Source organism: Pseudomonas sp. CC11G (assembly GCF_056174845.1).
In genome coordinates this window covers 112935-170605 of the sequence record NZ_JBWBZC010000003.1, presented here as the reverse complement: position 1 = coordinate 170605, position 57671 = coordinate 112935, and the positions used below count along the sequence as shown (strand labels likewise).

Here is a 57671-nt window from a genome sequence, read left to right as displayed (position 1 = left end):
GCCGCGCCAGCGTTGGCATCGGCGTCGCCGACCGGGCGCTGGTATTGAATTTCTTCGTGCGGCAGGTTGCCGTTCCAGTCCATCGTGGCCTGGGCGTCGAAGGCGTTACGCCAGACGTCTTTGGCATCGGCGTTCATCGCTTTGAAGGTGGCGGTCTGGCGTTCTTCAGGGCGCTTGAGCACCTCGTTGAACGGTTTGCCGCCCGCGAGGAAGAAGTGCAGGGCGCTCATGCCCAGGCACAGCGTCAGGCTGCCGTGGCCGGCGTTGCGCTGAAAGGTGCGCTCGGCGATGTCGCCCCAGGCGGAGCTCAAGTGCTGCAGCAGGTCGAGGCTCATGCCTTCGGGAATCAGCAGGCGCGAGGTGCTGCGGTTTTCCGGGTCGAGCATCAAGTGTTCTTTGATGGCATCTACCAGCGGCTGCGGGTCGATACCCAGCAAGCTGCTCAGCTCGTTGTCCTGAAACAGCGATTTGTAGCGCGGCGGGCCATCGACTTGCGACGGAATGGCGAACAGGCTGCCGGGCTCGTCGGCCGCTTGCAGGTGCACCAGCGAGCTCCACGCGGCCAGCACTTCGGACAACCGGGCGATGCCGCTCTGGCGCATCTGGTTGGTACGCGCGCATCCGAGCAGCAAGGCGATCAGATAAGTTTGCTCAACGCTCAGGCCCTTGGTGTGCAGGGCCATGTCGTCGCGTACGACGATGGTTTGCAGCGCGCTGTTCTGAGCGATTTGATAAAGCTTGTGCAGTTCGAGCCACAGGCCTTCGGGCACCGGGCAATACAACTGGCTCGCACGAATCAGTGGCCCGCACAGGCAATGGCAGGCACGTTGAATGGCGATGGTGAGCAGCTGCATCTGGCTGCGCTCACGGCTGTTGCGTGGCGCTTCCTGGGAGACGATCAGTTTGTAACCGGCGGCCAGATGGTTTTCCAGCGCCTGGCACAGGTTGGCCACTTTGCGCGGACGCTCATCGAGCACGATGGCTTGATTGAGGAAGTGCCGCTCGAGGTGCTTGCTGACGAAATAGACTTCCGCACGCAGCAGTTCAAGCAGCTGCAAACGGTTTTCGGCAGGGGTAATCAGTTGGTTGAGCTCGACCAGGCATTGGTAGAGCTGACGGGCTGTTTCGCCCAGATTGGCCTTCGGCAGACCGGCGATCCACCGTTTCAGGTCGCGAGGGCTGGAGTCACAGAACGAAAGTTTCTGCTGGTTTGGCGTGGGTACACGTAGCAGCAGGTGGGGATTCTGTTTATCCATGTAACTCGTAATCCATCTGGCTGGACACTCCTGCGCTCGGGGGCGTGGCGAGTCGATCTGAATGTCGGGTTTTCCGAACTCTAGCAGCATCTTGCCATACCCGCAGCCAATCGAGGGTATGGCAAAGATGGCAATTTGCCTTTGTCGGCTGAGGTTTCTCCTCCTTGAGACCCTGGCGCCGACACAGACGTTCAACAGCGCTGCAAATCACCCCGCCACAGCGCAGCGTTTAGCGAACGCCGTTCAGCGTGCGTCGGCCAGTCGCTCACCCATGCGTGTGGCGCTGCCGGCCACCATATGTTCAGCCCACTTCACCTGGTTCGGGCCAAACAGCACGATGGCGGTGGAGCCCAATTTGAAGCGGCCCAGCTCGGCGCCTTTGGCCAGCTCGATCGGGCCACGGGCGGCGGCGTCGTAGCGGGTGGTTTTCAGCAAGCGCGCAGGCGGCGCGACCTGGCCGGCCCATACGGTTTCGATGGCGGCGACGATCATGGCGCCCACCAACACCACGGCCATCGGGCCGCGCTCGGTGTCGAACAGGCACACCAGGCGCTCGTTGCGCGCGAACAATTCCGGCACGTTTTCAGCGGTGGTCTGGTTGACCGAGAACAGACGGCCCGGCACGTACACCATCTCTTTCAAGGTGCCGGCCAGCGGCATGTGCACGCGGTGGTAGTCCTTGGGCGACAGGTAGATGGTGGCGAACTCACCGCCCATAAACGGCGCTGCACGCTCGCTGTCGCCACCCAGCAATTCCACGGCGCTGAAGCTGTGGCCTTTGGCCTGGAACAGGCGGCCGTGCTCGATGGCGCCCAGTTGGCTGACGGCACCGTCGGCCGGGCACAGAATGGCGCCGGGGGTTTCGTCCAGCGGGCGGGCGCCGTCTTTCAGGGCGCGGGTAAAGAAGGCGTTGAAGTTTTCATAAGCGGTCGGGTCTTCGACCTGTGCTTCGCTCATGTCCACCTGGTATTGCTTAACGAACCACGTGATCAGCGGATTTTTCAGCCAGCTTGCGCGGCATTCGGCGACGCAGCCAATCAGGCGCGACAGCAGGTGATGAGGCAGCAGGTATTGGCTGAGGATAAACAGACGATCTTTCATGGGTGTCCTTGAATGGTAAATAAGTGGCCGTTGTCGATAGCTCAGGCTTCGATTGGCGTGTCCGGCAGGTTGCCCCACTCGCCCCACGAGCCGGCGTACGCCTTGACCCGGGGATAGCCCAGCGCCTTGGCCACCAGGTAGGTGAAGCCGGAGCGGTGATGGGTTTGGCAGTGGGTGATGATTTCTTTGTCTTTGCTGATGCCAAGACTTTCCAGAATGGCGGGCATGTCCTGGCGAATGCGCAGGGCGCGGGCCTGGTCCATGCCGGCGGTCCATTCGAAATTCACCGCGCCGGGGATATGCCCGCCACGGGCCGCCACCATTTTCTGGCCGCTGTATTCGAGCGGGCCACGGGCATCCCAGATGGCCAGGTCGCTGCTGCCCAGGCGGCTTTGCAGGTACTCGCGGGTGGCGGTCGGGGCCTCGTTGATGTGCAGGGTGACCGGTGCTTGCGTGCTGGCGGCCGGAACGTTGGTGCTCAGCTCACGATGCTCGGCCTGCCAGGCCAGCAAGCCGCCATCCACGTAGTGGTATTGGCTATGGCCGATCACATCCAGCAGCCAGATAAAACGCCCGGCCCAGCCGCCGCCTTCGTCGTCATACACCACGTACACGGCGTTAGGGTTGTGGCCCAGTTCAGCGAACAGGGTTTGCAGGTTATCCAGCGTGGGCAGCAAGCCCGGCGCGGGCGGTTGGCCCAGTTGGGTGCGCTTGGGGTCGACAAAGCGCGCGCCCGGAATATGGCCTTCGGCGTAACGGGCAGCGCTGGTGAGGTCGACCAGAATCAGCTCCGGCGCATTCAGGCGCGAGGCGAGGTCGGCGGGTTCGATGACCAGGGGCAAACCAGAGAAGGCAGACATGCATGGCCTCCAGGCCAAATGATAAGGGGCCAGATTGTAGCGGAAAGGTTAGCGCCCGCGTTTGGCAAAGCTGGCCAGCGCGCGCTCGATGCATTGCGAAATCTTGCCGAATGCCTGCACGCAAGGGTCGCTGAGCGGCGCACCTTGCTGGTCGACCACCAGCACCATCACCACCTTGCCGTTGTTGGCCAGCGAGCGGATGAGCATATGTTCGCCGGGGAACAGGGCTTTCAACGTGCCGGGCATCAGCGCCGAAAACTGGGCGATGTTCTCCGGGCTCAGGCGCAATTGCCCTGGCTGGGCCAACAGGCGTTTGAGCACCTGGCTGTTGGACGGGTCGAGGGTCAGCGCCTGGGCTTCCTTGGGCATGCCCACGGTTTGCTGGGTGACCAGGCGGGTCTGGGTTTTATCGGCGAGCAACACCAGGGCGCGGCTCATGCCGCAGGCGTCCAGTGCGTCGCGGATGCAGGTGGTCAGTTGCAGCAGGTTGGCGAAGGCGCTCGGCTCGCGCAGCAGTTCGCGGCAATGTTGTTGCCAGGCCGGCGAGGTGTCTTTGGCCACCGGCGGTGGCGGCGCAATGGCCTGCAGATGGCGCGCGTCCCACGGCCATAGCAGCGCATGGGCCGGGTGCCAGAGGTCGGTGCCCGCGTATTGGCGAGCGCTGATCACGGCCTGCTGGTGGGTCAGTTGCTGCAGTTCGGCCAATGGCACTTGCAGGTACAAGGCGGTAATGCGCTGCCAGCGCAGGCTGTGCGGGCTTTGCCACGCCTGGTGCGAGCTCAGGGCCAGGGCGTTGGCAAGCATGATGGTGTTGCCGGGATGGGTCAGCCAGCGCGACAGCACCGGGTCGGCATCCAGCAATTGTTGCTGGTGCAGCGGCTCTTCATTGTTGCGCGCGATATGCAGCGCCTTGGCCAGCAAGCGGCGCTCGGTCGCCAGCAGGCGGTAAGTCTGGATGATCCATTCCGGCAACCGCCAGTGTTCGGCGATGGCCAGACACAAAGCCGGCAGGGAGACGCCGAACAGGTCGCGTTCGACTTTTTGTGTGGGTTCGCCGTGAACCAGTACCCGCTGCTCCCACTTATCAATGAGGTCGGGGTGGGCAGCAGCCAATGGCCACAGCGGCGACAAAAACAGCACGCTGCTCCAGTGGATTTCCTGCCACAGCCGCGCCATGCGGTTGGCAAACAACCCGCTGGCCTGTTGCGAGGCATGCAGGCTGATGAGCTGGATTTGGCGCAGGGCTTTGGGGATGTTCTCTTCGGCGACTACAGGAAGCCTGCCGAGCAGGTCTTCGGTGCGCTTGAGGCCAAGCCGCGAGATCGCAACCTCAAGGCTTTCCGCGGGCTCGCTAAGGCTGTTGTTGCTGCCGTTGGCTTCGCGCATGACCAACAATGCCAAGGAGGGACTTGCTTCAATTCGTTCAGCCACTTCACGCAGCGAGGTGCTGCTGCTGACGAGGGAGCGCCGCACTCGCTCGTGGGTCGTCGCCAGGATGGGCAGACGCACTTTATCGAGGTGTTTGACCCAGGTTTTAAGGCTGGAGGGTAGCGGTGGCAAGGTTGGCATGTGTTTGTAGCCCATTGGCTTTTAACCTTAACTGGCTATAGTCTGGCGTATAAGTTCCGATAATTAGAAGGGCTGATTTTTATAACCCTTCCCTTGGCTGCGTCTTCCTGGCTTTTAAGTAACCTTCTATGGCAAAAATCATTGGCATCATTGTTGTGTTCGCCTCGGTGTTGGGCGGGTACATTTTGTCCCACGGCAAGATCGCGGCACTGATTCAGCCTTTCGAGGTGATGATCATCGGCGGCGCTGCACTGGGCGCATTCCTTCAGGCCAACCCCGGCAGCACCTTTATGTCGGTGTTCAAAAAAGCCCTGAAGATGTTCGGCAACCGTTTTACCCACGCCTTCTATCTAGAAGTGTTGAGCATGCTCTACGAGATCCTCAACAAGAGCCGCCGCGAGGGCATGATGGCCATCGAGGCCGACGTGGAAGACCCCGCCGCCAGCGCCATCTTCAGCAAATACCCGGGCCTGCTCAAAGACGCCGGCATGACTGCGTTCGTGTGCGACTACTTGCGCATCATGTCCTCCGGCAACATGGCGCCGCACGAACTCGAAGGCCTGTTCGACATGGAGCTGGGCAGCCTCAAGGAAGAACTCGAACACAACTCCCACGCGGTAACCCGCATCGCTGACGGTCTGCCGGGCTTCGGTATCGTGGCCGCGGTACTGGGTATCGTGGTCACCATGGCCCTGCTCGGCCAGGTTGAACAGTCGGCCCTCGGCCAGCACGTAGGTGCGGCGCTGGTAGGTACTTTCCTCGGTATTCTCGCGGCGTATGGTTTCTTCGGTCCGCTGGCCACCTGCCTTGAGCACGATGCCAAGGAAGAGCTGAACGTCTACGAAGCCATCAAGGCTTCCCTGGTGGCTTCGGCATCCGGCATGCCGCCTTCTCTGGCGGTGGAATTTGGCCGCAAAGTGTTGTTCCCCGCGCACCGGCCAAGTTTCAGCGAGCTGGAACAAGCGATTCGCGGCCGCTGATAGATGGATAACAACCAACCCATCATCGTCAAACGGGTCAAGAAGTTTGCCGCTGGCCACCACGGTGGCGCCTGGAAAATCGCTTTCGCCGACTTCGCCGTAGCAATGATGGCGTTCTTCCTGGTGCTGTGGCTGATGTCCTCCGCCACGCCCGAGCAGAAGAAAGCCATCTCCGGTTACTTCCAGGACCCGGTCGGTTTCAGCGAAAGCGCCAGCCCCTATGTCATCGACCTCGGCGGTACGCCCACGCCGGCGCCAGACAAAACCCTGAACCCGGAAGTAAAAGACGCCAAGGCCGCTACCGACACCACTTCCGACACCGACAGTGATATCGCGCCAAGCGAAACCCAGGCCGAAAACATCGCGGAAAAGCTCGAGAAAGAGCGCCTGGAATTGCTTCTCCAAGAGCTGCAGAACAAGGTGAACGAGAACCCGCAGCTGCAGCGCTTCAAGGACCAGATCCTGTTCGAAATTACCCAGGACGGTTTGCGCATCCAGATCATGGACGCCGCCAACCGGCCGATGTTCGACAGCGGCAGCGCGCGCTTGCAGCCGTATTTTGAAGACATCCTGATCGCCATGTCCGACACCATCAAAGCGGTGCCGAACAAAATCAGCATCAGCGGCCATACCGATGCCAAACCCTTCGTGGGGCGTGGTGATTACGGTAACTGGGAGCTGTCGGCCGAGCGCGCCAACGCCGCGCGCCGTACCTTGGTAGCGGGCAGCTACCCGGACGATCAGATCGCCCGTGTGGTGGGATATGCCTCATCGGCATTGTTTGACCGTGACGACCCGATGAATCCGGTCAACCGACGTATCGACATTATCGTGCTGACCAAAAAGGCCCAGCGTGACATCGAAGGCGGTCAGGGCGCGGGAGAGGGCGGCGATGAAGCGCCGGCAGCCGATGGCGCGCCGGCCGCGCCCGGAGCGGCGCCAGCCAAAGCGGTGCCCGGTGCGCCAGCCGGTGCGCAGACCACGCCAGAGCAGCTCAAGGAAAAGCTCAACGTGTTTGATAACGGCGCGCTGAAGCTGGATCAGGCACGAGAGAAGTAAACCGTCACACAATCAAAAAGGCCGCGTATCGACGCGGCCTTTTTGTTTTCAGTAATCCTGCTCGGGCAGGGTGGAAATGATGTGCCGGTAGCTGGCCATCCGTTGCGGCTGAATCCGCCCCTCTTCCAACGCCTTGAGCAGTGCACAGCCCGGTTCGCGGTCGTGCTTGCAGTCGCGGAAACGGCAGCGGCCCAGCAAGTCGTGAAACTCGATAAAGCCGGCTTCCACGTCGTCGCGACTGACGTGCACCAGGCCGAATTCACGGATGCCGGGGGAGTCGATCAGCTCGCCGCCATTGGGAAAGTGGAACAGGCGTGCGGTGGTCGTCGTGTGGGTGCCCTTGCCGGTCAGCTCGGACAGCGGCCCGACGCGGGTATCCACTTCCGGCAGCAGGCTGTTCACCAGCGAGGATTTGCCGACGCCGGACTGGCCGACAAACACGCTCACATGCCCATCCAGCTCGGCCTGCAGCAACTGCATGCCATTGCCGTGGTGGGCCGACACTTCCAGCAGCGGATAGCCAAGTTGGCGATACACGCCCAGCAAAGCGTTCAGCGCGACGGCGTTCTTGTCGTCGATCAGGTCGGCTTTGTTGAGCAACAACAGCGGGCGGATGCCGGCGTGTTCGGCGGCCACCAGGTAGCGGTCGATCAGGTTGGCGTGGGGTTCGGGCAGTGGCGCGAAGACGATGACAATCAGGTCGACGTTGGACGCTACGGGCTTGAGCTGGCCGCGGCTATCGGGCCGGCATAGCTCGGTTTTACGCGGCAGTTGCGCAACGATTATGCCGATGCCCTGGTTGCCGGCTCGCCATACCACTTGGTCGCCGGTGACCAGCGCGGGCAGGTTGGCGCGCAGGTGGCAGCGAAATACCTGGCCGGCCAGTTCGCCCTCTTGCGCTTCCACTTCCACTTGCACGCCGAAGTGGGCGATCACCAGGCCGAATTGCTCGGGGCCCAGGTCGCCGCCTTCCAGTGCGTCGAGCGACTGCGACTCGCGCTTTGCGGCGCGCGCGGCGCGCTCGCCTTGAATCTTGTCGATACGCCAGTTTTGGCGACGGTTGAGCTGGCGTTTGGCCATGGGGCTTCCGGTTAAATGCATAGCCTGCGTTAGCGCAGGTGGCCGGCGAGTTTAGCACGCCGCTCAAGTTCGCCGCCGAGCGCCGTGGCTGAGCTAAACTGCTCAGCTACGTTCGAGGAGCCCCATCATGCAAAACCCGCAGAATTTGATTTGGATCGATCTGGAAATGACCGGCCTGGAGCCGGAAACCGACGTGATCATCGAAATGGCCACCATCGTCACCGACAGCCAACTCAATGTGCTGGCCGAAGGCCCGGTGATTGCGGTGCACCAGAGTGATGAAGTGCTGGCGGCGATGGACGAGTGGTGCACCCGCACCCACGGCGAGAGCGGCCTGACCCAGCGCGTGCGCGACAGCAAGATCAGCGCTCAGGAAGCCGAAGCGCAGACCATCGCCTTCCTCGAACAGTGGGTGCCTAAAGGCAAGTCGCCGATCTGCGGCAACAGCATTGGCCAGGACCGTCGCTTCCTGTACCGCTACATGCCGAACCTGGAAGCCTACTTCCACTACCGCTACCTCGACGTCTCGACCCTGAAAGAGCTGGTGACCCGTTGGGCGCCGCAGATTCGCGATGGTTTCAGCAAGAAGGGCAGCCACCTGGCGCTGGACGATATCTACGACTCGATCGCCGAGCTGAAGTACTACCGCGAGCATTTCATCAAGAAGTTTTGAGTACGTAATTCATCACACACCGTCGTCCCCGCGAAGGCGGGGACCCAGAATTTTGTGACGAGCAACGTTACCTGGCCCAATCTGGATCCCCGCCTTCGCGGGGATGACGGTGGTGGCGGATCGTTTGTGGTTAACGCCCGTGCTGCGCCAACGCCCACTGCACGTGCTCACGCACCATCTCTGACGCATCGTCACGCCGGGTCTCCAACGCTTCCAACACTGGAATGCTGGACGGCGCATTCCCCAACCCCACCGCCAAATTGCGCAACCACCGCTCGTAACCGGCTCGACGCAACGGTGAGCCTTCGGTGCGGCTGAGAAACTCGTCTTCGGTCCAGCGGAACAGCTCGGCCAACTGAGCGTTGTCCAGGCTATGGCGCGGCTGGAAATCGCTCTGCTCGGTCGGCCGGGCAAAGCGATTCCACGGACAAGTGATCTGACAATCGTCGCAACCGAATACCCGGTTGCCGATCAGGGGCCGCAGCTCGGCGGGGATTGGCCCCTTCAATTCGATGGTCAGGTAGGAAATGCAGCGTCGCGCATCCAGCACATACGGGCCGACAAAGGCGTTGGTCGGGCAGATATCCAGGCACGCCGTGCAGCGGCCGCAGTGCTCGGTGGTGGTCGGTTCATCGACCGGCAGCGGCAAGTCGACGAACAGCTCGCCGAGAAAGAAATAGCTGCCGGCTTTGCGGTTCAGCACCAAGGTGTTCTTGCCGATCCAGCCCAGGCCGGCCTGTTCGGCAATGGCCTTTTCCAGCACCGGGGCGCTGTCGACAAAGGCGCGATAGCCAAACGGGCCGATGGCCTGCTGGATGCGCTCGGCCAGTTGTTGCAGGCGCTTGCGGATCAGCTTGTGGTAATCGCGGCCCAGGGCGTAGCGCGACACATAAGCGGTTTCCCGCTCGCCGAGGCGCTGGGCCATCAGCGTGTCGCCGGGCAGGTAGTCCATACGCAGCGACACCACGCGCAAGGTGCCGGGCACCAGTTGGTCCGGGTGCGAGCGCTTGCTGCCGTGGGCGCCCATGTAGTCCATCTCGCCGTGGTAACCGGCTGCCAGCCAGCGCTCCAGGTGCGCCTCGTGCTCGCCCAACTCCAGGCCGGCGATGCCGACTTGCTGAAAGCCAAGCTCGCGGCCCCAGTCTTTGATCGACTGGGAAAGGGCAACGAGATCGAGGGACGGGGCGGACATGGCAACAGGCAACCGGGGCGGACGTGCGTATAATTCTGCCAGACATCCGAGCTGACTGACGCATGCCGCATTCCAACGAGCTACTTCCCACCGCCTTGCACAGTGCCGCCCAGGTACTTGATCTCGACGCCCGCCTGATTGCGGCGGGCACTCCCGGCTTTGAATTGATGGAGCGCGCAGCCCATGCGGCCTGGCGCGCGCTGCGCCGCCGCTGGCCGCAAGAGCAGGCCGTAACGGTATTGGCCGGGCACGGTAATAACGCAGGGGATGCCTATTTGCTGGCGGCTTTGGCACAGCGTGCCGGTTGGCAGGTTCAGCTATATGCCGTGGGAGACCCTGCGAAGCTGCAGGGCGATGCAGCCTCGGCCCACGCTGCCGCCGTGCAGGCCGGCGTAGCGACGTTGCCCTGGCAGATCGGTGCCGCCTTGAGCGGCGTGGTGGTGGATGGCTTGCTTGGCACCGGCCTGCAAGGCGAGGTGCGCGCTCCCTACGCTGACGTTATCGACCACATCAACGCCGCTGGCCTGCCGGTGCTGGCGCTGGATGTGCCGTCGGGTTTGTGCGCGGACACCGGCATGGCGCTGGGCACGGCCGTGCGCGCCGACCTTACGGTGACCTTTATCGGATTGAAGATTGGCCTGTTTACCGGCGAAGCACCGGCGTTGGTCGGCGAACTGGTGTTCGATGATTTGCATGCCGACGTTGAAGTGGTGGCGCAAACCGCCGTCGCGGCGCACCGTCTGGCCCGTTCGACCTTGCCTCGGTTGGCGCCACGCTCGCCGACGGCGCACAAAGGCCAGTTCGGTCAGGTGCTGGTGGTGGGCGGCGACCGTGGCTTTGGCGGCGCAGCCCTGCTGACGGCAGAAAGTGCATTGCGGTGCGGCGCTGGCATGGTGTCGCTGGCCACGCGTCCGGAACATGTGGCCGCCGCCCTGGTGCGTCGCCCGGAAATAATGAGTGCGGGCGTCAACTCGGCGAATCAGCTGCTGGCCCTGGTCAAGCGGGCCAAGGTGTTGGTGGTCGGCCCGGGCCTGGGGCAAGACGCCTGGGGGCGCAGTCTGTTTTCGGTCACCCGTAGTGCAGAACTCCCTCAGGTTTGGGATGCCGATGCGCTGAATTTGCTGGCAGCAGCGCCGGCCTTGCTCCCAGCCAATAGCGTGATTACCCCGCATCCCGGCGAAGCGGCGCGGCTGCTGGGAATTTCCACGGCGCAGGTACAGGGCGACCGTCCTGCCGCCGCCCATGCCTTGGCGCAGAAATATGCCGTAGTGGCCGTGCTGAAAGGGGCCGGCAGCCTGATTGCGGCGCCAGACGGCCGTCTTAACCTGTGCGATCACGGCCATCCAGCGATGGCGGGCGCCGGTCTGGGAGATGTGTTGGCAGGCGTGATCGGCGCGTTACTGGCCCAAGGGATGTCAGCTTTCGATGCTGCCAGCCTGGGCGTCTGGTTGCATGCCTGCGCCGGGGAGCAGTTGGGCGAGCAGGGCCGCGGTTTGGCGGCGAGTGATTTGATTGGAGTGATTCGTGGGTTATTGCAGGAACAGTCGCCATGTCTGAGTTGAATGTGGATATCTATAAAGCGGACGAAGCGGCGATGCTGGAACTCGGCGCCCGCATTGCCGAGGTGACCGGTGGTCGCGGCATCATCTACCTGCACGGCGACCTGGGCGCCGGCAAAACCACCTTGTCGCGCGGGATTATTCGCGGTCTTGGCCATAGCGGTGCGGTGAAAAGTCCAACGTTTACCCTGGTCGAGCCCTACGAGCTGGGCGAGGTGCGCGCCTACCACTTCGACCTGTACCGCCTGGCAGACCCGGAAGAGCTGGAATTTCTGGGCATTCGCGATTATTTCGAAGGCGACGCCCTGTGCCTGATCGAATGGCCGCAGCGCGGTGCAGGCGTTTTGCCAAAGGCGGACATGGACATTACCATTAGCCCCCATAAGAGCGGGCGCCTGCTGCGATTTACGCCGCACAACGGATTGGGCGAGGCCTGGTGTGCCGCCTTAGCCAAATACGAGAAAGCATGAATAAGAGAGTGGGGTTGGGTATGCGCATGCGCGCGCTGGTTACCGGGGTTGCTGTGCTGCTTGCTGTATTGGCTGCCGACATTGTGGCTGCGGCCGATATCAAAAGCGTACGGCTGTGGCGCGCGCCGGATAACACCCGCCTGGTGTTTGACCTCTCGGGGCCGGTGACCCACAGCGTCTTTACCCTCACCTCACCAAACCGCATCGTTATCGACGTGAACGGCGCGACCCTGGCGACCAAGCTCGAGCAGCTGTCCATCGCCAATACCCCGATCACCAGCGTGCGCTCGGCGCAACGTTCGCCGACCGACCTGCGCATCGTGATCGATCTGTCCTCGCCGGTAACGCCGAAGAGCTTCAGCCTGGCGCCGAACCAGCAATATGGCGACCGTCTGGTGGTAGACCTGTTCGACCAGGGCGCCGACAGCTCGCCAAGCCTGCCTTCGACGACCACGGCTTCGGCGCCAGAAGTGCCGGTATCGCCGACCCAACCGTTGCCCAAGCTGACCCCGCCGGACCCGAGCGGCAAGCGCGATATCGTCGTCGCCATCGATGCCGGTCACGGCGGTGAAGATCCCGGTGCCCTCGGCCCGCGCGGCGCCCGCGAGAAAGACGTGGTGCTGGGCATCGCCAAAGAACTGCAACGCCAGGTAAACGCCACCAAGGGCTACCGCGCCGAGTTGGTGCGTACCGGCGACTACTTTATTCCGCTGCGCAAACGCACCGAGATCGCCCGCAAGAAGGGCGCCGACCTGTTCGTTTCCATTCACGCCGACGCCGCGCCTAGCTCTTCGGCATTCGGTGCTTCGGTGTTCGCCTTGTCTGACCGCGGCGCTACGTCGGAAACCGCGCGCTGGCTGGCCGACAGTGAAAACCGCTCCGACTTGATCGGCGGCGCTGGCAACGTGAGCCTCGACGACAAAGACCCGATGCTGGCCGGCGTGCTGCTCGATCTGTCGATGACCGCTTCGTTGTCGTCGAGCCTTAACGTTGGCCAGAAAGTGCTGAGTAACTTGGGCAGCGTGACCTCGCTGCACAAACGTCGCGTGGAACAGGCCGGGTTTATGGTGCTGAAGTCGCCGGATATCCCGTCGATTCTGGTGGAAACCGGGTTTATCTCGAACCCCAATGAATCGGTGAAGCTGGCGTCCGGCAGCCACCAGCAGTCGCTGGCGCGCTCGATTTCCAGCGGCATCCGCCAGTTCTTCCAGCAAAACCCGCCGCCAGGCACCTACATTGCGTGGATGCGTGATTCCGGCAAGATCGCTCCCGGCCCGCGTGACCACCTGGTGTCGCCCGGCGAAAGTCTGGCGATGATTGCTCAGCGTTATCAGGTGAGCCAGGCGTCGATTCGCTCCGCCAACAGCCTGAAAACCGACTCGTTGAAAGTCGGCCAGCACCTGCAGATTCCACCGACTGCTCTGGCCGCGCAGCCATGACTGCGCCGGTGTTGAGCCAGGCCCGTATCGAACTGCTAAGCCCGCGCCTGGCCAACCAGATTGCCGCGGGCGAGGTGGTAGAGCGCCCGGCTTCGGTGGCTAAAGAACTGCTGGAAAACAGTCTGGACTCAGGCGCGGCGCGCATTGATGTTGACGTCGAACTGGGCGGCACCAAGCTGCTGCGGGTGCGCGATGACGGCAGCGGTATTGCTGCCGACGACCTGCCGCTGGCCTTGGCGCGCCACGCCACCAGCAAGATTCGCGAGTTGGAAGACCTCGAAAGCGTGATGAGCATGGGCTTTCGTGGCGAGGCGCTGGCGTCCATCAGCTCCGTGGCCCGTTTGACCCTGACCTCACGCACCGCCGACGCCGACCAGGCCTGGCAAGTGGAAACCGAAGGCCGCGATATGGCGCCGCGCGTGCAGCCGGCGGCGCACCCGGTGGGTACGTCGGTGGAAGTGCGTGACCTGTTTTTCAACACCCCTGCACGACGTAAATTCCTCAAGGCCGAAAAGACCGAGTTCGATCACCTGCAAGAAGTGGTCAAGCGCCTGGCCTTGGCGCGTTTCGACGTGGCCTTCCACCTGCGCCATAACGGCAAGAGTGTGCTGGCGCTGCACGAGGCCAATGACGAAGCCGCGCGCGCCCGCCGTGTGGCTGCGGTCTGCGGTCCATCGTTTCTTGAACAGGCGCTGCCGATCGAGATCGAACGCAACGGCCTGCGGATGTGGGGCTGGGTTGGCTTGCCGACGTTCTCCCGCAGTCAGGCGGACTTGCAGTATTTCTTCGTCAACGGCCGAGCGGTGCGCGACAAGCTGGTGGCCCACGCGGTGCGTCAGGCTTATCGCGATGTGCTGTTCAATGGCCGGCATCCGACGTTTGTGTTGTTTCTGGAAATCGATCCTTCGGTGGTCGACGTCAACGTGCACCCAACCAAACACGAAGTGCGCTTTCGTGATGGGCGCATGGTGCATGACTTTCTTTACGGCACCTTGCACCGCGCACTGGGCGAAGTGCGTCCGGAAGATCAGCTGGCGGCCCCGGCGGCCGTGGCCGGTATGCTGCGCCCAACAGGGCAGGCGGCCGGTGAGTTTGGTCCGCAGAATGAAATGAGCCTGTCGGCCAACCTGCTTGAGCGTCCGGCTGAAAACGTCTGGCGTGCGCCGGGTAGCGGTTACCAGGGGGGCTATTCCGCACCTCGACCGAACCCGGGGCTACCGTTGGCTGAAACTCAGGGCGCTTACCGTGACTATTTCGCACCGCTGACTAACGGCGCTACGCCGGCCGCGCTGCCTGAACATCAAGGCGATATTCCGCCGCTGGGCTACGCCCTCGCGCAGCTTAAAGGCGTGTACATCCTGGCCGAGAACGCCGTTGGTATGGTGCTGGTGGATATGCATGCCGCCCACGAGCGCATCACGTATGAGCGCTTGAAGATTGCGATGGCCAGCGAAGGGTTGAGCGGTCAGCCCTTGCTGGTGCCGGAATCTATTGCGGTGAGTCAGCGCGAAGCTGATTGCGCTGAAGAACACGCGGGCTGGTTCCAGCGACTGGGCTTCGAGTTGCAGCGTCTGGGCCCCGAAACCCTGGCTATCCGGCAGATTCCCGCGTTGCTCAAGCAGGCCGAAGCCAATCGGCTGGTGCACGACGTGGTCGCCGACTTGATGGAGTACGGCACCAGTGACCGCATTCAGGCGCATCTCAATGAATTGCTTGGCACCATGGCCTGTCACGGCGCAGTGCGCGCCAATCGTCGTCTGACAATTCCGGAAATGAACGGTTTGCTGCGCGATATGGAAAGCACCGAGCGCAGCGGTCAATGCAACCACGGTCGGCCGACCTGGACGCAGCTGGGCATGGACGACCTCGACAAACTCTTTATGCGCGGCCGCTAAGGACTTCCTTTATATGTCCAGTCGCCTGCCTCCGGCGATTTTCCTGATGGGGCCGACTGCCGCCGGCAAGACGGACCTGGCAATCGAACTGACCCAGCATTTGCCATGCGAGCTGATCAGCGTCGATTCGTCGCTGGTCTATCGCGGGATGGATATCGGTACGGCCAAGCCGTCGAAAGAACTCCTGGCTCAGTATCCGCATCGTCTGATCGACATTCGCGACCCGTCCGAACGCTACTCGGCCGCTGAATTCTGCGCCGATGCGCTGGCGGCCATGGCCGATATCACCGCCAGGGGCCGTATTCCGCTGCTGGTGGGCGGCACCATGCTCTATTACAAGGCGCTGCAGGAAGGCTTGGCGGATATGCCGGCGGCCGATGCCGAGATACGCGCGCAGCTGGAATTGCGCGCGGCGAGCGAGGGTTGGGATGTATTGCATCGCGAGTTGGCGGCGGTTGATCCGCAGTCTGCGGCGCGAATTCATCCTAACGATCCGCAACGTCTTACCCGTGCTCTGGAAGTATTTCTGGTCAGCGGCCAGACGATGACGTCGCATAGAGAGCGCCAGACCGCTCAAAACGGCGCTTCTAGCACAGCCGGGGTGGCGCAATTCCCCTATACTGTCGCGAACTTGGCGATTGCGCCCGCGCAGCGCCAGGTATTGCACGCGCGGATTGCCGAAAGATTTATGGCCATGATGGAACAGGGCTTTGTCGAAGAGGTCGAAACCCTGCGAAATAGAGGTGACCTGCACGTGGGGTTGCCGTCTATTCGGGCAGTGGGTTATCGCCAGGTCTGGGATTACCTCGACGGCAGCCTGACTCGAGAGCAAATGGTCGAGAAAGGCATTATTGCCACTCGTCAATTAGCCAAAAGACAGTTCACCTGGTTGCGCAGTTGGTCCAATCTGCACTGGCTAGACAGTCTGGCTTGCGACAATCTGCCACGTGCCTTGAAATACTTGAAGTCGGTCTCCATATTGGACTGAGACCTTGCTTATTGCCGTCTACTCTTGGGGGTAGGGCGGCTAAGTCCACCACTTTCCATACTATAACTATCGATCTCCAAAGGAGTGCGGCACATGTCAAAAGGGCATTCGCTACAAGACCCTTACCTCAATACCCTGCGTAAGGAACGCGTACCGGTTTCAATTTATTTGGTTAACGGCATCAAGCTGCAAGGCCAGATCGAATCCTTCGACCAGTTTGTTATTTTGCTGAAGAACACTGTCAGCCAAATGGTCTACAAGCACGCTATCTCCACTGTGGTACCGAGCCGTCCGGTTCGTCTGCCTAGCGCGACAGAAGGCGAGCAAGTCGAAGCAGAACCAGGTAACGCCTGATAGGAGTCTGCTTTGTTCTTCGAGCGTCATGAAGGCGGTGAACGGGCCATTCTGGTTCATCTGGAAGGCCAAGACCCAGAGGCGCGCGAAGACCCGCAGGAGTTCCAAGAGCTCGCCCACTCGGCGGGTGCGGACACGGTGGCGTTCATTAACGTGCCACGTCATCGGCCGACCGCAAAATTTCTGATTGGCAGTGGCAAGGTCGAGGAGTTACGCGACCTGGTCAAGGCCGAGCAGGCCGATCTGGTTATCTTCAACCACATCCTTACCCCGAGTCAGGAACGCAACCTTGAACGTGTGTTCGAGTGTCGCGTGCTCGACCGTACCGGGTTGATTCTGGATATCTTTGCTCAGCGCGCCCGAACCCACGAGGGTAAGTTGCAGGTTGAGCTCGCGCAGCTTGATCACCTGAGCACGCGCCTGGTCCGCGGCTGGACTCACTTGGAACGGCAGAAAGGCGGTATTGGTCTGCGCGGTCCGGGTGAAACCCAGCTGGAAACCGACCGCCGCTTGCTGCGGGTGCGCATCGGCCAGATCAAGCAGAAACTCGAACGTGTACGTAGCCAGCGTGAGCAGGCTCGTCGTGGTCGTAAGCGTGCAGATATTCCGTCCGTTTCCCTGGTGGGCTACACCAACGCCGGTAAATCCACCCTGTTCAACGCTGTTACCCATTCAGAGGTGTACGCGGCGGACCAACTTTTTGCCACCCTCGACCCCACCCTTCGCCGCCTGGAACTGGATGATCTCGGTCCCATCGTGCTGGCCGATACCGTGGGGTTTATCCGCCATTTGCCGCACAAGCTGGTCGAGGCCTTTCGCGCTACGCTGGAGGAGTCGAGCAATTCCGACTTGCTGCTGCATGTGATCGACGCGCACGAGCCGGATCGTCAGCAGCAGATTGAGCAGGTGTTGGCGGTACTGACTGAAATCGGCGCTGATGAGCTGCCGATTCTCGAGGTGTACAACAAACTGGATCTGCTGGAAGGCGTCGAGCCGCAAATTCAGCGGGATGAATCCGGAAAACCACAACGAGTTTGGCTATCTGCGCGTGATGGGCGCGGCCTGGAGTTGTTGTCGCAGGCGGTTGCCGAGTTGTTGGGCAACGATCTGTTTGTGGGTACGTTGTGTCTGCCGCAGAAGTTGGGGCGCCTGCGTGCACAGTTTTTTGCCTTGGGTGTGGTGCAAACCGAAGCGCATGATGAGCAAGGCGCCAGCCTGTTGGCTGTGCGGGTTCCGCGTGTGGAATTGAACCGGTTGATCAGTCGCGAAGGCTGGCAGCCGTCTGAGTTTCTAGAGCAACACACTTTGCAATAAAGCCTGCGACTGTGGCTTTGCTGCTGCTGGGTGGCATCTGTAGCATTGGCGGGCGCGCCGTGGGCGCGTCTTTGCTTTATCAGTATGGAGAGCGCTATGGCTTGGAATGAGCCGGGTGGCAACTCGAATAATCAAGACCCTTGGGGTGGACGCAAGGGCGGCGGTGACCGCAAAGGTCCGCCAGATCTCGACGAAGCCTTCCGCAAGCTGCAAGAGAGCCTTAACGGGTTGTTCGGCGGCAGTAAAAAACGTGACAGTGATGGTGGCTCGAACAGCGGCAGTGGCGGTGGTTTCGGCCTGATTGCTATCGTCGTTGCCGTGCTGGCAGCTATCTGGCTGTACAGCGCCATCTACGTAGTGGACGAGCAGGAGCAAGCCGTCGTGCTGCGCTTCGGCAAGTACTACGAAACTGTCGGCCCAGGCCTCAACATCTATTTCCCTCCGATGGATCGCAAGTTCCAGGAGAACGTCACCCGCGAGCGTGCGTACAGCAAGCAAGGGCAGATGCTCACCGAGGACGAGAACATCATCGAAGTACCGCTGACTGTTCAATACAAGATCAGCAATCTGCAGGATTTCGTTCTTAACGTAGATCAGCCGGAAGTGAGCCTGCAGCAGGCCACCGACAGCTCGGTGCGCCATGTGGTGGGTTCTACCGCCATGGACCAGGTGCTGACCGAAGGCCGTGAGTTGATGGCCAGCGAAGTCAAAGAGCGCCTGCAGCGTTTTATGGACAACTACAAAACCGGTATCACCGTTACCCAGGTGAACTTGCAGAGCGCCGCGGCGCCGCGTGAAGTTCAGGAAGCCTTCGATGACGTGATCCGTGCCCGTGAAGATGAGCAGCGCGAGAAGAACCTGGCTGAATCCTATGCCAACGGCGTGGTGCCGGAAGCCCGTGGTCAAGCGCAGCGTCTGATCGAAGATGCCAGTGGTTACCGCGATGAAGTGGTTTCCCGTGCAACCGGTGAAGCAGACCGTTTCACCAAGCTCGTGGCTGAGTATCGCAAGGCGCCTGAAGTTACTCGCGAGCGTCTGTATCTCGACACCATGCAAGAGCTGATGAGCAACACCAGCAAGGTGCTGGTCACCGGCGAGAAAGGGCAGAACAACCTGCTTTACCTGCCGCTCGACAAAATGATCGATAGCCGTGGTGCCTCGCCGGCGCCAAGTGCATCGAGCAACGTTGCGCCTGCCGATCTGGGCGCACGGGTGAATGCTGATTTGCAACAGCGTGATCTGCGGACAAGGGAGACTCGCTGATGAGCAATAAATCACTGGCTGCTCTTATTGTCGGCATCGTCGTGTTGCTGGTTGGCTGGAACTGCTTCTATATCGTTTCGCAAACCGAGCGCGCGGTGATGCTGCGCTTCGGTCGCATCGTGCAAACCGATGTCGCGCCTGGCCTGCATGTGAAGGTTCCGTACGTTAACCAGGTGCGCAAGTTCGACGCGCGCTTGATGACGCTCGACTCCTCCACTTCCCGCTTCCTCACTCTGGAAAAGAAAGCATTGATGGTTGATGCCTATGCCAAGTGGCGAGTGCTGGATGCCGAGCGTTACTACACTGCTACTTCGGGCATGAAGCAGATTGCTGATGAGCGTCTGTCGCGTCGTCTCGAAGCATCGCTGCGTGACCAGTTCGGTAAACGCACCCTGCACGAGTCGGTTTCCGGCGAGCGTGATGCGTTGATGGCGGATGTAACGGCGTCGTTGAACAAAGCGGCTCAGAAAGAACTCGGTATCGAAGTGGTCGATGTTCGCGTCAAGGCCATCGACCTGCCGAAGGAAGTGAACCGCAGCGTGTTCGACCGCATGAGCTCCGAGCGTGAGCGTGAGGCTCGTGAGCACCGCGCCAAAGGTAAAGAGCTGGCCGAAGGTATTCGCGCAGACGCCGACCGGCAGAAGCGTGTGATCCTGGCTGAAGCCTATCGCGAAGCTGAAGAAGCCCGTGGTGATGGCGATGCGAAAGCGTCGGCCATCTACGCAAAGGCCTATGGCGAGGACCAGGAGTTCTACGGTTTCTACCGCAGCCTGCGTGCTTACCGCGAAAGCTTTGCCGACAAGCGTGACGTGTTGGTGCTGGACCCCAGCAGCGACTTCTTCCGCTACCTGGAAAAGTCCAAGCCTTGATAGAAGTCGCTTCCGACGGACGCTGGTCGTCCGTCGGGGTGACCGATCAGGCAAAGGTTGTTATGATGCGTCAGCCGGGAAATTCCCGGCTTTTTTGCGTCTGTGGGAACCATGTGGCAGGAACTTGGCATCGCGTTGTGTTTAGTGCTGGTGCTGGAAGGCATCCTGCCGTTCCTATATCCACGAGGTTGGCGTGAGACATTCATGCAGCTTCTACAGCTGTCTGATGGACGCTTACGCCTAATCGGGCTTGCCAGCATGCTGCTGGGAACAGTCCTCCTTTACTGGCTTCATTAATGGCTGCCGCCCGCAACGAGGGGAATGGCGAAATGGCAACGGTAGACCGCTGGCTGCTGCCAGATGGCATCGAGGAAGTACTGCCGCCGGAAGCGGCGCGCATCGAGGCGGCGCGCCGTCAGGTGCTGGATCTGTTCCAGCGCTGGGGCTATGAGTTCGTCGTCACTCCACACATTGAATACCTGGAATCGCTGCTCACCGGCGCGGGCCAGGATCTGGATCTGCGCACCTTCAAAGTAATCGACCCGCAAACCGGCCGGCAGATGGGCTTTCGTGCCGACATCACGCCGCAAGTGGCGCGCATTGATGCGCATACCCTGCGTCGCGAAGGGCCGAACCGTCTTTGCTATGCCGGCAGCGTCCTGCACGCTCAGCCTCGCGCCCTGACTACTTCGCGCAGCCCGATCCAGTTGGGCGCCGAGTTGTACGGCGACGCGAGCCCGGCCAGCGATGTTGAAGTCATCAGCCTGCTGCTCGAAATGCTGGAGCTGGCCGCCGTGCCAGACGTGCATATCGATCTCGGCCATGTCGGCATCTACCGCGGGCTGGCCCGTGCTGCGGGTCTTTCCGGTGAAGTGGAGCAGCAGCTGTTCGACGCCCTGCAACGCAAGGCGGTCGATGAAGTCGCGGCGCTGACCGAAAGCGTTCCGGCCGATCTGCAGAAAATGCTTCGTGCCTTGGCTGAACTTTGCGGCGAACGTGAAGTGCTGGACCTGGCGCAAGCCTGTCTGGTCGAAGCGCCGGAAGATGTGCACCTGGCGCTCGACGAGCTGATCGCCATCGCTGACACCCTGGAGCGCCGCTACCCTGAAGTGCCGTTGTACTTCGACCTGGGCGAGCTGCGCGGTTACCACTATCACACCGGTGTGGTGTTCGCGGCATTCGTGCCGGGCGTTGGTCAGTCCATCGCCCAGGGCGGCCGCTATGATGATATTGGTGCTGACTTTGGTCGGGCGCGCCCGGCCACCGGTTTCTCCACCGACCTGAAAACCCTGGTGACGTTGGGCGCGATGCAGCTCGATGAACCTGAGGCCGGGGTCTGGGCGCCGGACAATCACGATTTGTACCTGTGGAAGGCAGTTCGCCAGTTGCGCGGGCAAAACACGCGCGTCGTGCAGGCGCTGCCGGGCCAGGATGTTTCTGCCGCGCATGAAGCGGGCTGTGATCGCCAGTTGGTGCTCAATGACGGGCGCTGGCAGGTTGTGCCGTTGGCTGTTTAAAGATTTCCGCTGGCACCTGCCGGCATCAAGCTTCGAAGAGGACAAGTGTTATGGGTAAGAATGTCGTAGTCCTGGGCACCCAATGGGGTGATGAGGGCAAAGGCAAGATCGTTGATCTGCTGACTGAACACGCTGCCGCGGTAGTTCGCTACCAGGGCGGTCACAACGCAGGTCATACCCTGGTGATCGACGGCGAGAAAACCGTCCTGCACCTGATTCCGTCCGGCGTGCTGCGCGAAGGCGTGCAGTGCCTGATCGGTAACGGTGTGGTGGTCGCGCCAGACGCCTTGATGCGCGAAATCATCAAGCTGGAAGAGAAAGGCGTACCGGTGCGCGAGCGCCTGCGCATCAGCCCGGCTTGCCCGCTGATCCTCTCCTACCACGTGGCGCTGGACCAGGCCCGTGAGCGGGCGCGTGGCGAAGCCAAGATCGGCACGACTGGTCGCGGTATCGGCCCAGCCTACGAAGACAAAGTAGCCCGTCGTGGCCTGCGCATCGGTGACCTGTTCCACCGCGAGCGTTTCGCCGCCAAGCTCGGCGAGCTGCTGGACTATCACAATTTCGTGTTGGTCAATTACTACAAAGAGCCGGCCATCGACTTCCAGAAAACCCTGGATGAGTGCATGGAATACGCCGAGCTGCTGAAGCCGATGATGGCTGACGTGACCTCCGTACTGCACGACCTGCGTCGCGACGGCAAAGACATTATGTTCGAAGGCGCGCAGGGTTCCCTGCTCGACATCGACCACGGCACCTACCCGTACGTCACCAGCTCCAACACCACTGCCGGCGGTATCGCCACCGGTTCGGGATTTGGTCCGATGTACCTCGATTACATCCTCGGGATCACCAAGGCCTACACCACGCGCGTTGGCTCGGGTCCGTTCCCGACTGAGCTGTTCGACGATGTCGGCGCCTTCCTTGCCAAGCGTGGCCACGAGTTCGGTGCGACTACCGGCCGAGCCCGCCGTTGCGGATGGTTCGACGCCGTTATCCTGCGTCGCGCTATCGAAATCAACAGCATCTCGGGCCTGTGCCTGACCAAGCTGGACGTGCTCGATGGTCTGGAAACCATCCGTATCTGTGTAGGCTACAAGAACGAAAACGGCGCCGTTATCGATGCACCGACCGACGCCGACAGCTACATCGGTCTGGAGCCGGTGTACGAAGAAGTGCCGGGCTGGACCGAATCGACCTTGGGTGCCAAAACCCTGGACGAGTTGCCGGCTAACGCCCGTGCCTACATCAAGCGTGTGGAAGAGTTGGTCGGCGCGCCGATCGATATCATCTCCACTGGCCCGGACCGCAACGAGACCATCGTGTTGCGTCACCCGTTCGCCTAAGCGCTAATGCCGCCGTCGTTAAGGCGGTTGCACACGACAAAGGGTCGCCATTGGCGGCCCTTTGTCGTTTCTGAGCGGTGGCGGCATGGCCCTTGCTGTGCTCAAGTTATCCCAGCGGTTGCCGTCACACAGGTGACGGGTATTGGAGGTTTGTCGTGTCAGCCATCGTTTCTCTCTTGCGTAGCCGCCTGCTGCGCCCGGTATTCATTGCTCTCGGAATTGCACTGCTGGTGCAGGTTCTGGTGGCTGTTGCACTAACTCGGAGCACGGTCGGTGCGTTGGAGGTAGATCTGGGCGCGCGCCTGGGCGCCGACACCCAGCGTCTGGAGTCCGAGTTGCAGGAAGCCAGCCGCGAGCTTTCTTCCGGTTTGGGCACGTTGTCCAGCCGTACGCGAGAGCGCCTCGCGGCAGGCTTGTCGACACGCTTGAAGGACGAGCAAACACAGATACGTGCCACCCTTGAGCAAAACCTCAAGGACTCGGCCAACGATATGGCGCAGCTGCTAGCTGCCGTCGCCCCTCGGGCCATGTGGGATAACGATGGCCCAGCGCTGTCCGAATTCGCTCGCCGTGCCCAGCGCAACCCTAACGTGTTGTTTGTCGTGTATGACGATGCTCAGGGCCAGCACCTGACCCGCTACCTCAATCGTGAAAACCCACTTATCAAAGCGCTGATGGACAAAGGCGAGGGCGAGCGCGCGCTGGATAAGGTGCTGAACGCCGCGCGTAACGATAAATCGGTGTACATGATCGAAGCCTCCATCAGCCCCAACGGCGTGGAAATCGGCAAGGTGCTGATGGGTGTTTCCACCGCTTCCGTCGAGCAGCAACTGGAAGCGTTGGACAAGCGCTTTACCGCGCTGATTGCCAGTGGCGACCAGTTGGTGGCCGACAGCCTGTCTGGCGCTTCGACCGATAGCACTGCTGCGCTGACGGCGCGCTTGAAGTCGGCGCAGAACGAAACGGCCGGCATGGCCGATGGCGCTCGTGCGTCGGTGCAGGAGTCTGCTGCCACGCTGAAGTGGCGTATTGGTCTTGGTTTGGTGCTTGTCGGTCTGGGCGTATTGCTCACGCTTGCGGTGGTGCTGGGTCGGCGCGTGGTTAGCAAGCTGCACCTGCAAATTGCCGCGTTGAATGATCTAGCGGCAGGCGAGGGTGATTTGACTCGACGCATCGAAGTTACCAGTCGCGATGAAATTGGCGACATGGCCATCGCCGTAAACCGCTTTGTCGAGAAGCTGCAGCCCATCGTTCGCGAGGCGGGTGAAGTGGCGGTGAGCACTGGGGTCGAAATCAAAGGTCTCGCTACCCGCAGCGTGGCAGCTGAAGCGGCGGCAGAACGTCAGCGTGACGAAGTGGCTGGCAGCCTGGAAGCATTGGCTGTGATGGCCGGCGATGCGCAAGCGGAAAGCCGCGCCATGCAGGCGGCGTTGCAGCGCGTGGTGTCGATTCGTCAGGATGCCAATGAAAACGCCGTGATCGCCACGAAGGTGGGCGGTTTGATCGAGGAGTTGGTCTCGCGTGTCGATGCGGGTTCCGCGGTGATCGAGCGCCTAGCGCGGCAAAGCGAACAGATCGAAATGGTGTTGACCGTTATCCACGGCATTGCCGAACAAACCAATCTGCTGGCCTTGAACGCCGCTATTGAGGCCGCGCGTGCGGGTGAGACCGGCCGAGGTTTTGCCGTAGTGGCGGATGAGGTGCGTGCACTGGCGAGCAAGACACAGCAATCCACCGGCGATATCCAGTCGCATATCACCGCGTTGCAGCAGGGCGCGCGTGAGGCGGTGTCGGTGATTGGCCGTGCTGGGCAGCAAGCGAACGAAGGGTTGGCGGCATTGCGTGATAGCGAGCGTTTACAGCTGTCGGTGCAGGCGGCGGTGGACGATGTGCATGCGGCAATCAAGGCGGCCACGCAGGCGGCAGCGCATCAGGCTGAAGGCGCGGATGCCGTGCGCGGTCGGGTTGAAGTGATTCACGCCGAGGCGCAGCGTGCGGCCGAGGCGGGGGCGGCGACAGCGGCTAGTGGGCGGGTTCTTGATGGCTTGGCGTCACGGCTGAAATCCAGTCTGGGCCAGTTTCGCGTGTAGCTGAGCTAAACATGAAGACGCCGACGTCATCCTCGGCTTCTTTATATGTGCGGTTGGCGACAAATCGCAGGCACAAAAAAACCGGCCTGAGCCGGTCTTTTTGTTGCTGAGGTTGGTAGTGCCTCAGTCTGAATTGGTGCCCAGGAGAAGACTCGAACTTCCACGATGTTGCCATCGCTAGGACCTGAACCTAGTGCGTCTACCAATTCCGCCACCTGGGCGTTGATTTCGCTGATCGCTCAACTACTTTTCAACTACAACAACGTTACTGTCGTTGTGGGCGCGAAATATACGGGCCGCATGAAGGGTTGTAAACCCCTGAATTTAAACGACTTGCGAAAAACGGCAGGCACAAAAAAAACCGGCCTAAGCCGGTCTTTTTGTTGCTGAGGTTGGTAGAACCTCAGTCTAAATTGGTGCCCAGGAGAAGACTCGAACTTCCACGATGTTGCCATCGCTAGGACCTGAACCTAGTGCGTCTACCAATTCCGCCACCTGGGCGTTGAGTTCGCTGATTGCTCAACTACTTTCAACTACAACAACGTTTGCCGTCGTTGTGGGCGCGAAATATACGGACCGACTTGGAGGTTGTAAACCCCCGGTGTGAAAAAAAACTTTATTCGTTCACTTGAGCAGACCAAGATAGCGTTTTCGCGCTTCAATAGGCGCATGACACTTACTTCTCTATATAGATAAGGCGAACCCTCTCTAATGGCCGATTGGCAATCCCTCGATCCCGAGGCCGCCCGTGAAGCGGAAAAATACGAAAACCCCATCCCAAGTCGTGAGCTGATTCTTCAGCATCTGGCTGATCGCGGTTCGCCGGCCAACCGCGAGCAGTTGGTGGAAGAGTTCGGTCTCACCACTGAAGAACAACTGGAAGCCTTGCGTCGTCGCCTGAGAGCGATGGAGCGCGATGGCCAGTTGATCTACACCCGCCGTGGCACCTACGCGCCGGTGGACAAGCTGGACCTGATCCTTGGTCGCATCAGCGGTCACCGCGATGGCTTCGGCTTCCTCATCCCGGACGACAAGAGCGACGACCTGTTTCTGAGCCCGGCGCAGATGCGTCTGGTGTTCGATGGCGACCGTGCCCTGGCACGCGTTACCGGTCTCGACCGTCGTGGTCGCCGTGAAGGCGCGGTAGTGGAAGTGATTTCCCGCGCCCACGAAAGTATCGTCGGCCGTTACTACGAAGAAAGCGGCATTGGATTTGTTGTTGCCGATAACCCGAAAATCCAGCAGGAAGTGCTGGTGACCCCGGGCCGCAACGCCAACGCCAAGCAAGGTCAGTTCGTCGAGGTGAAAATCACTCACTGGCCAACCCCGCGCTTTCAGCCTCAGGGCGACGTGGTTGAAGTGGTCGGCAACTACATGGCGCCGGGCATGGAAATCGACGTTGCGCTGCGCAGCTACGACATTCCCCACGTCTGGCCCGAGGCCGTGCTGAAAGAAGCCGCCAAGCTCAAGCCGGAAGTGGAAGAAAAAGACAAAGAGAAGCGCATCGACCTGCGCCATCTGCCCTTCGTAACCATCGACGGCGAAGACGCCCGCGACTTTGACGACGCGGTGTTCTGCGAAAAGAACGCCAGCAAGTGGGGCCTTTTCTCCGGCGGCTGGAAGCTCTATGTCGCCATCGCCGACGTTTCGTCGTACGTGAAAATCGGTTCGGCCCTGGATGACGAATCGCAAGTGCGCGGTAACTCGGTGTACTTCCCCGAGCGCGTTGTGCCGATGCTGCCGGAAGAACTTTCCAACGGTCTGTGCTCGCTGAACCCGCACGTGGACCGTCTGGCCATGGTCTGCGAGATGAGCATCTCCAAGACCGGCAAGATGACCGACTATCAGTTCTACGAAGCGGTCATTCACTCCCATGCGCGCCTGACCTACAACAAAGTCAGCACCATCCTCGAGCAACCGAAGAGCACCGAGGCGAAAGCCCTGCGCACCGAGTACGCCGACGTGGTGCCGCACCTCAAGCAGCTGTATTCGCTGTACCAGGTGCTGCTGGCGGCCCGTCATGAGCGTGGCGCCATCGACTTTGAAACCCAGGAAACCCGCATCATCTTCGGCTCGGGCCGCAAGATTGCCGAGATCCGTCCGACCACCCGCAACGATGCGCACAAGCTGATCGAGGAGTGCATGCTGGCCGCCAACGTGGCCACCGCCGAATTCCTCAAGAAGCACGAAATTCCTGCGCTGTACCGCGTGCACGATGGTCCGCCACCAGAGCGTCTGGAAAAACTCAAGGCCTTCCTCGGCGAGCTCGGGTTGTCGCTGCAGCGTGCCAAGTCCAAAGACGGTCCGTCGCCCAAGGACTACCAGGCATTGCTGGAAAATATCCGCGAGCGCCCGGATTACCACCTGATCCAGACCGTGATGCTGCGCTCCCTGAGCCAGGCGGTGTACAGCGCTGACAACCAGGGCCACTTCGGCCTGAACTACGAGGCGTATACCCACTTCACCTCGCCAATCCGTCGTTACCCGGACCTGCTGACCCACCGTGCCATTCGCAGCGTCATTCGCTCGAAGATCGACACCCCGCACGTCAAACGTGCCGGCGCGATGATCATTCCGAAAGCGCGCATCTACCCGTATGACGAAGCGGCGCTGGAGCAGTTGGGCGAGCAGTGCTCGATGTCCGAGCGCCGTGCCGACGAAGCCACCCGAGACGTGGTGAACTGGCTCAAGTGCGAGTTTATGAAAGACCGCGTGGGCGAAAGCTTCCCGGGTGTGATCACTGCCGTGACCGGCTTTGGTCTGTTCGTCGAGCTCAAAGACATCTACGTGGAAGGTCTGGTGCACGTCACTGCGTTGCCGGGCGACTACTACCACTTCGACCCGGTTCACCATCGCCTGGCTGGCGAGCGCACCGGGCGCAGCTTCCGTCTGGGCGACAGCATCGACGTCAAAGTCATGCGTGTGGACCTGGACGAACGCAAAATCGACTTCGAACTGGCGCAAGCCACTATCGACGCACCGATTGGCCGTAAAGGCCGTGCGCCTACGTCGGCGACCAAGGGCGGCGCTCGCGAGCGTGCCGAGAAAGCCAATGCTGCGGGCGGCCGTGCGCCAGCCGCAACCGGCAGCACCGACGTCAAACGCAGCCGCGAAGTGAAAAGCGCGCTGCTCGCTGAAGCGAAAAGCAAAGGCAAAGCCAGCACCGCGAGCAAAACCGGCAAGCCCAGCAGTCACCGCAAGGGCCCGGCAAAAGCCGGCCCGGCGGCAGCACCGAGCAAAAGCGGCGGGGCACGCAAGCCAAAGGGTAAAGCATGAGTCAGTTGGAAAAGATCTACGGCGTACATGCCGTAGAGGCGTTGTTGCGTCATCACCCTAAGCGGGTAAAGCAGATCTGGCTGGCTGAAGGCCGTAACGATCCGCGCGTGCAGGTGTTGCTTGAGTTGGCCGCGCAGTCGCGTATTGCCGTTGGCCAGGCTGAGCGTCGTGAGATGGACGTCTGGGTTGAAGGCGTGCACCAGGGCGTGGTGGCTGAAGTCAGCCCGAGCCAGGTGTGGGGCGAGGCGATGCTCGACGAGCTGCTCGACCGTTCCGAAGGGCATCCGCTGTTGCTGGTGCTCGACGGCGTCACCGACCCGCACAACCTCGGCGCGTGCCTGCGCACTGCCGATGCGGCTGGTGCGCTGGCGGTGATCGTGCCGAAAGACAAATCCGCGACCCTCAACCCCACCGTGCGCAAAGTGGCGTGTGGTGCGGCAGAGGTGATCCCGCTGGTGGCTGTGACCAACTTGGCCCGCACCCTGGAAAAACTCCAGCAGCGCGGTCTGTGGGTGGTCGGCACCGCCGGAGAAGCCGAGCAGGAGTTGTACGAGCAAGACCTGACCGGCCCGACCATTCTGATCATGGGCGCCGAAGGCAAAGGCATGCGTCGCCTGACCCGTGAGCACTGCGACTATCTGGTGCGTCTGCCCATGGCCGGTAGCGTCAGCAGCCTCAATGTGTCGGTCGCTACCGGTGTGTGCCTGTTCGAAGCGTTGCGCCAGCGCAGCGTGAAGGCCAAAGCCGGTAAATAAAACGCGGTAAGCAGTCAAGAGGGCGGAGCGCAACGCGCCGTCCTCGATTGCTCAAATAATCACCAATTGCCTTGCGCCCCCCAGTCCCCTTCTCTACAATTGCGCCCCTTGCCGTGACGGCAGGCGCTTTCGTGCCCTGATGTCCGGTGAGCTAACAGTGTCATTCACTCCTTGTCTGACCGCCCTGGCGGCAGGCTACAACCCGTAAGGAGCATTTATGCGTCATTACGAAATCATCTTTCTGGTTCACCCGGACCAGAGCGAGCAAGTCGGCGGCATGGTTGAGCGTTACACCAAGCTGATCGAAGAAGACGGCGGCAAAATTCACCGCCTGGAAGACTGGGCCGTCGTCAACTGGCCTACGCAATCAACAATGTTCACAAGGCTCACTACGTGATGCTGAACGTTGAGTGCACCGGCAAAGCCCTGGCTGAGCTGGAAGACAACTTCCGTTACAACGATGCCGTGATCCGTAACCTGGTCATCCGTCGCGACGAAGCCGTAACTGGCCAGTCCGAGATGCTCAAGGCTGAAGAAAACCGCAGCGAGCGCCGCGAGCGTCGTGACCGTCCTGAAGCCGATTCCATCGATGGCGACAGCGATGACAGCGACAACAGCGACAGCGATAACGCTGACGAGTAATCCACGGATCTATTGAGGAGCCAATCTCATGGCACGTTTCTTCCGTCGTCGTAAATTCTGCCGTTTCACCGCTGAAGACGTGAAGGAGATCGACTACAAAGATCTCAACACTCTGAAAGCCTATGTTTCTGAAACCGGCAAAATCGTTCCAAGCCGTATCACCGGTACCAAGGCTCGTTATCAGCGTCAGCTGGCTACCGCTATCAAGCGCGCCCGCTTCCTGGCCCTGCTCGCCTACACCGACAGCCACGGCCGCTGAGACCGGAAGGTCGATACGCAGTAAGGGATAAATCGCATGCGCGCCATAGCTGAGTTCATCATGCGCGGTCGCATGCAAGCCACTCTCGTAGTGGTAGGTAGCGCGGCATTGCCGCTGTTGATTTGGTTGAGCGCTGCCGCGGCAGCTTTGATTTTGTTGCGGCGCGGTGCAGCCGACGCATTTAGCGTATGGGTTTGGGCGTTGTTGCCCGCTGCGGTGTGGTGGTATGTCGGCGAGCCGACGACCCTCATGCTGGTGGCAGGCACGCTGGTGTTGGCGCAGGTGTTACGCGTCACCGCTTCCTGGACCTGGGTGTTGCTGGCCAGTGTTGTGTTGGGTGCGTTGTTTGTGCAGGTGATCGAAGTGGTCTCGGCAGACATGCTGAAGGGAATGGCGGAGTTTATCCGCGCAGTCTTCTCGCAGTATGCCGCCGAAGCGAAGATGCCCGCCGAACAGCTCGCCGATGTGCAAGCGTCGCTTATTGCGGCCTTGCCCGGGTTTTTAGCGTCCTCATTGCAGCTGATGTGTGTGCTTTGCCTGGTGCTTGCCCGTTATTGGCAAGCCGCGTTGTACAACCCTGGTGGCTTCGGCCTGGAGTTTCGGGCAATACGTTTGAAGCCCGCTGTGGCGGTGGCTCTGTTGGTTGGTGTGTTGTTCGCACCGGCACTGGGCGACAGCTTCGCGGTGTTGGCTCCGCTGTGTACGGTGCCGCTGTTTTTCGCAGGTTTGGCCTTGGGCCATGGCCTGATTGAAATGAAGCGGCTCAGCACCTTCTGGGTGATGGCGCTGTACATGGCTGTGCTGATAATCGGCAACCTGATTTGTATCCTGGCTGTGGTCGACAGTCTGATTGATTTTCGCGGACGCCTGGCGCGCCACAAGGGCGCTGGTCCTGCGAACGGTGAAGGTTAAAAGTTAAGAGGTAAGACCCAAATGGAAGTCATCCTGCTGGAAAAAATCGCCAATCTGGGCAACCTGGGCGACAAAGTGAACGTTAAGGCTGGTTACGGCCGTAACTTCCTGCTGCCGCAAGGCAAAGCCACTGCCGCTACCGCTGCGAACGTTGCTGCGTTCGAAGAGCGTCGCGCAGAGCTGGAAAAACTGGCTGCCGAGAAGAAAGCTTCGGCTGAAGCTCGTGCTGCTCAACTGGCTGAGCTGGAAGTGACCATCACTGCCACCGCTGGTGATGAAGGCAAGCTGTTCGGTTCCATCGGTACTCACGACATCGCTGACGCTCTGACCGCCTCCGGCGTTGAAGTAGCTAAAGCTGAAGTGCGTCTGCCGAACGGCACCATCCGTCACGTGGGCGAATTCGACGTTGCTGTGCACCTGCACTCCGACGTTGAAGCTACCGTCCGTGTTGTCGTGGTAGCTGCTTAAGCAACACCAATCGCCTAGCACCTCGCGTGCGAGCGGTTTAACATCGGGCACGATCTGCGTACGCAGTTCGTGCCCTTTGTCTTTCTGTATTCCCTGTTTTGCACTCCTGACTCCATGTGGCCATGAACGATATTTCCGATCCCGAACAGTTCGACCTGCAAACCGCCGCGCTAAAGTCCCGCCGCATTCCATCGAGGCCGAACAGGCCGTGCTCGGTGGTTTGATGCTCGACAACAACGCCTGGGAGCGGGTGCTGGACCAGGTGTCGGACGGCGACTTCTATCGCCATGACCACCGTCTAATCTTCCGCGCTATCGCCAAGCTCGCCGACCACAACTCGCCGTTCGACGTGGTGACGTTGTCCGAGCAGCTCGACAAGGAAGGCCAGACCTCGCAAACCGGCGGCCTTGCCTATCTCGGCGAGCTGGCAAAAAACACCCCGTCGGTGGCCAACATCAAGGCCTATGCGCAGATCGTGCGTGAGCGCGCCACCCTGCGCCAGCTGATCGGCATCAGCAGCGAAATCGCCGACAGTGCCTTCAACCCGCAAGGGCGGCAGGCCTCGGAAATTCTCGATGAAGCTGAACGGCAGATCTTCCAGATCGCCGAAGCGCGGCCGAAAACCGGTGGCCCGGTGGGCGTTAATGCGCTGCTGACCAAAGCCATCGACCGTATCGACGAGCTGTTCAACACCGGCGAAGGCATTACCGGTCTGTCCACCGGCTTCACCGACCTGGACGACAAGACCAGCGGCCTGCAGCCCTCCGACCTGATCATCGTCGCCGGTCGTCCGTCGATGGGTAAAACCACCTTCGCCATGAACCTGGTGGAGAACGCCGTACTGCGTAGCGACAAGGTGATTCTGGTGTACTCGCTGGAGATGCCAGGCGAATCGCTGATGATGCGTATGCTGTCCTCGCTCGGCCGTATCGACCAGACCAAGGTGCGTTCCGGTCAGCTCGACGATGACGACTGGCCGCGCCTCACCTCGGCGGTCAACCTGCTCAACGACCGCAAACTGTTTATCGACGACACCGCCGGTATCAGCCCTTCGGAAATGCGCGCGCGTACTCGCCGCCTGGTACGTGAGCACGGCGAAGTCGGCCTGATCATGATCGATTACCTGCAACTGATGCAGATCCCCGGCTCCAGCGGCGACAACCGGACCAACGAGATTTCTGAAATCTCCCGCTCGTTGAAAGCCTTGGCCAAGGAATTCAACTGCCCGGTGGTGGCCCTGTCGCAGCTCAACCGCTCCCTGGAACAGCGCCCCAACAAGCGCCCGGTGAACTCCGACTTGCGTGAATCGGGCGCCATCGAGCAGGACGCCGACGTCATCATGTTCGTGTACCGCGACGAGGTGTATCACCCGGATACCGAACACAAAGGCGTGGCGGAAATCATCCTCGGCAAACAGCGGAACGGCCCGATCGGTTTTGTTCGGTTGGCGTTTCTCGGCAAATACACCCGTTTCGAGAACCTGGCGCCAGGCAGTTATAACTTTGATGACGACGAATAATTTCGACCCAGATCGGCCGGAGCGCCGCCTATGCTGCGTCGCGCGGTGCTCGTGATCCTCATGGGCTTGAGCCCACTGCGGTCCCTGCGCTCCGGGCTTCTTGCCTAGACGGCGCTCCGACCGATCTGGTGAGTCGAAATTAGGTTCCTTTTAGACCTTGTAGTGCGGCGCGATGAAGTCTGCTGCGCAGCAATTGCACGATCTGGAACAGGCGGTCGGCGCGTCTCATGGCTGGTCTCGATGTTGGGTTCATCGAGGCCTAAGCCTCTCCCGCAGGGGCAGGCGATCCTATGTGGGAGACGCTTTAGCCTCGATGCTTTTCAGCTTTAAGGACTATTGCCTGCACAGATATTTCTGCGCCGTGCTGGGCTAAACTGCCGCTCCTTTTTTTCCATGCTGTCGAGTTCGCCATGCGCCCTCTAGTCGCCACCATCGATCTGGCTGCCCTGCGCCATAACTACGCTGTTGCCCACCGCTGTGCGCCGGGTCGTCAGGCCTTTGCCGTGGTCAAGGCCAATGCCTACGGCCACGGCCTGCTGGATGTGGTGGCGGCGCTGGATGATGCCGATGGGTTTGCCGTGTGCTGCCTGGAAGAGGCGCAAGCGGTGCGCGAGGTAAATGCCGAGGCGCGCCTGCTGCTCCTGGAAGGCTGCTTTGAGGCCAGCGAGTACGAGCAGGCTGCGGCGCTCAATCTGGATGTGGCCTTGCACAGCCCGGCGCAGGCCGAGGCGCTGTTGTCAGCAACATTGGCGCACCCGCTGAACGTCTGGTTGAAGCTCGATAGTGGCATGCACCGCCTCGGTTTTTCCCAGGCTGCGCTGCGCGAATGGCATGGCCGTTTGGCGGGTGCGGCGAATGTGGCCGAGCTGAATCTGCTCGGCCATTTTGCTTGCGCCGATGAGCGCGGGCATGACTTGAACGAACAGCAGGTCGAGCAATTTCTTGGCCTGCTGGATCTGGATTTCGACCAGCGTTCCCTGGCCAACTCCGCCGCGCTGCTCACCATTCCGGCGGCCCATATGGACTGGCAGCGCCCCGGCATCATGCTCTACGGCGCTACTCCGTTTGCCGAGTTGAGTGCCAAGGACCTGGGCCTACGCCCGGTGATGAGCCTGACCGGGCAAGTGATTGCCCTGCGCGAAGTGCCGGCGGGCGAGAGCGTGGGGTATGGCGCCAGCTGGGTTGCGCAGCGGCCGTCGCTGATCGGCACCGTGAGTTGCGGTTATGCCGACGGCTATCCGCGCCATGCGCCGCCGGGTACCGAGGTGGTGGTGCGTGGGCAGCGGGTGCCGCTGGCGGGGAGGGTGTCGATGGATATGCTCAGCATCGACCTGACCGACGTGGCCGGTGCGCAAGTGGGCGATGCGGTGGAGCTGTGGGGCGCCCAATTGCCCGTGGATGAATTGGCGCAGCGCTGCGGCAGTATTGGGTATGAGTTGCTGACCAAAGTGACCGGCCGCGTGCCGCGAATCTACGTCGAATCGTAAAACCGTAGGATGGGTAGAGCCGTAGGCGAACCCCATCGATTCGCGTAACGATGGGTTTCGCTGCGCTCGCCTGGGCGGCCCCGCCCATCCTACGATCTAATCAAACCAACCCCGTCGGCACCTGCAGCACATCCAGAAACAAACACTGTTCCGGACTCAACGCACCATCCTTCCCGCGCATGATGCAGCCCGACCGCCCCTGGCTTTTCGCCTGGTACAGCGCTTCATCGGCGGCCTTGTACAACCCGGCGAACTGCTTGGCATGCTGCGGAAAGAGTGCCGCGCCAATGCTGATGGTCACGGCCAGGTTATTGGCGCCGTAGAGCACCGGCCGAGCCAGCTCGGTCAGTAGGCGCACGGCAATTTCCTGCGCATGCTGCTCGGCTTCCGGGCCGCTGATCACGATGGCGAATTCATCGCCACCCAACCGCGCCACCATATCGTTGCTGCGCACATGCTCGCGCAAACGCTGGCCGATGGTGCGCAGCATCAGGTCGCCGGCGTCGTGGCCGTGGCGGTCGTTGATCGGTTTGAAATGGTCGAGGTCCACCAGCAGCAAGGCCACTGACTCCTCGCGGCGATGGGCATCGGCCAGGGCGTTTTCCACGCGCTCGATCAGGTAGCGGCGGTTCGGCAAATCGGTAAGCGGGTCGTGGAAGGCGGCGTGTTGCAGCGCGTGCTCGCGCTCGCGCAGTTGCTGATTGGCTTCGGCCAATTCGGCGGTGCGCAATTCTACGGCGCGTTTGAGTTCGTCGGCGCTGGCCTGAATCTGCGACAGGCGCGCGGTCTTTTCCCGGTCGGCCTGTTGCATCGCCGTGGAGCGGTCTTGCTTGAGCGTCTGAATGCGGTAGGCCAGGGCGAAGGAGAACAGGATCGACTCTGCCGCCACTGCCAGCGGGAATACGTAGGCGTTCCAGTCCGCCGGTTGAATCACGCCGGTGGTGCGCATCAGCAGCAGGCCGGTGCTGCCCAGAATCAGGCCATAGCCGCACAGGTACAAAAACGCCGGAAAGTAGTGCTGACGCCAGCGGATAAACGCCGCGCCCAGAGCCGCCGGAATGCTGGTGAACGACAGCATGGCGATAATCCACGCCGCCGTGCCGCGGTCGCCGAAGAAGTCGATGGCGATGGCGACGATATACATCACGCAGGCCAGGTTCAGCAGGTGATGGGCCCAGCGCACGTAGCGGCGGGTTTGCATCAGGGTCTGGGTAAAGCGTGAGGCGAACAGGCCCCAGAGCGACGGCAGCACGATGCGGTCCAGCCACACCGGCACCGGGTGGTTCGGCCACAGGTACTGGAAGCCGTGGCCGGTCATGCTGACGATAAACAGCAGCGCGCCGGCGGTGGCCAGCACGTACCAGAAGTAGGCCGAGTCGCGCAGGCTGAAGAAGATAAACAGGTTGTACAGCAGCAGGGCGGTGATGATGCCGTAGATCACGCCCAGGCCGATGTTCTCGGTAGCGGCCAGTTGGCTGAGGTCATCCAGCTGCCAGACCTTCAGCGGAAAAGAGTTTCCCGCCGGGTCGTAGCTGCGCAGGTAGAAGGTCACGGGTTCTTCGCCCAGCTCCGGCAGCTTGAACAGCATGCGCCGGTACGGGTGGTCGCGGCCTTCAGCGTACTTCACCACTTCGCCGCCCTGGCGCTGCGTCCAACTGGTGTGCGGGCCGGGCAGGTACAGCTGCATATTCAGTTGGGTGACCGAGCCGACTTCCAGCCACCAGTTTTGCGGCGCGTCGCGATGGCGTTGCAGGGAGACTTTGATCCACCACGGATTGCGGCTCTGGCCGACGCTAGCTTTGCCGTTGGCCGGCACGAAGCGCTGTTGCACGGCCGGGTCGGCCATGTCGGCGACGTTCAGCTTGGCGCCGACGTCTTCCAGCAGCTCGATCTGGCCATTGAGCGACGCGCCGCTGCTGTCGCTGTCGAGCACGATTGGCGCAGCCGCAAATGCCGGGCTGCAACACGCAGCCAGCCAGGCATACAGGCACATCCGCAGAATGGTCAGCCGCACCGCAAAACTCCTTGTACCCAAGCGCTGCGGCCGGGCGATGAAAACTGCGTCGAGTATAGCCATGCCATTAGATTGTGATCACACATCATTGTGAGACTTTTCCCGTCATACATCGGGCAGTAGCTGACTGACATGGTCGGATTCTGTACATTTTTTGTGCTATATTCCGCGCCCGCGATTTTCCATGCAACTGCCATACGGTTACCCCATGCAAGCAGCCAAGCCGTTATTCGATTATCCAAAGTACTGGGCCGAGTGTTTCGGGCCTGCGCCCTTCCTGCCAATGAGCCGGGAAGAGATGGATCTGCTTGGCTGGGATTCCTGCGACATCATCATCGTGACCGGTGACGCTTACGTGGATCATCCGTCGTTCGGCATGGCCATCATCGGCCGTCTGCTTGAGGCCCAGGGCTTTCGCGTCGGCATCATTGCTCAGCCGAACTGGCAGTCCAAAGACGATTTCATGAAGCTCGGCGAGCCGAACCTGTTCTTCGGCGTCGCGGCCGGCAACATGGATTCGATGATCAACCGCTACACCGCCGACAAGAAAATCCGCTCCGACGACGCCTATACGCCTGGCGGCCTGGCCGGCAAACGCCCGGACCGCGCGAGCCTGGTGTACAGCCAGCGCTGCAAGGAAGCCTACAAGCACGTACCGATCGTGCTCGGCGGCATCGAAGCCTCGCTGCGCCGCATCGCCCACTACGACTACTGGCAAGACCGCGTGCGTAACTCGATCCTGATCGACGCCTGCGCCGACATCCTGCTGTACGGCAACGCCGAGCGCGCCATCGTTGAAGTGGCCCAGCGTCTGGCCTTCGGCCACAAAGTCGAAGACATCACCGACGTGCGCGGCACCGCGTTTATCCGTCGTGACACCCCGCAGGGCTGGTACGAAGTGGACTCCACCCGTATCGACCGGCCGGGCAAGGTCGACAAGATCATCAACCCGTACGTGAACACGCAAGACACCCAGGCCTGCGCCATCGAGCAGGAAAAGGGCCCGGTTGAAGATCCGGAAGAAGCCAAAGTCGTGCAGATTCTGGCCAGCCCGCGCATGACCCGCGACAAAACCGTCATCCGTCTGCCGTCGATGGAAAAAGTGCGTAACGACCCGGTGTTGTACGCCCACGCCAACCGCGTGCTGCACCTGGAAACCAACCCCGGCAACGCCCGCGCGCTGGTGCAGAAACATGGCGAAGTGGACGTGTGGTTCAACCCGCCACCCATTCCCATGACCACCGACGAGATGGACTACGTGTTCGGCATGCCCTATCAGCGCATTCCGCACCCGGCCTATGGCAAGGAGAAAATCCCGGCCTACGACATGATCCGTTTCTCGGTAAACATCATGCGTGGCTGCTTTGGCGGCTGCACCTTCTGCTCCATCACCGAGCACGAAGGCCGCATCATCCAGAACCGTTCGGAAGAGTCGATCATTCGCGAAATCGAAGAAATCCGCGACAAGGTGCCAGGCTTTACCGGGGTGATTTCCGACCTCGGCGGGCCGACCGCCAACATGTACCGTATCGCCTGCAAGAGCCCGGAAATCGAATCCGCGTGCCGCAAGCCATCGTGCGTGTTCCCTGGCATCTGCCCGAACCTGAACACCGACCACTCCAGCCTGATTCAGCTGTACCGCAGTGCCCGCGCGCTGCCAGGCGTGAAGAAAATTCTGATCGCCTCCGGTCTGCGTTACGACCTGGCCGTGGAATCGCCTGAATACGTAAAGGAGCTGGTGACCCACCACGTGGGCGGCTATCTGAAGATCGCGCCGGAACACACCGAGGAAGGCCCGCTGAATCAGATGATGAAGCCGGGCATTGGCTCCTACGACAAGTTCAAGCGCATGTTCGAGAAGTACTCGAAAGAGGCGGGCAAAGAGCAGTACCTGATCCCGTACTTTATCGCCGCGCACCCTGGCACCACCGACGAAGACATGATGAACCTGGCCCTGTGGCTCAAAGGCAACGGCTTCCGTGCCGACCAGGTGCAGGCCTTCTACCCGTCGCCGATGGCCACCGCCACCGCCATGTACCACTCGGGCAAGAACCCTCTGCGCAAGGTTTCCTACAAAAGCGACAGCGTGACCATCGTGAAGAGCGAAGAGCAGCGCCGTCTGCACAAAGCCTTCCTGCGCTATCACGACCCGAAAGGCTGGCCGATGCTGCGTGAAGCGCTGCTGCGCATGGGCCGTGGCGACTTGATCGGGCCGGGCAAAAACCAGCTGATTCCGTTGCACCAGCCGGCCACCGACAGCTACCAGAGCGCGCGTCGCAAGAACTCGACGCCAGCCGGTAGCCATAAGGTCGCCAAGGAAACCACCACCAAAATCCTTACCCAGCACAGCGGCCTGCCACCGCGCGCCAGCGACGGCGGCAATCCGTGGGACAAACGCGAGCAAGCCAAGGCCGCCGCGTTCGCCAAGAACCAGGAAGATGCCAAGGCTCGCCACGAAGCGGCCAAGGGCAACAAGGGGAAAGGCGGCAAGGGCGGGAAGAAGCCGGCGCGTCAGCCGGTTTTTCCGCGCTAAACCCGCTGCCCGTAAACAAAAACGCCAGCCTTCGAGCTGGCGTTTTTGTTGCTGCGCTCGCTAAGCCGTAGGAGCCAGCTTGCTGGCGAAGCTCTTGGTTTGCAGGGTTCGCTAGCAAGCTACTCCTACGGAACGAGGCTGCCCCCCCATACCTTGCCGGCATATTTTTCATGCCTCGAATTTATCGCCCAGACAGAACCCCCGTCCCATCTGCTTATTCTTTTAAGCGCTAAAAATCCAAGCTTTAATTATTTTCCTCGCAAAATCCTCGCCATTACTTTGCCTGCACGTTTTCGGCAATTCGCCGCTATGTCTTTATGCAGGAGTGTTCCCATGCGCTTTTCCCCGCTGTTTCGCCGCGCTGCGGCCTCGTCGCTGACCGTTGTGCTGGCCCTGGCGGCCAGCGGTGTACTGGCCGGCGACCTGAAGCAAATCCGCATTGCCGTGCCCGATATCAGCGCCGGCAAAACCCCGAGCGGGGCAGGCGTAGTGGACGTGCTGCGCGACCGTCAGGACCTGGAAAAAGAATTCGCCGCCGACGGCATCGAAGTGCAATGGACCTTCTTCAAAGGCGCCGGCCCGGCGGTAAACGAAGCCTTGGCCAACGGCCAGGTGGACTTCGCTTACCTCGGCGACCTGCCCGCTATCGTCGGCAAGGCCAATGGCCTGGACACCCGCCTGCTCAGCGCCACTGCACGCGACGTAAAACAGTACCTCGGCGTGCTGCCGGGCTCGGGCATCACCTCGCTGGAAAGCCTTAAAGGCAAGCGCGTGGCGATTTTCCGTGGCACCGCCACGCAGCTGTCGTTCGACGCCGCGCTGGCCAGCAAAGGCCTGACCGAGCGTGATTTCAAAGTAATCAACCTCGACTACAACGCCGCTAACGCAGCGTTAGCTGCCAAGCAAATCGACGCCACCTGGACCGGCCCGGGCGTCTTCGCCCTGCAAGCCCGTGGTCTGGCTGATGTAGCCATCAGCACCGCCGACCTCAATGGCGCTGGCAGCCTGCAAGCGGTGCTGGTCGGCACCAGCGCGTTTATCGACGCTCACCCGGATATCGTCAAACGCCTGCTCAAAGCCCAACAGCCGGCCGTTACCTGGCTGCGCAACGAAGAACACAAACAGGCCTATGTCGATCTGGTGGCCCGCCTGTCCACCTACCCGGCGAGCATTCTCAACGCCGATGCCGGCACCCAGTCGTTTGTGAAAATCTTCAACCCGCAGTTGGACCCGGAGTTCCTCGGCAACCTGCAAAACGGCGTCAACGTGGCCCTGGAGCAAAAGCTGATTCGCAAGGGCTTCGACGTTAAACACTGGGCACAACCGGCCTTCCTCGACGCCGCGCTGCAAGGCCAGGAAGCCAGCGCCGCACAGGCTTCGCGTTAAGTCGTCAGGCCGGGGAGGAGGGCTGCCATGCGCCGTATCGACACCATTGCCACCTGGGCTCAGGTGATTGTTCGCGCGCTGGAAGCCGACGGCATTGCCAGCGCGCCGCTGCTGCGTGAAGCCGGTATCGACCCGACCACGCTGCACGACGCCAACCAACGCATCGCCCAGACCAATATGAGCCTGCTGTGGCGCGCGGCACTGCGCGTCAGTGGCGATGAATGTTTCGGTTTGCGCGTCGCGCGCTGCGGTTATCCCACCGACTTCCACGGCCTGTCGTTCGCCATGCAAAGCAGCTTCACCCTGAGCGAAGCGCTGGACCGTTCCATCCGCTATTCCTCGGTGATCAGCACTTCGGCCGACATGCAAATTCAGCGGCTGCCCGGCGTTACCCGCCTGGTCTACGGCCTGGCCGAAGGGGTAGAGGTGGAGCGCATTGCCACCGAAGCCTTTATCGCCAGTTCCGTGCAATTCGCCCTGCAAACCTGGCGCGAAGCAGCGGTGATCAAGCGCGTGTGCCTCACGCGAGCCACGCCGGCCAACCCGGAACGCTGGGTGCAACTTTTGGGTTGTCCGGTCATGTTCGACGCGCCGGTCAACGCCATCGACTACGACAACGCCTGGCTGCAGGCGCCGTTGCGCACCGGCAACAGCGAAGTAGCGCGCGGGCTGGATCTGGTGCTCAGCGACTACCTCGAACGCCAGCGCCGCAGCAACCTGCCCGAGCGCGTACGCACCGTGATCGTGCGCCAGTTGCCCTTGGGCGAAGTGCAGCAAAGCAAGGTCGCCGACGAGTTGGGCATGAGCGTGCGCAACCTGCACCGCCACCTGCACAAACACGCCAGCAGCTTCAAAGACCTGCTCGACGAAAGCCGTCGGCAACTGGCAATCACCTACCTGCGTCAGTCGCACTGCTCCATCAACGAAATCTGCTACCGGTTGGGGTTCAACGAGCCGAGCAGTTTCAACCGCGCGTTTCGCCGCTGGACCGGGTGCAGTCCTGGGCAGTGGCGGCGTGAGGAGTTGACGCAAAGCGTGACGCCGGTTTTGCCGCAGCGGCTGAAACCCTCGGCGGTGATGTCGCCGTTCGCGCTAGCCGTGTAACAAACGCCGTCCCTGTAGGAGAGGCTTCTGCCTCGATTGGCCAGGCCTGGCACCAACGTTTTCAGGCCCGACCAATCGAGGCTGAAGCCTCTCCCACAAAAGCCCCCCACAGCGATAAGTTCCGCGTTGTCCATTTCGGACCATCACTTGTCCGCCAAAGCCCGCCCCAGCCGCTTCGCCCTCCCTAGTATCACCAGCCACTACCGAGATGCCGGGCCCACGACGGGACCCGCGCCGTTCTCTCAAGGAGCTGGCATGAACCGTTCACCCTACTGGCCGCAGTCGGCCCTCAAACCGTTGACCCTCGCCGTGTTGCTGGCCCTGCCTGGCGTGGTGCTGGCAGCCGAAACCGCACCTGCTCAAGAGCCTGAAACAAGCGCCGAACAGGACGCCCCCAAACTCAAGACCGTGGTCGTCACCGCCCGTCGTCGTGAAGAAGCCGCGCAGGAAGTGCCCACGCCCATCACCACCCTGACCGGCGCGAACCTGGAAACCCAGAAGGTCTACCGCATTCAGGATCTGCAACAGGCGCTGCCCAGCGTAAACGTCGCGTACGTGCACGCACGGGTATCGAGCCTGGCGGTGCGCGGTATCGGCAACAACCCGGCCAGCGACGGCCTAGAAGGCAGCGCCGGGGTGTACCTGGATAACGTCTACCTCGGTCGTCCGGGCATGGCCGCGTTCGACCTGCTCGACGTCGAACAGCTGGAACTGCTGCGCGGCCCACAAGGCACTCTGTTCGGCAAAAACACCACGGCCGGCGTACTGAACATCACCACCCGTGGTCCGACCTTTACCCCGGAAAAAACCCTTGAGGTATCCGGTGGCGAGCGTGGGTATTTCCAAACCAAGGGCTCGATTTCCGGCCCGCTGAACGACACCCTGGCCGGGCGCTTGTCGTTCTACCGCACCCGTGACGACGGCTACCTGGACAACGACTACGACAACCGCAAATTGCTTGGCGGCGAGCGCGAAGGCCTGCGCGGCCAGTTGCTGTTCAAGCCCAACGACGACTTCAGCCTGCGCTGGATCAACGAGTACAACGAAGAGAACTCCAGCAGCGGCAGCAGCGTGATCTACGGCGCCGGCAAAACCTTCTGGGACCGCGCCACATTGGTCGGCGCCAACCCCACGGTTGGCCGCAGCAATATCGACGGCCGGCAGAACGTCAGCGTGCACCAGAACGGCAGCTCGGTTGAAGCCAACTGGAACCTCGCGGGCGGCTACACGCTGACCTCCATCAGCGCCTACCGTTACTGGCACTTCAACCCGGCCAACGACGCCGACCAGCTCGATGTGTCGGTCATCAAGGACTACGGCTACGAAGTGCATGACCGCCAGTTCTCTCAGGAAATTCGCCTGGCCTCGCCCAAGGGCGAGAACTTCGATTACGTGGTCGGCGCCTACGCGTTCAAGCAGGACCTAGGCAACCGCATCTTCACCGACCTCGGCCCGTTGGCGGACTTGAACCTGATCGGTGCCAACCTCAACGCCCTGAACAACATCTACAGCGAAACCCACGGCAAGGTGGATACCGAAAGTTATGCGCTGTTCGGCCAGGGCACCTGGCACATCACCAATCGCCTGGACTTCACCGCCGGCCTGCGTGGCACCTACGAAGAAAAAACCGCCAGCGTCGAGCGCTTGGCACCGGTAGGTGGCGGCCCGACTGGCGCATTCGGCGCTGCCGTGCGCGCCTCGCAAGTGGGTGCCTACGACAGCGGCGATATCGGTCTGCACAACGCCGCACCTTCGGCGCTGCTTAGCCTGAGCTACCGCTTCACCGACGACGTACTGGGTTATGCCTCGTTGTCCCACGGCGAGAAATCTGGCGGCGTTAACCTGGCCATCGCCTCGGCGCCGACTGCCGGTGCCGACTCCTTGTTGGTCGGTCCGGAGCGCGCCAACGATGCCGAGCTGGGCATCAAGACGCAGCTGTTCAACGACCGCGTGCAATTCAACACCAACATCTTCTGGACCGGCGTGAACGGCTACCAGGCCACCTCGTACTACCAGCCGCCAGGCTCGGCCACCGGTTATCAACTGCTGACCAACGCCGGCACCGTGCGCTCGCGTGGCGTGGAATTCGAAGCGTCGGTGTTGCCGGTACGCGGCCTGACCATCAACGCCAACGGCTCGTTCAACGACGTCACGTATCTCGACTTCAAAGACGCCCCATGCCCGGCCGAAGCACCCGGCAACAGCTGCGACTTGAGCGGCGAACGCGTAGCCGGCGCCTCGCGCTGGATCGGCAACCTCAACGCCGAATACAAATTCACCCAGATCAATCGCTTCGAACCCTACGTGGCCGGTAGCTACAGCTACCGCTCCGAAGCCGAAGGCACGTTGGATAACTCCAACCTGGCAACGATTGACGGCTACTCGCTGACCAACTTCGTGACCGGCGTGCGAATCGAAACCGGCGACGGCCTGCTGGACGCCTCGCTGTGGGTGAAAAACGCCTTCGACAAAGAGTATTACCAAGCAGTCGGCACCGCCGGCAACGGCCTGTACACCGCTTCCCTGGGCCAGCCGCGCACCGCCGGCGTCACCCTGCGCTACGACTTCTGAGGTGCCCATGAGCCAACCTAAACACCTGACCCTCGGTGCCTTCCTGATGGGCAGCGGCCACCACCTGGCCGCCTGGCGCCACCCGAATTCCTACTCCGATGGCGGGCTGAACTTCGCCCACTTCAAACGCCTGGCGCAGACCGCCGAGCGCGGCAAGTTCGACGCGATTTTCTTTGCCGACAACCTGGCCATGCTCGGTGACAACGAACTGGGCAAATACACCGCTCTGGGCGATGTGTTCGACCCGTTGGTGCTGCTGTCGGGGCTGGCTACGGTGACCGAGCATATCGGCCTGGTGTCCACCGTCTCCACCAGCTACAACGAGCCCTATTTGCTGGCCCGCAAATTCGCCTCGCTCGACCACCTGAGCGGCGGGCGTGCCGGCTGGAACCTGGTGACCTCGGCGCTTGATCAGGAAGCGCAGAACTTCGGCCGCGACAAACACTTCGAACACGACGACCGTTATGAGCGTGCCGAAGAATTTATCGACGTGGCGACGGGCCTCTGGGACAGCTGGGACGACGACGCCTTCGTGCGCGACAAAGCCGCCGGTGTGTACTTTCAGCCGGAAAAACTGCACACCCTCAACCACAAGGGCGCGCGCTATCAGGTACGCGGCCCACTGAACATTCCGCGTTCGCCGCAAGGCTATCCGGTGCTGATTCAGGCCGGCTCCTCCGAGCCCGGCAAAGTGCTGGCCGCGCGCACCGCCGAAGTGGTGTTTACCGCGCAGCAAACGTTGGCCAACGCCCAGGCGTTTTATGCCGACCTCAAGGGCCGGTTGCCGCAGTACGGGCGCACGGCGGATGAGTTGAAAATCATGCCGGGCATTTCGCCGGTGCTCGGCCACACGCAGAGCGAGGCGGAGGACAAATACGCCGAGCTGCAGAACCTGGTTGAACCGCGTGTGGGGCTTGGGTTGTTGGCGGGGATGGCCGGTGGGTTTGATCTGTCGGAGTACGATCTGGATGGGCCGTTGCCGGAGTTGCCGGTGAGCAATGCGATGCAGAGTCGGCAGCATCTGTTCATCGATCTGGCGCGGCGGGAGAACCTGACGATTCGGCAGTTGTATTTGAAGATTGCCGGGGCGCGGGGGCATCACACGACGGTGGGGACGCCGGTGCAGATTGCGGATTTGTTGGAGGAGTGGTTTACCCAGGGTGGGGCGGATGGGTTCAACATCATGCCGCCGTTTTTGCCGGATGGGTTGGAGTTGTTTGTGGATTTTGTGGTGCCTGAATTGCAGAGGCGGGGGTTGTTTCGCACTGAGTATGAAGGGAAGACGTTGCGGGATAATTTGGGGTTGAAACGGCCGGTTAGTCGGTACGCTCGGTAGCGGGTTTTCCTGCTTTACCGCGTGGGCTGGGCGTTTTGTTTCGCGCCTTACGCGCGAGTCACTTTTAGCATCGCCCTAAAAGTAACCAAAAGGTCTAGCCCCCACCTTGGGTTTTCACTGCGTGAAAACTACCCTCGTTCCATCGCTGCTCCGGGGCACGCCACGACGGGCCGTCCCTGGCCCATCGTGCCTCTCGCGGCATCCATGCCGCTCAACCCCCTACACAACGATTCCACTCGGCCTGCGCTCAAGGGGCGGGCAGATCAAGATCAAAACAATCAACGGCCCCTCACCCCAGCCCTCTCCCGCAAGCGGGAGAGGGGGCAGATCGAGTGAGGTCGCCGCCCAAACGTCACCCCTCGCCCGCGTGCGGGAGAGGGGCCGGGGGAGAGGGGCCTTTGATCTTGATCTACCGCTTGTGATCTACCCGCCCCTTTAGCGCCAGGCCGAGCGTAGTCGTTGCGTAAGGGGTCGTAGCGGCCGGGAGCCGCGGAGAGGGATGGGGCCATGGATGGCCCTCAGCCCGGCCTCTGGAGCAGCGACGGAGTGAGGGAAGTCGGAGCGCAGCGGAGACCCCAGGTAGGGGCAAGCCGTTTTGGTTACTTTTTAGGGCGACTGCTAAAAAGTGACTCGCGCGTAAGGCGCGAAACAAAAAATCCCAGCACACGCGGTAATGAATACTTCCACCAAACCCAAAGCAAACACCAAGCGCGCACAAGCGCCCTCTTTACGTGCGATGCTCTGCCCCACACATCGCCATTAGCGCGATTTTGGTGCCGGGGCCCGGCAACCGGTGCCCAATCCACCGGCCTGCCCCCGGCTGGCATAAGTCTTGCCCGGCTCATAGCCCGCCAAGGCTCGCAGGAGGCACGCCGTGTCGATTCATGTCGCATTGCACCATGTAACGCACTACCGCTATGACCGCGCGGTCGATCTCGGCCCGCAGATTGTGCGTCTGCGCCCCGCAGCCATAGCCGCACGCGGGTGCTCTCTTATGCGCTGAAAGTGCTGCCGGAAAAGCATTTCATCAACTGGCAACAAGACCCCCAGGGCAACTACCTGGCGCGCCTGGTGTTTCCCGAGAAGACCGACGAGCTGCGCATCGAGGTCGACCTGGTCGCCGAAATGGCGGTGTTCAACCCTTTCGATTTCTTTCTCGAGCCCTACGCGGAAAAGATTCCCTTCGCCTACTCGGCCGATGAAAACGCGAGCTGACGCCGTACCTGGCCACTCTCGAACCGACCAAGAAATTCGCCGCCTATGTCGCCAGCATCGAGCGCAAGCCGCTGCCGACCATTGATTTTCTGGTGGCCCTGAACCAGCGCCTGAGCCAGGACATCAGCTACCTGATCCGCATGGAACCGGGCGTGCAAACCCCCGAGCAAACCCTGGTCAACGCCTCCGGCTCGTGCCGTGATTCGGCCTGGTTGCTGGTGCAGATTCTGCGCAACCTCGGCCTCGCTGCGCGCTTTGTGTCGGGCTACCTGATTCAACTGACCGCCGACGTCAAAGCCCTCGACGGCCCCAGCGGCACGACCGTGGATTTCACCGACCTGCATGCCTGGTGCGAGGTGTATCTGCCTGGCGCCGGTTGGGTGGGGCTCGACCCTACCTCGGGGCTATTTGCGGGTGAGGGTCATATCCCGCTCGCGTGCAGCCCGAGCCGTCTTCGGCGGCGCCCATCAGCGGCGTGGTGGAGCCGTGCGAAACCACCTTCAGCCACGAAATGTCGGTGGAGCGCATCTGGGAAGCGCCGCGCGTTACCAAGCCGTATACCGACGAGCAGTGGCTGGAAATCGAACGCCTCGGCCGGCAGATTGATAGCGACCTGATTGCCGGAGACGTGCGCCTGACCATGGGCGGCGAGCCGACCTTTGTGTCCATCGACGACCCCGACGGCGCCGAGTGGAATACCGATGCGCTGGGCGACAACAAGCGCAAGCTTTCGGCCGAGTTGTACCAGCGCATGCGCAAGCGCTATGCGCCCAAGGGCTTGGTGCATTTCGGGCAGGGCAAGTGGTACCCCGGCGAGCAATTGCCGCGCTGGTCGCTGAATTGTTTCTGGCGGCATGACGGCGAGCCGATCTGGCACAACCAGGCGCTGATTGCTGATGAAAACGAAAGCTACAAAGCCGATGGCAAGCTCGCCGGGTTGTTCCTGGCCAGCGTCGCCGAGCGCTTGCAGCTCAATAGCGAATTCGTTTTTCCGGCTTACGAAGACAATTTCTACTACCTCTGGCGCGAGGGCGCGTTGCCGAAAAACGTCAGCGCTGAAGACTCACGCTTGAGCGATGAAATGGAGCGCGCCCGACTGCGCAAGGTGTTCGCTCAGGGCCTGGATAAGGTCGTGGGTCAGGTGCTGCCTTTGGCGCGCACGGCGGCCAACGATGCCTGGCAAAGCGGGCGCTGGTACCTGCGTGATGAACATTGCCGCTTGGTGCCCGGCGACTCGGCGATGGGTTACCGACTGCCACTGGCCTCGCAGCCGTGGGTGAAGGCGGCCGAGTTTCCCTTTGTGCATGCGCAAGACCCCAACCAGCACTTCGCCGAATTGCCGCCCAGCGATGCTTTGCGCCTGTTGCCGGTGGAGCGCGGTGAAGCGCCGGCCAAGAATGAAGACCGCGAGCCGAAGCTGGATGAGTCGGCTTCCTGGCTGACCCGCACGGCGTTGTGTGCTGAAGCGCGGGACGGGCGCCTGTATCTGTTTATGCCGCCACTGGCCGAGCTTGAGGATTACCTGGCGCTGGTCAACGTGATCGAGGCCTGCGCCGAGGAGTTGCATTGCCCGGTATTGCTCGAAGGTTACGAGCCGCCGAGCGATCCGCGCCTGGGCAATTTCCGCGTGACGCCGGACCCAGGTGTTATCGAAGTAAACGTGCAGCCGTCTTCCAGCTGGGAGCAGTTGGTTGACCGCACCGAGTTTCTCTATGAGGAGGCGCGGCAAACCCGCCTGACCACCGAGAAGTTCATGATCGATGGCCGCCATACGGGCACCGGTGGCGGTAACCACTTTGTGCTTGGCGGCGCCACGCCGGCCGACTCGCCGTTTCTGCGCCGCCCCGATCTGCTGCGCAGCCTGATCAGCTATTGGCACAATCACCCGTCGCTGTCGTACCTGTTTTCCGGGCTGTTTATCGGCCCGACCTCGCAGGCGCCGCGCATCGACGAAGCGCGCAATGACTCGCTCTATGAGCTGGAAATTGCCTTCGCGCAGATGCCAGCACCGGGCGAGCAATGCCCGCCGTGGATCGTCGACCGTTTGCTGCGCAACTTGCTGATCGACGTAACCGGCAACACGCACCGCGCCGAGTTCTGCGTCGACAAACTCTATTCGCCAGACAGCGCCAGCGGCCGTCTCGGTTTGCTGGAGTTGCGCGGCTTTGAAATGCCGCCCCATGCGCGCATGAGCCTGACCCAACAACTGCTGCTGCGTGCCCTGGTGGCGCGTTTTTGGCGTGAGCCGTATGCGCCGCCGAAGTTGGCGCGCTGGGGCTCCGAGCTGCATGACCGCTTCCTGCTGCCGCACTTTATTCAGCAGGATTTCGCCGATGTGATTGTCGAGCTAAACAACGCCGGTTACCCGCTGCGTGCCGAGTGGTTTGCCGCGCACCTGGAGTTCCGCTTCCCGAAAATTGGCGACTACGCCGTGGCGGGTATCGAGCTGGAGTTGCGTCAGGCGCTGGAGCCTTGGCATGTGTTGGGCGAGGAGGGCGGTGGCGGCGGTACGGTGCGCTATGTCGACTCCTCGCTTGAGCGTGTGCAGGTCAAGCTCAACGGCTTGCCGCCGCAGCGCTATATGCTCACTTGCAATGGGGTGCCGGTGCCGTTGCAGCCGACCGGGCGGGTGGGCGAGTTTGTTGCCGGCGTACGCTTCCGCGCATGGCAGCCGTACAACGCGTTGCAGCCCACCATCGGCGTGCATGCGCCGCTGATTTTCGACCTGCTCGATACCTGGATGCAGCGTTCGCTCGGCGGTTGCCAGTATCATGTCGCCCATCCCGGCGGGCGCAATTACGAGACGCTGCCGGTGAATGCCAACGAAGCGGAAAGCCGGCGGATGGCGCGGTTTTTCCGACTGGGGCACAACCCTGGGCAGCTCGCTGTACCGCAGGTGCAGATTAATGACGAGCTGCCGATGACCTTGGACCTGCGCCTGCACCGAAGCTGAGTGAAGATCTCACGCCGTCCTAAGCAGGCGGCGTTCACGGGTGATATCCGTGGTCTGCGCTACGCTGTTTTTGGCGGTTTTCTGTGATTGTTTCTGTCGTCTGCCGAGCGTTACATGCCTGACCTGTTAGACCTGTACCGGCGCACGCCGGCGACCTACCACGAGATGCTCGACGGCGAGGGAAACCTGCGCGCCCATTGGCGCCGCATGTTCAATCAGCTGCAGCGCAGCAGCGTGCTGCAATTGGCTCAGCGTCAGGCGCTGCTGACCCGGCAGATTCAGGAAAACGGCGTTACCTACAACGTTTACGCCGACCCCAAGGGCGCCGACCGTCCCTGGGAGCTGGACCTGTTGCCCAACCTGCTGGCCGCAGATGAGTGGCAGAAGATCGCCGCCGGTATTGCCCAGCGCGCCAAGCTGCTCAACGCCGTGCTGGTCGACTTGTACGGGCCGCAAACCTTGATATCCGGCGGCCTGTTGCCGGCCGAGCTGATCTACGGGCACAACAATTTTCTGTGGCCCTGCCAGGGCGTCAAAACCCCCGATGACACCTACCTGCATGTGTACGCCGTGGACCTGGCGCGCACCCCGGATGGCCGCTGGTGGGTGACTGCCGACCGTACCCAGGCGCCGTCTGGTGCCGGCTATGCGTTGGAAAATCGGCAGATCGTCTCGCGGGCTTTTCCTGAGCTGTACCGCGATTTGCAGATTCAGCACCTCAACGCGTTCTTCCGCACGCTGCAAGAAACCCTGGCAAGCCAGGCGCCCACCGACGGCGAAGTGCCGCTGGTGGTGCTGCTGACACCGGGGCGTTTCAACGAAAGTTATTTCGAGCATTTGTACCTGGCGCGTCAGCTGGGTTACCCGCTGGTGGAAGGTGGCGACCTCACCGTGCGCGACGCCACCGTGTACCTGAAAACCCTCAGTGGCCTGCGCCGCGTGCACGCCATCATGCGCCGCCTGGACGACGATTTTTGCGACCCGCTGGAGCTGCGTACCGACTCCGCGCTCGGCGTGCCGGGCCTGCTCGAATCGGTTCGCCAGGGCCGCGTACTGGTAGCCAATGCCCTGGGCAGCGGCGTGCTGGAATCGCCGGGCCTGCTCGGCTTTTTGCCGAAGATCAACGAGCACCTGTTTGGCGAAGAACTGCTGCTGCCCTCGATCGCCACCTGGTGGTGCGGCGAGGAGCCGGTGCTGGCTCAGGCGTTGGAAAAGCTGCCGGAGTTGCTGATCAAACCGGCCTTTCCGTCGCAGAGTTTTACCCCGGTATTCGGCCGCGACCTCAGCGAAGCGCAGCGCGAGGCGCTGGCCAAACGTATTCGCAAACGCCCTTACGCCTATGTCGCCCAGGAGCTGGCGCAGCTGTCGCAAGCGCCGGTGTGGCAGGCGGAGAATGGTCAGCTGCAACCGCGCGCCATCGGCATGCGCGTGTATGCGGTGGCCGATGGCGAGGGCGGTTATCGCATTCTGCCGGGCGGCCTGACCCGGGTTGCCACCGAGGCCGACGCCGAAGTGGTGTCGATGCAACGCGGCGGCGCCAGCAAAGACACCTGGGTGCTGGGCGAACCGGCACCGGGCGGCGAAACCAAACCGAACCCGAAAAACCTCGGCGGCCTGGGCCTGGTGCGCCGCGACCCGTACTTGCCGTCGCGCATTGTGGAAAACCTGTTCTGGTTCGGCCGCTATTGCGAGCGCTGCGACGACAGCGCGCGGCTGCTGCGCATCATGCTGGCGCGCTACGTCGAGGGCGATGACCCGCTGGCGCTGCAAGCGGCGGTGGAGCTGGCCGAAAGCCTCAAGCTGCTGCCCGAAGAGGGCGACCTGCACGACCGCTTGCTGGACGCGCTGATGGGCCCAGAGTGGCCGGCCAGCTTGCGCGCCAACTTGCTGCGCTTGCAGTGGGCCGCCTCGCAGGTGCGCGGCAAACTCTCGCGGGAGAACTGGCAGGCGCTGGTGCAGTTGCAGTACGACGCACAGATTCTCGACACGGATGAACCCGACTTCGGCGAGCTGCTGGATTTTCTCAACCGCTTGGTGATGTCGCTGGCGGCGCTCTCCGGTTTTGCCCTGGACGATATGACCCGCGACGAAGGCTGGCGCTTTCTGATGGTGGGCCGGCAGATCGAGCGGCTGCAGTTTCTCGCCAGCAGCCTGGCGGAGTTTCTCCATGGCGTGGCGGTGTTTGATCAAGTGGGCCTTGAGTGGTTGCTGGAGCTGGGCAACAGCAGCATCACCTACCGCTCGCGCTATATGGCGGTGCCGCAGCTGATTCCGGTGCTCGACCTGTTGCTGCTCGACGAGCAGAACCCGCATGCCGTGCTGTTCCAGTTGCGCCTGGCGGTGCGTTCGCTCAGCCGATTGAACGAGGACTTTGCTGCGCCACGGGAAGTGGGCCTGTCGATTCTGGCCGAGCGCCTGGCCGCGTTCGACCTGGGCAGCCTGGAAAATCAATTGTTCGGCGTGACCAGCCTGCGCGCGGTATTGGATGGGTTGGTGGTGTTGCTCAAGCAGGTATCCGAAGCCGCCGGCCACGCCTCCGACCGCTTGGCGCTGCGCCATTTCGCCCATGTGGACGATGTCAGCAAACAGACGGTGTCGGTGTAATGAGCGTGCGCTATCAGATTCTTCACGACACCCATTACCGCTACGACAGCCCGGTATCGCTGGCCCAGCAATTGGCGCATTTGTGGCCACGACCCAGCCCCTGGCAGATCTGCCTCAAGCAGGAGTTGCAGATCAGCCCCGAGCCCACCAGCCGACGTGATGAGCAGGATGTGTTCGGCAACCCGATTACCCGCCTGGCGTTCGAACGGCCGCACGACGAATTGAAAGTGAATGCCCGCCTAGTGGTGGAATTGCGCGAGCAGCCGGTGCTGGATTTTCACCAGTCGCCGGCCTGGGACCACACCCGCAGCGTGCTCACCTACAACGGCAAGCCCAAGCCCGATCCGGTGCTGGATGCCTGCCGTTTTTGCTTCGAGTCGCCCTACGTGCGGCTGAAAAAAGCCTTCTCCGATTACGCCGACAGCTGCTTTCCACCCAGCCGACCGCTGCTGCTCGGTGTGCAGGCGCTGATGGAAAAGATTTTCCGCGAATTCACCTTCGACGCCGAGGCCACCCAGGTCGCGACACCGCTGGTGGAAGTGCTGGAAAGCCGCCGCGGCGTCTGCCAGGACTTCGCCCACCTGATGCTCGCCTGCCTGCGTTCGCGCGGGTTGGCGGCGCGCTATGTCAGCGGCTATCTGCTCACCCAGCCACCGCCTGGGCAGCCACGGTTGATCGGCGCCGATGCGTCCCATGCGTGGGTGTCGGTGTACTGCCCGAAACTGGGCTGGGTGGATTTTGATCCCACCAATAACCTGCGCCCCGCGCTGGAACATATCAGCCTGGCACGTGGGCGGGACTTCTCCGATGTGTCGCCGCTGCGCGGCGTAATTCTGGGTGGCGGTAGCCATGACCCGGATGTGCAGGTGACGGTTATTCCCCTCTGATTCCCTCTGTCCTACGGACTACACCGTCATTCCCGCGCAGGCGGCGGTCCGACGATTCTGAATCCAGAATCGCGAAGAGTGAGCGGCGATGTCTGCACTATCACCGCACCTGGATTCCCGCCTACGCGGGAATGACGGGTGTTTGATTTCCAAAGTAAGCTTTTCCCGAAAACCACGTAGGGCTTGGTTTTTGTTTTATGTGGAACTATAGTGCCAACTCTGTAGGAAACAAAAACTCATAAAAAAAACCGAGCGGAGTCCGCCATGCGTATCGCCACCTTGTCCGTGTTAGCCGTATCCGTGTTGCTTGCCGCTTGCGGCGAGCCGGAGAAACCGGCGGTCACCCACGTCGATTTCCAGAAAGAACTGCAAGCCAAGCTGATCAAGGCCAAGGCCGGTGATGTCATCGAAATCCCCGCCGGCACCTATCAGCTCGACCGTAGCCTGAGCCTCAAAGCCAGCGGCGTGACCATCAAGGGCGCCGGCATGGACAAGACCGTGCTCAGCTTCAAGGGCCAGAAAAGCGGCGCCGAAGGCCTGCTGGTGGATGCCTCGGACTTCACCATCGAAGACCTGGCGTTCGAAGACACCAAAGGCGATTCGCTGAAAGTGGTGGGCGGCAAAAACATCATCATTCGCCGCGTGCGCACTGAATGGACTAACGGCCCGGCCACCGAAAACGGTGCTTACGGCGTGTACCCGGTGCAGACCGAAAACGTGCTGCTCGACGGCGTGGTCGCCATTGGCGCCTCGGACGCCGGCATCTACGTCGGCCAGTCGCGCAACGTGGTGGTGCGCAACAGCCGCGCGGAGAAAAACGTCGCCGGCATCGAAATCGAAAACACCATTGGCGCCGATGTGTACCACAACGTGGCCACCGGCAACACCGGCGGCATCCTTGTCTTCAACATGCCTAACCTGCAGCAGGCCGGCCGCGCCACCCGCGTGTACCACAACCAGGTGCAGGGCAATAACCTCGGTAACTTCGGCCACAAAGGCACCCCGGTCGCCAGCGTGCCGGCCGGTTCGGGCGTGGTGATCAACTCCAACGATCAGGTGGAAATCTTCGACAACGATATCGGCGAGCACAAAACCGCCAACGTTATCGTCAGCAGCTACTTCAGCACCGGCTACACCAACCTCTCCACTGCCGAAGGGTTCGACCCGTACCCGGAAAGCATCTACATCTACGGCAACCGTTTTGGCCCAGGTGGCGACAGCCCGGACAACCTCGAACTCAAGGCCCTGCGCATCAGCCAATTCGGTTTGAGCGGGCACCTGCCGGATATCCTCTGGGATGGCTACGTCAACGCCGACAAGCTCAAGGACGGCAAGCTACCGGCTGACCTGGCGATCTGCGTGGACAACGGCGCTGCCGGGCTGATCAACGTCGATGCACCCAATGGCTACAAGAACATCAGCACCGACATGGCCACCCATAAATGCAGCCTGCCGAAACTCCCGGCCATTGACCTGGCTTCAGCCAAAGCGGGGCAGGGTGCATGAAGCGATGGGGTGTGTTGGTGGGCGCGCTGCTGTTAGCGGCGTGCTCCAAGCAGTCGGCACCGTTGTACTTGCCAGAGGGCGAGAACTACCCGCAAACCCTCAGTGAGTGGGGCATGTTGAAACTCGGTGGCGGGCATTTGCAGCCCGTTGCTGAGGTGACGCCGTATGACCTCAATACGCCGCTGTTCACCGACTACGCGCACAAGATGCGCACCGTGTGGATGCCGGCAGGCGAGGTGGCCAATTACGGCGAAGAGCATTTCGACTTCCCGGTTGGCACCGTGCTGAGCAAAACCTTCTACTACCCCAAGGACGAACAAGGCCGCCTGCTGCGCAACAGCCAGGATGATCGCGACGCCAAAACCGGCCTGGCGCTGGACCGCGTGCACCTGGTGGAAACGCGCATTCTGCTCAAGCAGAAAACCGGTTGGGTGGCGCTGCCGTACGTGTGGGATGAAAAACAGCAGGAAGCCCATCTGGAACTGGCCGGCGACAGTCAGAGCCTGAGCTTGCTGGACGACCAAGGCGCAACCACAGCCGTGGACTACGAAGTACCCGACGCCAACCAATGCGCCGGTTGCCACGAAGAAAGTCACGGCCAGGGAATCAATCCGCTGGGGCCCAAAGCGCGGCACCTGAACAAGGACCTGGTGTACAGCGATGGCACCGCCAATCAGCTGCAGCATTGGCAGCAGAAAGGCTTGCTGAAGGGTTTGCCGGCGGAGTTGGCCGGTGTGCCGCAAAACGCGTTGTGGGGTCATCCAAGGCCGGGTGAAAGCCTGGAGAAACAGGCGCGCAGTTACCTGGATGCCAACTGTGCCCATTGCCATAACCCCAAGGGACCGGCGCGCACGTCCGGGCTGATGCTTAACCTGGCCACCGCCACGGGCATTCACAGCGGGCTGTGCAAACAGCCGGTGGCGGCGGGAAAAGGGTCGGGGGATCGCTTGGTGGATATTCATCCGGGCAAGCCGGATGAATCAGTGCTGATCTACCGCGTAGAAAGCACCGACCCGAGCGTGATGATGCCGGAGCTGGGCCGCTCAGCGGTTCACCACGAAGGGGTGGACGTGTTGACGCGGTGGATAGCGAGTCTGGATGGGGGTTGCTGACGGTATTGGGTTTGCCGGGCGATTCTGGATCCCCGCCTTCGCGGGGATGACGGTGATATCGGCTAAAACCACCGTCGTCCCCGCGTAGGCGGGGACCCAGGTTCGGGTAACTCAGCTACGACGCTGCTGCGCTTCAGCTGCTGCGCTCTTCGCCTTCAACCGAATCAGTCGCGTCATCCTCATCATCGGGCGGCGCCACGCCATGCTCTTGCTCATGCGCCAGCTTGCGCAGGCGTTTTTCTTCTTTCTTCTGTTCCTTGGCTAAATCGCGCTGCTGTTTGGCGAAGGCGTAATTGGGTTTGGCCATGGTGATCCTCTACTGAATTTCGGTGCGCACTGTGTTGATTAAAGCGCACCCACTCTTTTTACGCTGGTATTTCGGGCGCCACCGGGCAAAAGGCGGGGGCCGTGCTAGCGTGTTTGGGGCACTCCACTCAGGCAGGTGATTCACCATGGAAGACACCAACATCGTCAATGTCAGTACGGAGAAGTTCAACGCCCTGACCGCCCTGGCCCAACAGTACGGCGCCGCTTTCGCCATCAAGATCCTCACCGCCATCGCCTTTTGGGTGATCGGTCGCTGGCTGATCGGCTTCGTCGTCGGCCTGGTGCAAAAGTCCCTCAGTCGGCAGAAGGTGGACCCCACCGTGCTGCGCTACGTGGGTTCGTTTATCACCGTCACCCTCAACATCATTCTGGTGATCGGCATCCTTGGCTACTTCGGGGTCGAAACCACCACCTTCGCGGCGCTGCTGGCGGCAGTTGGCCTGGCGATCGGCATGGCCTGGTCGGGCTTGCTGGCGAACCTCGCGGCCGGCGGTTTTATCATCGTGCTGCGGCCGTTCAAGGTCGGCGACTTTATCTGCGCCGGCGGGGTTACCGGCACGGTGATGGAGATCGGCCTGTTCGTCACTGCCATCAACACGCCTGACAACGTGCTGACCCTGGTGGGCAACAACAAGATCTTCTCCGACAACATCCAGAACTTCTCCCACAACCTGTTTCGCCGTGTCGAGCTCAAGGCGCAGATCTCCGGTGCTGCCGATTACCAGGCAGCCATCGCCCTGCTGAAACAGCGCATCAGCGAAATTCCCAACGTGCTCAAGGAGCCGGCGGTGGATGTGGAGATTCTGGAATTCAACTTGCTCGGGCCGGTGCTGGCAGTACGGCCGTATTGCCATAACAACGACTATTGGCAGGTGTACTTCGACACCAACAAGACGATCAAAGACGCCCTCGGCGAGGGCGGCTTCCCGGCGCCGATGCCGGCGCAGACGGTGATCATGCAGCAGCCGGCGTAAGGCTTATTGCGGTTCGCGGTCCACCCATTTCGGGGCGACCGCGGGCTGCCATTCGGCCATCGCCGCAATCAGCTCGCTCGGCGATTCGTTGATCTGCAACATCGCCCGGTGCGGCGCGCGCACGAAGCGCTCTTCCACCAGATGGTCGAGAAAGTCATTGAGCTTGGTGTAGAAGCCGTTCACTTCCAACAGGCCCAGCGGCTTGCTGTGGTAGCCGAGCTGGCCCCAGGTCCAGACTTCGAACAGCTCTTCCAGCGTACCGAGGCCGCCAGGCAGGGCGATAAAGCCGTCGCTCAGTTCAGCCATCCGCGCCTTGCGCGCATGCATGCCATCCACGACTTCCAGACGGGTTAAACCGTTGTGGCCGATTTCCGCACTTTTCAGCGATTGCGGGATGATGCCGATCACTTCGCCACCGGCGGCCAGGGCGGCGTCGGCGACGATGCCCATCAAACCGACCGCGCCACCGCCGTAAATCAGGCGAATACCTTGCTCGGCCAGGGTGCGCCCCAGGTTGATGGCGGCCTCACGGTACACCGGGTTGGCGCCGGGGCTGGCACCACAAAAGACGCATAGCGAACGCAACGACATACAGACCTCCACAGGCAGAAACTGCGGCTAGGGTACTGGCTGCCGGCGTGCTCACCAAGTATCAGACGCCGAGCATTTCATCCGTACAGGTGCCACTGGCGCCACAGGCATAGGCGGCTAGCAAGCTGCGTAACAGGTCATTAAAGATCATGGTCCGGCCCTCGTTAATAGAAAGGCCAAGCTACGCACACGGCGCCCTTGCGGCTGTTTGATTGTGTGCATGGGCGTCATAGCACTTTAGTCGTGCGGCTTTTTGCCTCGCGTTTGCTTGAACCTGACTGTGCTATCAAGCGTCTTTGTAAACGCATGCCCCCTTTTTTGTTGTCGCACCTGCCGTTCGGCGTTAGCGCCAAATTCGGCAGATTACCC

Annotated in this window: 40 protein-coding genes, 2 tRNA genes and 5 pseudogenes (1 of these 47 only partly in view); 36 read left to right on the top strand and 11 right to left on the bottom strand. The window is 61.5% G+C overall.

The genetic code is table 11. From position 1 onward, the window contains the following. The 4 genes from AC0V2S_RS05490 to AC0V2S_RS05475 form a co-directional block, all read right to left on the bottom strand. Window positions 1-1256 carry the 5' portion of a molecular chaperone gene (locus AC0V2S_RS05490; RefSeq protein WP_475508845.1) on the bottom strand. The gene continues 559 nt to the left of window position 1, outside the view, so the window shows 1256 of its 1815 coding nt (coding positions 1-1256); its start codon is at window positions 1254-1256; the stop codon falls past the left edge of the window. A gap of 243 nt (window positions 1257-1499) precedes the next feature. After that, window positions 1500-2357 (bottom strand): archaetidylserine decarboxylase, encoded by an 858-nt coding sequence (asd, locus tag AC0V2S_RS05485; RefSeq protein ID WP_475508844.1) that lies wholly within the window; start codon window positions 2355-2357, stop codon window positions 1500-1502. 41 nt (window positions 2358-2398) lie between these two features. Then, window positions 2399-3217, bottom strand: a complete 819-nt coding sequence (locus AC0V2S_RS05480; protein WP_475508843.1) for a rhodanese-like domain-containing protein — start codon at window positions 3215-3217, stop codon at window positions 2399-2401. A gap of 48 nt (window positions 3218-3265) precedes the next feature. Continuing rightward, window positions 3266-4786 carry an HDOD domain-containing protein gene (locus AC0V2S_RS05475; RefSeq protein WP_475508991.1) on the bottom strand — a complete coding sequence of 507 codons (1521 nt, stop codon included), beginning with the start codon at window positions 4784-4786 and terminating at the stop codon, window positions 3266-3268. 128 nt (window positions 4787-4914) lie between these two features. On the opposite strand from AC0V2S_RS05475, the gene motA reads away from it, so the two are divergent. Together motA and motB are read left to right on the top strand one after the other, a co-directional pair. Beyond that, a complete protein-coding gene (gene motA, locus AC0V2S_RS05470; protein WP_110615721.1) occupies window positions 4915-5766 on the top strand; it encodes a flagellar motor stator protein MotA in 852 nt (283 codons plus the stop codon). A gap of 3 nt (window positions 5767-5769) precedes the next feature. Further along, window positions 5770-6825, top strand: a complete 1056-nt coding sequence (motB, locus tag AC0V2S_RS05465) for a flagellar motor protein MotB (RefSeq protein WP_475508842.1) — start codon at window positions 5770-5772, stop codon at window positions 6823-6825. Window positions 6826-6873: 48 nt separating this feature from the next. Here the strand turns inward: motB and rsgA are convergent, their stop codons facing one another. After that, a complete protein-coding gene (gene rsgA / locus AC0V2S_RS05460) occupies window positions 6874-7905 on the bottom strand; it encodes a small ribosomal subunit biogenesis GTPase RsgA (protein ID WP_475508841.1) in 1032 nt (343 codons plus the stop codon). A 127-nt stretch (window positions 7906-8032) separates the two neighbouring features. On the opposite strand from rsgA, the gene orn reads away from it, so the two are divergent. Then, the gene (gene orn / locus AC0V2S_RS05455; RefSeq protein WP_475508840.1) at window positions 8033-8578 is read left to right on the top strand and encodes an oligoribonuclease; all 546 of its coding nucleotides are present in this window, start codon (window positions 8033-8035) and stop codon (window positions 8576-8578) included. A 130-nt stretch (window positions 8579-8708) separates the two neighbouring features. Here the strand turns inward: orn and queG are convergent, their stop codons facing one another. Further along, window positions 8709-9770, bottom strand: a complete 1062-nt coding sequence (gene queG, locus AC0V2S_RS05450) for a tRNA epoxyqueuosine(34) reductase QueG (RefSeq protein ID WP_475508839.1) — start codon at window positions 9768-9770, stop codon at window positions 8709-8711. A gap of 62 nt (window positions 9771-9832) precedes the next feature. Here queG and AC0V2S_RS05445 point away from each other — a divergent pair, with 62 nt between their 5' ends. The 14 genes and pseudogenes from AC0V2S_RS05445 to AC0V2S_RS05380 form a co-directional block, all read left to right on the top strand. Next, window positions 9833-11332: an NAD(P)H-hydrate dehydratase gene (locus AC0V2S_RS05445; RefSeq protein ID WP_475508838.1), complete on the top strand. Its 1500-nt coding sequence runs from the start codon at window positions 9833-9835 to the stop codon at window positions 11330-11332. Beyond that, on the top strand, window positions 11320-11799 hold the full coding sequence (tsaE, locus tag AC0V2S_RS05440) for a tRNA (adenosine(37)-N6)-threonylcarbamoyltransferase complex ATPase subunit type 1 TsaE (protein WP_475508837.1): 480 nt from the start codon (window positions 11320-11322) through the stop codon (window positions 11797-11799). The genes AC0V2S_RS05445 and tsaE overlap by 13 nt, the downstream gene beginning before the upstream one ends. An 8-nt stretch (window positions 11800-11807) precedes the next feature. Then, a complete protein-coding gene (locus AC0V2S_RS05435; protein WP_475508990.1) occupies window positions 11808-13238 on the top strand; it encodes an N-acetylmuramoyl-L-alanine amidase in 1431 nt (476 codons plus the stop codon). 11 nt (window positions 13239-13249) lie between these two features. Then, entirely contained in the window at window positions 13250-15133 is a 1884-nt protein-coding gene (gene mutL, locus AC0V2S_RS05430) for a DNA mismatch repair endonuclease MutL (RefSeq protein WP_475508989.1), read from the top strand. A gap of 13 nt (window positions 15134-15146) precedes the next feature. Continuing rightward, the gene (gene miaA / locus AC0V2S_RS05425; RefSeq protein WP_475508836.1) at window positions 15147-16121 is read left to right on the top strand and encodes a tRNA (adenosine(37)-N6)-dimethylallyltransferase MiaA; all 975 of its coding nucleotides are present in this window, start codon (window positions 15147-15149) and stop codon (window positions 16119-16121) included. A gap of 93 nt (window positions 16122-16214) precedes the next feature. Further along, on the top strand, window positions 16215-16475 hold the full coding sequence (gene hfq, locus AC0V2S_RS05420) for an RNA chaperone Hfq (RefSeq protein WP_108097895.1): 261 nt from the start codon (window positions 16215-16217) through the stop codon (window positions 16473-16475). A gap of 12 nt (window positions 16476-16487) precedes the next feature. Continuing rightward, window positions 16488-17789, top strand: coding sequence for a ribosome rescue GTPase HflX (hflX, locus tag AC0V2S_RS05415; protein ID WP_475508835.1), 1302 nt, complete (start codon window positions 16488-16490; stop codon window positions 17787-17789). A 96-nt stretch (window positions 17790-17885) separates the two neighbouring features. Next, a complete protein-coding gene (hflK, locus tag AC0V2S_RS05410) occupies window positions 17886-19052 on the top strand; it encodes an FtsH protease activity modulator HflK (protein ID WP_475508834.1) in 1167 nt (388 codons plus the stop codon). Further along, on the top strand, window positions 19052-19921 hold the full coding sequence (gene hflC, locus AC0V2S_RS05405; protein ID WP_271193885.1) for a protease modulator HflC: 870 nt from the start codon (window positions 19052-19054) through the stop codon (window positions 19919-19921). Before hflK ends, hflC begins: the two co-directional genes overlap by 1 nt. Before the next feature lie 111 nt (window positions 19922-20032). Then, entirely contained in the window at window positions 20033-20218 is a 186-nt protein-coding gene (locus AC0V2S_RS05400) for a DUF2065 domain-containing protein (RefSeq protein ID WP_475508833.1), read from the top strand. Between the two features lie 32 nt (window positions 20219-20250). Then, entirely contained in the window at window positions 20251-21438 is a 1188-nt protein-coding gene (locus tag AC0V2S_RS05395) for an ATP phosphoribosyltransferase regulatory subunit (protein WP_475508832.1), read from the top strand. A 50-nt stretch (window positions 21439-21488) separates the two neighbouring features. Further along, window positions 21489-22781: an adenylosuccinate synthase gene (locus AC0V2S_RS05390; RefSeq protein ID WP_475508831.1), complete on the top strand. Its 1293-nt coding sequence runs from the start codon at window positions 21489-21491 to the stop codon at window positions 22779-22781. Window positions 22782-23272: 491 nt separating this feature from the next. Further along, window positions 23273-23965, top strand: a pseudogene (locus AC0V2S_RS05385) (methyl-accepting chemotaxis protein); the annotation flags it as partial. A gap of 390 nt (window positions 23966-24355) precedes the next feature. Further along, a pseudogene (locus AC0V2S_RS05380) lies at window positions 24356-24871 on the top strand (methyl-accepting chemotaxis protein); the annotation flags it as partial. Window positions 24872-25005: 134 nt separating this feature from the next. On the opposite strand, the gene AC0V2S_RS05375 reads toward AC0V2S_RS05380, so the two are convergent. Then, a tRNA-Leu gene (locus AC0V2S_RS05375) sits at window positions 25006-25092 on the bottom strand. A 193-nt stretch (window positions 25093-25285) separates the two neighbouring features. Further along, a tRNA-Leu gene (locus AC0V2S_RS05370) sits at window positions 25286-25372 on the bottom strand. A 210-nt stretch (window positions 25373-25582) separates the two neighbouring features. On the opposite strand from AC0V2S_RS05370, the gene rnr reads away from it, so the two are divergent. The 8 genes and pseudogenes from rnr (at window position 25583) to alr (ending at window position 34189) form a co-directional block, all read left to right on the top strand. Then, the gene (rnr, locus tag AC0V2S_RS05365) at window positions 25583-28147 is read left to right on the top strand and encodes a ribonuclease R (protein ID WP_475508830.1); all 2565 of its coding nucleotides are present in this window, start codon (window positions 25583-25585) and stop codon (window positions 28145-28147) included. Further along, on the top strand, window positions 28144-28902 hold the full coding sequence (gene rlmB / locus AC0V2S_RS05360; RefSeq protein ID WP_475508829.1) for a 23S rRNA (guanosine(2251)-2'-O)-methyltransferase RlmB: 759 nt from the start codon (window positions 28144-28146) through the stop codon (window positions 28900-28902). The genes rnr and rlmB overlap by 4 nt, the downstream gene beginning before the upstream one ends. A 217-nt stretch (window positions 28903-29119) precedes the next feature. Beyond that, a pseudogene (gene rpsF / locus AC0V2S_RS05355) lies at window positions 29120-29544 on the top strand (30S ribosomal protein S6). 28 nt (window positions 29545-29572) lie between these two features. Continuing rightward, on the top strand, window positions 29573-29803 hold the full coding sequence (gene rpsR, locus AC0V2S_RS05350; protein WP_002551829.1) for a 30S ribosomal protein S18: 231 nt from the start codon (window positions 29573-29575) through the stop codon (window positions 29801-29803). Between the two features lie 36 nt (window positions 29804-29839). Then, the gene (locus AC0V2S_RS05345) at window positions 29840-30715 is read left to right on the top strand and encodes a hypothetical protein (protein WP_475508828.1); all 876 of its coding nucleotides are present in this window, start codon (window positions 29840-29842) and stop codon (window positions 30713-30715) included. A 21-nt stretch (window positions 30716-30736) separates the two neighbouring features. Next, window positions 30737-31183, top strand: a complete 447-nt coding sequence (rplI, locus tag AC0V2S_RS05340; RefSeq protein ID WP_108097884.1) for a 50S ribosomal protein L9 — start codon at window positions 30737-30739, stop codon at window positions 31181-31183. A gap of 122 nt (window positions 31184-31305) precedes the next feature. Next, window positions 31306-32702: pseudogene (gene dnaB / locus AC0V2S_RS05335) on the top strand (replicative DNA helicase). 410 nt (window positions 32703-33112) lie between these two features. After that, window positions 33113-34189: an alanine racemase gene (gene alr / locus AC0V2S_RS05330; protein WP_475508827.1), complete on the top strand. Its 1077-nt coding sequence runs from the start codon at window positions 33113-33115 to the stop codon at window positions 34187-34189. A 100-nt stretch (window positions 34190-34289) separates the two neighbouring features. Here the strand turns inward: alr and AC0V2S_RS05325 are convergent, their stop codons facing one another. Continuing rightward, entirely contained in the window at window positions 34290-36182 is a 1893-nt protein-coding gene (locus AC0V2S_RS05325) for a diguanylate cyclase domain-containing protein (RefSeq protein WP_475508988.1), read from the bottom strand. Window positions 36183-36411: 229 nt separating this feature from the next. Between AC0V2S_RS05325 and AC0V2S_RS05320 the strand changes: the two genes are divergently transcribed. The 10 genes and pseudogenes from AC0V2S_RS05320 to AC0V2S_RS05275 all read left to right on the top strand — a co-directional run bounded on the left by AC0V2S_RS05320 (window position 36412) and on the right by AC0V2S_RS05275 (window position 55410). Next, window positions 36412-38736 carry a YgiQ family radical SAM protein gene (locus AC0V2S_RS05320; protein ID WP_475508987.1) on the top strand — a complete coding sequence of 775 codons (2325 nt, stop codon included), beginning with the start codon at window positions 36412-36414 and terminating at the stop codon, window positions 38734-38736. 333 nt (window positions 38737-39069) lie between these two features. Beyond that, window positions 39070-40122, top strand: coding sequence for an ABC transporter substrate-binding protein (locus tag AC0V2S_RS05315; protein WP_475508826.1), 1053 nt, complete (start codon window positions 39070-39072; stop codon window positions 40120-40122). A gap of 27 nt (window positions 40123-40149) precedes the next feature. Next, complete coding sequence (locus tag AC0V2S_RS05310; protein WP_475508825.1) at window positions 40150-41226, top strand: AraC family transcriptional regulator; 1077 nt, start codon at window positions 40150-40152, stop codon at window positions 41224-41226. A gap of 255 nt (window positions 41227-41481) precedes the next feature. Then, window positions 41482-43797, top strand: a complete 2316-nt coding sequence (locus AC0V2S_RS05305) for a TonB-dependent receptor (RefSeq protein ID WP_475508824.1) — start codon at window positions 41482-41484, stop codon at window positions 43795-43797. Window positions 43798-43804: 7 nt separating this feature from the next. Continuing rightward, window positions 43805-45133, top strand: coding sequence for an LLM class flavin-dependent oxidoreductase (locus tag AC0V2S_RS05300; protein WP_475508823.1), 1329 nt, complete (start codon window positions 43805-43807; stop codon window positions 45131-45133). Between the two features lie 874 nt (window positions 45134-46007). Beyond that, window positions 46008-49301, top strand: a pseudogene (locus AC0V2S_RS05295) (transglutaminase family protein). A 114-nt stretch (window positions 49302-49415) separates the two neighbouring features. Beyond that, entirely contained in the window at window positions 49416-51905 is a 2490-nt protein-coding gene (locus AC0V2S_RS05290) for a circularly permuted type 2 ATP-grasp protein (protein ID WP_475508822.1), read from the top strand. Further along, window positions 51905-52792, top strand: coding sequence for a transglutaminase family protein (locus tag AC0V2S_RS05285; RefSeq protein WP_475508821.1), 888 nt, complete (start codon window positions 51905-51907; stop codon window positions 52790-52792). Before AC0V2S_RS05290 ends, AC0V2S_RS05285 begins: the two co-directional genes overlap by 1 nt. Before the next feature lie 264 nt (window positions 52793-53056). After that, window positions 53057-54298, top strand: coding sequence for a parallel beta-helix domain-containing protein (locus tag AC0V2S_RS05280; protein WP_475508820.1), 1242 nt, complete (start codon window positions 53057-53059; stop codon window positions 54296-54298). Further along, the gene (locus AC0V2S_RS05275) at window positions 54295-55410 is read left to right on the top strand and encodes an SO2930 family diheme c-type cytochrome (RefSeq protein ID WP_475508819.1); all 1116 of its coding nucleotides are present in this window, start codon (window positions 54295-54297) and stop codon (window positions 55408-55410) included. The genes AC0V2S_RS05280 and AC0V2S_RS05275 overlap by 4 nt, the downstream gene beginning before the upstream one ends. A gap of 133 nt (window positions 55411-55543) precedes the next feature. On the opposite strand, the gene AC0V2S_RS05270 is transcribed toward AC0V2S_RS05275, so the two are convergent. Then, on the bottom strand, window positions 55544-55717 hold the full coding sequence (locus tag AC0V2S_RS05270) for a hypothetical protein (RefSeq protein ID WP_475508818.1): 174 nt from the start codon (window positions 55715-55717) through the stop codon (window positions 55544-55546). Window positions 55718-55862: 145 nt separating this feature from the next. On the opposite strand from AC0V2S_RS05270, the gene AC0V2S_RS05265 reads away from it, so the two are divergent. Continuing rightward, on the top strand, window positions 55863-56711 hold the full coding sequence (locus tag AC0V2S_RS05265) for a mechanosensitive ion channel family protein (protein ID WP_475508817.1): 849 nt from the start codon (window positions 55863-55865) through the stop codon (window positions 56709-56711). Window positions 56712-56714: 3 nt separating this feature from the next. Here the strand turns inward: AC0V2S_RS05265 and AC0V2S_RS05260 are convergent, their stop codons facing one another. After that, on the bottom strand, window positions 56715-57302 hold the full coding sequence (locus AC0V2S_RS05260; RefSeq protein ID WP_475508816.1) for an LOG family protein: 588 nt from the start codon (window positions 57300-57302) through the stop codon (window positions 56715-56717). Window positions 57303-57671 lie beyond the last annotated feature (369 nt).

Coding starts and splice junctions, on each gene's coding strand:
- AC0V2S_RS05275 (WP_475508819.1), top strand. CDS start 54,295: ATGAAGCGATGGGGTGTGTTGGTGGGCGCGCTGCTGTTAGCGGCGTGC.
- AC0V2S_RS05315 (WP_475508826.1), top strand. CDS start 39,070: ATGCGCTTTTCCCCGCTGTTTCGCCGCGCTGCGGCCTCGTCGCTGACC.
- motB (WP_475508842.1), top strand. CDS start 5,770: ATGGATAACAACCAACCCATCATCGTCAAACGGGTCAAGAAGTTTGCC.
- motA (WP_110615721.1), top strand. CDS start 4,915: ATGGCAAAAATCATTGGCATCATTGTTGTGTTCGCCTCGGTGTTGGGC.
- AC0V2S_RS05310 (WP_475508825.1), top strand. CDS start 40,150: ATGCGCCGTATCGACACCATTGCCACCTGGGCTCAGGTGATTGTTCGC.
- AC0V2S_RS05320 (WP_475508987.1), top strand. CDS start 36,412: ATGCAAGCAGCCAAGCCGTTATTCGATTATCCAAAGTACTGGGCCGAG.
- hflC (WP_271193885.1), top strand. CDS start 19,052: ATGAGCAATAAATCACTGGCTGCTCTTATTGTCGGCATCGTCGTGTTG.
- AC0V2S_RS05270 (WP_475508818.1), bottom strand. CDS start 55,717: ATGGCCAAACCCAATTACGCCTTCGCCAAACAGCAGCGCGATTTAGCC.
- AC0V2S_RS05280 (WP_475508820.1), top strand. CDS start 53,057: ATGCGTATCGCCACCTTGTCCGTGTTAGCCGTATCCGTGTTGCTTGCC.
- AC0V2S_RS05475 (WP_475508991.1), bottom strand. CDS start 4,786: ATGCCAACCTTGCCACCGCTACCCTCCAGCCTTAAAACCTGGGTCAAA.
- orn (WP_475508840.1), top strand. CDS start 8,033: ATGCAAAACCCGCAGAATTTGATTTGGATCGATCTGGAAATGACCGGC.
- rsgA (WP_475508841.1), bottom strand. CDS start 7,905: ATGGCCAAACGCCAGCTCAACCGTCGCCAAAACTGGCGTATCGACAAG.
- AC0V2S_RS05300 (WP_475508823.1), top strand. CDS start 43,805: ATGAGCCAACCTAAACACCTGACCCTCGGTGCCTTCCTGATGGGCAGC.
- AC0V2S_RS05260 (WP_475508816.1), bottom strand. CDS start 57,302: ATGTCGTTGCGTTCGCTATGCGTCTTTTGTGGTGCCAGCCCCGGCGCC.
- rpsR (WP_002551829.1), top strand. CDS start 29,573: ATGGCACGTTTCTTCCGTCGTCGTAAATTCTGCCGTTTCACCGCTGAA.
- AC0V2S_RS05400 (WP_475508833.1), top strand. CDS start 20,033: ATGTGGCAGGAACTTGGCATCGCGTTGTGTTTAGTGCTGGTGCTGGAA.
- miaA (WP_475508836.1), top strand. CDS start 15,147: ATGTCCAGTCGCCTGCCTCCGGCGATTTTCCTGATGGGGCCGACTGCC.
- hflK (WP_475508834.1), top strand. CDS start 17,886: ATGGCTTGGAATGAGCCGGGTGGCAACTCGAATAATCAAGACCCTTGG.
- AC0V2S_RS05395 (WP_475508832.1), top strand. CDS start 20,251: ATGGCAACGGTAGACCGCTGGCTGCTGCCAGATGGCATCGAGGAAGTA.
- AC0V2S_RS05345 (WP_475508828.1), top strand. CDS start 29,840: ATGCGCGCCATAGCTGAGTTCATCATGCGCGGTCGCATGCAAGCCACT.
- AC0V2S_RS05290 (WP_475508822.1), top strand. CDS start 49,416: ATGCCTGACCTGTTAGACCTGTACCGGCGCACGCCGGCGACCTACCAC.
- rnr (WP_475508830.1), top strand. CDS start 25,583: ATGGCCGATTGGCAATCCCTCGATCCCGAGGCCGCCCGTGAAGCGGAA.
- queG (WP_475508839.1), bottom strand. CDS start 9,770: ATGTCCGCCCCGTCCCTCGATCTCGTTGCCCTTTCCCAGTCGATCAAA.
- AC0V2S_RS05285 (WP_475508821.1), top strand. CDS start 51,905: ATGAGCGTGCGCTATCAGATTCTTCACGACACCCATTACCGCTACGAC.
- AC0V2S_RS05480 (WP_475508843.1), bottom strand. CDS start 3,217: ATGTCTGCCTTCTCTGGTTTGCCCCTGGTCATCGAACCCGCCGACCTC.
- tsaE (WP_475508837.1), top strand. CDS start 11,320: ATGTCTGAGTTGAATGTGGATATCTATAAAGCGGACGAAGCGGCGATG.
- rlmB (WP_475508829.1), top strand. CDS start 28,144: ATGAGTCAGTTGGAAAAGATCTACGGCGTACATGCCGTAGAGGCGTTG.
- asd (WP_475508844.1), bottom strand. CDS start 2,357: ATGAAAGATCGTCTGTTTATCCTCAGCCAATACCTGCTGCCTCATCAC.
- hfq (WP_108097895.1), top strand. CDS start 16,215: ATGTCAAAAGGGCATTCGCTACAAGACCCTTACCTCAATACCCTGCGT.
- AC0V2S_RS05305 (WP_475508824.1), top strand. CDS start 41,482: ATGAACCGTTCACCCTACTGGCCGCAGTCGGCCCTCAAACCGTTGACC.
- AC0V2S_RS05445 (WP_475508838.1), top strand. CDS start 9,833: ATGCCGCATTCCAACGAGCTACTTCCCACCGCCTTGCACAGTGCCGCC.
- AC0V2S_RS05390 (WP_475508831.1), top strand. CDS start 21,489: ATGGGTAAGAATGTCGTAGTCCTGGGCACCCAATGGGGTGATGAGGGC.
- AC0V2S_RS05325 (WP_475508988.1), bottom strand. CDS start 36,182: ATGTGCCTGTATGCCTGGCTGGCTGCGTGTTGCAGCCCGGCATTTGCG.
- rplI (WP_108097884.1), top strand. CDS start 30,737: ATGGAAGTCATCCTGCTGGAAAAAATCGCCAATCTGGGCAACCTGGGC.
- alr (WP_475508827.1), top strand. CDS start 33,113: ATGCGCCCTCTAGTCGCCACCATCGATCTGGCTGCCCTGCGCCATAAC.
- AC0V2S_RS05265 (WP_475508817.1), top strand. CDS start 55,863: ATGGAAGACACCAACATCGTCAATGTCAGTACGGAGAAGTTCAACGCC.